Source organism: Pseudomonas sp. QD4 (assembly GCF_049199125.1).
Taxonomy (GTDB): Bacteria; Pseudomonadota; Gammaproteobacteria; order Pseudomonadales; family Pseudomonadaceae; genus Aquipseudomonas.
On sequence record NZ_JBLZOM010000002.1, the window covers coordinates 281,416 to 337,904 of the forward strand.

Below are 56,489 nucleotides of genomic sequence, written 5' to 3' on the forward strand. Positions count from 1 at the left end.
CGCGGCTGGAGCAGCAACAGGATCGTCTTCGCCAGCAGCGGCTGGAGCAGCGGCCTGTGCGGCAGCAGGTGCAGCAGCAGCGGCCGGAGCGGCGGCGGCAGCGCCACCTTCCACGATGGAGCCCAGGACTTCGTCGGACAGAACGGTGTCGCCTTCGTTCTTGACGATAGCGCCCAGCACGCCGTCAGCAGTGGCCAACACTTCCAGTACGACTTTGTCAGTTTCGATATCGACGATCAGGTCGTCACGCTTGACAGCATCGCCCGGTTGTTTGTGCCAGGTGGCAACGGTGCCATCGGCAACCGATTCCGGGAAAGTGGGGGCTTTGATCTCGATAGCCATTATCTGTGGTTCCTTAAAATTCGGTTTCAGTCAGCGCGAAGGCGTTAAACAGTAAAGGCATCTTGCAGCAGTTTTGCCTGCTGCTCAGCGTGCATCGATGCATAACCACAAGCAGGTGCAGCAGAAGCGTCACGGCCCGCGTACTCGAGTACGAGCGACTTGTTGTGACCGCTGATGATGCGACGCATGTGATGCTGGCTGCAGTACCAGGCACCCTGGTTCATCGGCTCTTCCTGACACCAAACGATGTGTTTGAGGTTGGAGTAAGGAGCCAGGACTTCAATCAAGTCGTCCTCAGGGAATGGGTACAGCTGCTCAAGACGCACGATAGCGATGTCGTCACGACCTTCGGCACGGCGTTTTTCCAGCAGGTCGTAATAGACCTTGCCGCTCGCCAGTACGATGCGACCGACCTTTTTCGGGTCCTGGGCATCGATTTCCGGAATAACGGTCTGGAACGAACCTTCCGCCAGATCTTCCAGGGTCGAGATGGCCAATTTATGACGCAACAGCGACTTCGGAGTCAGGACTACCAACGGCTTGCGCAGTGGGCGAATGACCTGGCGACGCAGCAGGTGGTAGATCTGAGCCGGGGTCGTCGGTACGCACACCTGAATGTTGTGCTCGGCGCACAGCTGCAGGTAACGCTCCAGACGAGCCGAGGAGTGCTCCGGCCCCTGCCCTTCATAACCGTGCGGCAGCAGCATGGTCAGACCGCAGAGACGGCCCCACTTGTGCTCGCCACTGGTGATGAACTGGTCGATAACCACCTGGGCACCGTTGGCGAAATCGCCGAACTGAGCTTCCCAGATAACCAGGGCATTTGGCGTGGTGGTCGAGTAACCATACTCGAACGCCAATACAGCTTCTTCGGACAGGAACGAATCGTAAAGGTCGAAACGTGGCTGGCCTTCGTACAGATGCTGCAACGGGATGTAGGTGCCCGCGTCTTTCTGGTTGTGCAGGACCGCATGGCGGTGCGAGAACGTACCGCGGCCGATGTCCTGGCCGGTCATGCGAATCGGGTGACCTTCGAACGCCAGGGTCGCGTACGCCATGGTTTCGGCATAACCCCAGTTGATCGGCAGGCCGCCGGCTTGCATTTTCTGACGGTCTTCGTAGATCTTCGCAACCTGACGCTGAACCACGAAGCCTTCCGGAATTTCCAGCAGCTTGGCAGACAGCTCTTGCAGGGTCTTGAGATCGAACGTGGTGTCGTGACGCGCAGTCCAGGCGTGGCCCAGGTATGGACGCCAGTCGACGAACAGCTCCTTGTTCGGCTCTTTGACCAGGCTTTTTACAACATGCAGGCCGTTGTCCAGCGCGTTGCGGTATTCATCGATCTTCGCCTGAACACGAGCATCATCCACCACACCGGCCTGAGTCAGGCGTTCGGCATACAGCTCACGGGTTGTGCGCTGCTTGGCGATTTGCTGGTACATCAGCGGCTGGGTGCCGCTCGGCTCATCCGCTTCGTTGTGACCGCGGCGACGGTAGCAGACCAGGTCGATCACGACATCGCGCTTGTACTGCATGCGGTAATCGATGGCCAACTGGGTCACGAACAATACGGCTTCCGGATCATCACCATTCACATGGAGGATCGGCGCCTGGATCATTTTCGCAACGTCGGTAGCGTACTCGGTGGAACGCGAGTCCAGCGGGTTGCTGATGGTGAAGCCAACCTGGTTGTTGATCACCAGGTGGATCGTACCGCCAGTCTTGAAGCCGCGAGTCTGCGACATCTGGAAGGTTTCCATGACCACGCCCTGACCTGCGAATGCAGCGTCACCGTGGATGGAAATCGGCAGGACCTTGTCGCCATTGGCGTCGTTACGACGATCCTGACGAGCACGTACCGAACCTTCGACCACCGGGGAAACGATTTCCAGGTGGGACGGGTTGAAAGCCATGGCCAGGTGAACTTCACCGCCGGCAGTCATGACGTTGGACGAGAAGCCCTGGTGGTATTTGACGTCACCGGACCCCAGCTCGACCTTCTTCTTGCCTTCGAACTCGTCGAACAGCTCACGCGGGTTCTTGCCGAAGGTGTTGACCAACACGTTCAGGCGACCACGGTGGGCCATGCCGATGACGATTTCCTTGGTGCCGTAGGAACCGGAACGCTGGATCAGCTCGTCGAGCAACGGAATCAGGCTCTCGCCGCCTTCCAGGCCGAAACGCTTGGTACCCGGGTATTTGGTACCCAGGTATTTTTCCAGGCCTTCAGCTGCAGTTACGCGCTCAAGCAGGTGGCCCTTGATATCGGCGGAGTACGTTGGGCGGCCACGCACGCTTTCCAGACGCTGCTGGAACCAGTGGCGCTGCTCGGTATCGACGATATGGGTAAATTCAGCGCCGATGGTGCGGCAATATGTCTGCTGCAACGCTTCGTGAATTTCGCGTAGGCTCGCTTCCTCTTTGCCGATGAACAGGTCGCCGGCACGGAAGGTCGTATCAAGATCGGCATTGGTCAAGCCGTAATGATTGATCGACAGGTCTGCAGGTGCAGGACGCTGCCACAGCCCCAGCGGGTCAAGCTGGGCTGCTTGGTGGCCCCGCATACGGTAGGCCTGGATCAATCGCAGCACTTCAACTTGCTTCTTCTCGTGCTCACTGCTCACGCTACCGGCGGATACCGGTTGAGCGCGGCGCTGGTTCTTTGCCAGCAAGACGAAATGATCGCGGATTGTCGAGTGCGAAACATCGATGGCAGTGCTGCCTTCGGTAGGCAACTTCTGAAAGTAAGTGCGCCACTCTTCTGGCACAGCGTTAGGGTCGTGCAGGTAGAGCTCGTAGAGCTCTTCCACATAGGCAGCGTTACTACCGGATAGGTAGGCGCTGTTCCACATGCGCTGCATCACGCTTTCTTGCATGCTTGGTCACCCTCGGTTAGGGGAACACCACCGGCGAAGACACCGAGCAAACTTGCAGAAGTCCGAGTGCAGCGACCAAAACAAGCCACTTAGGATCACGCTGATAGTCCGGGTACCAGCCCGGATGCCCCTGCTTGTCTCATTTCTTCAAAATATAGAGCGGCAGCTTTGTGAGCTGCTACTCAGGTTAAAACTACGGCGCCGGTTGAAGCCTGCGCCGCAGCATCTACGGTACAGCGGTCTACGGGTACAGCAGCTGAATCAAACGCCGCTTTGCAGCAGCATGTTACGAATGTGACCGATGGCCTTAGTCGGGTTCAGGCCCTTCGGACAAACGTTGACGCAGTTCATGATCCCACGGCAGCGGAATACGCTGAATGGGTCATCCAGCGAAGCCAGTCGCTCGGAAGTCTTGGTATCGCGGCTGTCTGCCAGGAAGCGGTAGGCTTGCAGCAGAGCAGCTGGACCCAGGAACTTGTCCGGGTTCCACCAGAAGGACGGGCAGGAAGTCGAGCAGCAAGCGCACAGGATGCACTCGTACAGACCGTCGAGCTTTTCGCGTTCTTCCGGGGACTGCAGACGTTCGATGGCCGGAGCCGGCGTATCGTTCTGCAGGAATGGCTTAACCTTCTCGTATTGCTTGTAGAAGATGCTCATATCGACGACCAGGTCACGGATAACCGGCAAACCTGGCAGCGGACGAATGACCAGCTTGTTACCTTTTACGACAGCGGACAGCGGCGTAACGCACGCCAGACCGTTTTTGCCGTTGATGTTCATGCCATCCGAACCGCAGACACCTTCACGGCAAGAGCGACGATAGGAGAAACCTTCGTCCTGCTCTTTGATCAGGGCCAGCACATCCAGCACCATCAGGTCTTTACCACCGGTATCGACCGAAAATTCCTGCATGAACGGCGCAGCGTCCTGATCAGGGTTGTAGCGATAAACACTGACTTTCAACATGGCAGCCACCCTTAGTAAGTCCGAATCTTCGGTTCAAACGTCGGAACCGTCTTCGGCGAGAAGTTCACGGCACGCTTGGTTACGCGCTTGTCACCCGGGAAGTACAGGGTGTGGCACAACCAGTTTTCGTCGTCGCGATCTTCAAAGTCTTCACGAGCGTGAGCACCACGGGATTCTTTACGAACCTCGGCGGCGATCGCAGTCGCTTCAGCCACTTCCAACAGGTTTTGCAGCTCAAGGGCTTCGATACGAGCGGTGTTGAACGCCTGGCTCTTATCGTTGATCTTGACGTTGGCGATACGTGTGCGCAGGTCGGCCAGCTGGGCGATACCTTTCTGCATGTACTCGCCGGTACGGAACACACCGAAGTAGTTCTGCATGCAGCTTTGCAGCTCGCGACGCAGGGTAGCCACATCTTCGCCATCAGTGCGCTCGTTCAGAGCGTTCAGGCGCGCCAGGGCGGCCTCGATGTTGGCGTCGGTCGCGTCATCGTACTCGATGCCGTCGGTCAGGGCTTTTTCCAGGTGCAGGCCAGCCGCACGGCCGAACACCACCAGGTCGAGCAGCGAGTTGCCGCCCAGACGGTTGGCACCGTGTACGGATACGCAAGCCACTTCGCCTACCGCGAACAGACCATGAATGATCTCGTCCTGGCCTTCGGCATTCTGGGTGATCGCCTGGCCATGAATGTTGGTCGGCACGCCGCCCATCATATAGTGGCAAGTTGGAACAACCGGAACCGGAGCAACCACCGGGTCAACGTGAGCGAAGGTCTTGGAAAGCTCGCAGATACCTGGCAGGCGGCTGTGCAGCACTTCTTCACCCAGGTGATCGAGCTTCAGCAGTACGTGGTCGCCGTTAGGGCCACAGCCGTTACCGGCAATGATCTCTTTAACCATCGAACGGGCAACAACGTCACGGCCGGCAAGGTCTTTGGCGTTCGGAGCATAACGCTCCATGAAACGCTCGCCGTGCTTGTTGATCAGGTAACCACCTTCACCACGGCAACCTTCGGTAACCAGTACACCGGCGCCGGCGATGCCGGTCGGGTGGAACTGCCACATTTCGATGTCTTGTACCGGAACGCCTGCACGCAGTGCCATGCCGACGCCGTCACCGGTGTTGATCAGGGCATTGGTGGTCGATGCGTAGATACGACCTGCACCGCCGGTCGCCAGAACCGTAGCCTTGGCGCGGATGTAGGTGGTTTCACCGGTTTCGATGCAGATGGCGATCACACCGACGAATTCGCCTTGTGCGTTCTTGACCAGATCAACCGCGTAGTACTCGTTCAGGAACGTGGTGCCGGCTTTCAGGTTGCCCTGATAAAGGGTGTGCAGCAGCGCGTGACCGGTACGGTCGGACGCGGCGCAGGTACGGGCAGCCTGGCCACCTTTACCGTAATCCTTGGACTGGCCGCCGAATGGACGCTGGTAGATACGACCTTGCTCGGTACGCGAGAACGGCAGACCCATGTGGTCCAGTTCGAAGACCGCAGCCGGGCCTTCCTGACACATGTATTCGATAGCGTCCTGGTCACCGATGTAGTCGGAACCCTTGACGGTATCGTACATGTGCCAGCGCCAGTCATCGTTCGGGTCGGCCGAAGCAATGGCGCACGTGATGCCGCCCTGGGCAGACACAGTGTGCGAACGGGTCGGGAACACCTTGGTGATCACTGCAGTCTTGTGGCCGCCTTGGGCCAGCTGCAGTGCGGCACGCATACCGGCGCCGCCGCCACCAATGATGATGGCGTCGAAGGAAATAGTTGGAATGTTAGACATGAATCAGATACCCCAGAGAATCTGCACACCCCAGACGAAGTAAGCGAACATTGCAACGCCGCATACTGCCTGGAAAAGGAAACGTACTGCAGTCGCGGACTTGCCCAGCGCCATCGGCGTCAGGTAGTCGGTCGAAATGGTCCACATGCCGACCCAGGCGTGAGCGCCCAGAGCAACCAGAGCCAACAGACTGAAGATGCGCATCCCGTTGTTTGCGAACAGCGCGTGCCACTGGGCGTAGCCCATGCCCGGGTTCGCAACGAGGTATCCAATCAGGAAAATGAAATAAGCCGCGAGAACGACTGCAGAAACGCGTTGCGCCATCCAGTCATAGAGGCCCGAACGCGACAGGTTCGTGACGTTAGTTACCATATCCAAACTCCCGCCAGAACGATGATCACCACGGATACGGCGATAACGATTTTCGAGCCCAGCTTGCCGCCTTCCAGCGTCTCACCGATGCCCATGTCCATGATCAGATGGCGTACACCGGCCACCAAGTGATACAGCAAGGCGGACAGCAGGCCCCACGCAACGAATTTGGCCAGCGGGCTGGTCAAGCATGCCTTCACCTCGGCGAAACCTTCCTCGGAACCCAGGGATTTGCCCAATGCATAAAGCATGATGCCAAGGCCCAGGAAGAGGATGATGCCGGAAACACGGTGGAGAAATGACGTAACGCCAGTAATGGGGAGTTTGATGGTCCTTAGGTCTAGGTTTACAGGTCGTTGGCTATTCACGGCTTTTTTTCACACTGAAGAGCCCCTAACAATCAGGGCAAAGTTGTTGGGGAGTGCACTGGTCAGGTAACCACCACCCAGGGAGTGCGACCCCCATCAAAACAGGCCCAAAAGCCCATGGCGGTCGGTGGCCGAGTATAGACAGTTAGGCTACTAATGACAACGCAAACGCCTTCCCCTAATAGCGCATTGCGTTACGAGTATAAAAGGCGTAAATGGCAGGGAATTTCGAGGAAAAAGTACGGTTAAAGCCTTCTGGGGCAAGACTTTAGGCAAATTGACATTCAGATTTATCTCACTATAGTGGTGCGGGCCCTGCGTGGGGGGTCTGTCTGATGATTTCAAGCATAAATAGGAGGCCACATGGCTGACAAAAAAGCGCAGTTGATCATCGAGGGCGCAGCCCCCGTCGAGCTGCCCATTTTAACCGGCACCGTTGGTCCCGATGTTATTGATGTTCGGGGCCTGACGGCCACGGGCCGCTTCACCTTTGACCCTGGCTTCATGTCGACCGCTTCCTGCGAGTCGAAAATCACCTACATCGACGGCGACAACGGCATCCTGTTGCACCGTGGCTATCCGATCGAGCAGTTGGCTGAAAAGTCGGACTATCTGGAAACCTGCTACCTGCTGCTTAATGGCGAACTGCCAACAGCGGAACAGAAGGCCCAGTTCGTCAGCACCGTGAAAAACCACACCATGGTCCACGAGCAGTTGAAGACCTTCTTCAACGGCTTCCGTCGCGATGCTCACCCGATGGCCGTCATGTGCGGCGTAGTCGGCGCCCTCTCGGCGTTCTACCACGACTCCCTGGACATCAATAACCCGCAGCATCGCGAAATCTCCGCGATCCGCCTGGTCGCCAAGATGCCGACCCTGGCAGCGATGGTTTACAAGTACTCCATGGGCCAGCCCATGATGTACCCGCGCAACGATCTGACGTACGCGGAAAACTTCCTGCACATGATGTTCAACACCCCGTGCGAGATCAAACCGATCAGCCCGGTACTGGCCAAGGCGATGGACCGGATCTTCATCCTCCACGCCGACCACGAACAGAATGCCTCGACGTCCACCGTGCGCCTGGCCGGCTCCTCGGGTGCCAACCCGTTCGCCTGTATCGCTGCCGGTATCGCCGCGCTCTGGGGCCCTGCCCACGGCGGCGCCAACGAAGCCGTGCTGACCATGCTCGATGAAATCGGCGATGTCTCGAACATCGACAAATTCATCGCCAAGGCCAAGGACAAGAACGATCCGTTCAAGCTGATGGGCTTCGGTCACCGGGTTTACAAGAACCGCGACCCGCGCGCCACCGTGATGAAGCAGACCTGCGACGAAGTGCTCAAGGAACTGGGGATCAACAACGATCCGCAACTCGAACTGGCCATGCGCCTGGAAGAGATCGCCCTGACCGACCCGTATTTCATCGAACGCTCGCTGTACCCGAACGTCGACTTCTACTCGGGGATCATCCTCAAGGCGATCGGCATTCCAACCAGCATGTTCACCGTGATCTTCGCCCTGGCGCGGACTGTTGGCTGGATCTCCCACTGGAAAGAAATGCTCTCCAGCCCGTACAAGATCGGCCGCCCGCGCCAGCTGTACACCGGTTACGAGTCGCGTGATATCACCAAGCTGGAAGACCGCAAATAAGATCTGCCTTGCGATAACGTCTTAGCAGCAGCGATTACGGCCTCTTTAGAGGCCGTTTTTGTGTCCGGGATAAAGGTCGACAACCTTACAACCCGCGCAGGCTGTGGCAACGGCTACAGCATACCGACAGCGCCCCCACCCTCTGTAACCACCGCCTCAGGCTGCGCTCGATCTCCGCCTCACCCCAGCCCTCCCCCCAGGCAAAAAAATACCCCAGTCTCTCGACTGGGGCATTTTTCGGGTAACGCCGCTTATATATAGAAGCCGATACCTCTTGCTACCTTAGTGCGACACCGCCCCACTGGCGCCAAGGCCGGTTTGCGAGCGGACGAATTGCGGGAAGAACAGCGCGCGCTCATTTTCCGCAGCAGCCGACTTGTCAGTGATGGAGAAGAACCAGATCCCGACGAAGGCAATGATCATCGAGAACAATGCCGGGTACTCGTACGGGAAGATCGCCTTCTCGTGATGCAGGATCTGCACCCAGATGGTTGGACCCAGGATCATCAGGCCAACCGCACTGACCAGTCCCAGCCAGCCGCCGATCATGGCGCCACGGGTGGTGAGCTTCTTCCAGTACATCGAGAGCAGCAGAACCGGGAAGTTGCAGCTGGCGGCAATGGAGAACGCCAGGCCGACCATGAACGCGATGTTCTGGCTTTCGAACAGGATGCCCAGGCCGATCGCCAGGACGCCCAGCGCGATGGTGGTGATCTTCGAGACGCGGATTTCATCCTTCTCGTTGGCCTTGCCTTTCTTGATCACGCTGGCATACAGGTCGTGAGAAACCGCCGAAGCGCCTGCCAGGGTCAAGCCGGCAACCACCGCCAGAATGGTGGCGAAGGCCACCGCCGAGATGAAGCCCAGGAACACGCTGCCGCCTACCGCATTGGCCAGGTGCACCGCCGCCATGTTGTTGCCGCCCAACAGCGCGCCAGCAGCGTCCTTGAAGGCCGGGTTGGTGCTGACCAGCAGGATCGCGCCGAAGCCGATGATAAAGGTCAGGATGTAGAAGTAACCGATGAAACCAGTGGCATACAGCACGCTTTTGCGAGCTTCTTTCGCGTCACTCACGGTGAAGAAGCGCATCAGGATGTGTGGCAGGCCAGCGGTACCGAACATCAATGCCAGACCGAGGGAGAAGGCCGAGATCGGATCCTTCACCAGGCCGCCCGGGCTCATGATCGCTTCACCTTTGGGGTGAACCTTGATCGCCTCGGCAAACAGCGCGTTGAAGTCGAAATTGACGTGTTTCATCACCATCAATGCCATGAACGAGGCACCGGACAGCAGCAGCACGGCCTTGATGATCTGTACCCAGGTGGTCGCCAGCATGCCGCCGAACAGCACGTACAGGCACATCAGGATCCCCACCAGGATCACCGCCACGTGGTAGTCGAGGCCGAACAGCAGCTGGATCAGCTTGCCGGCACCTACCATTTGCGCGATCAGGTAGAACGCCACCACCACCAGCGAGCCACAGGCCGACAGGGAGCGGATCTGGGTTTGCCCGAGGCGGTAGGACGCCACGTCGGCAAAGGTGTATTTGCCCAGGTTGCGCAGGCGCTCGGCGATCAGGAACAGAATGATCGGCCAGCCCACCAGGAAGCCGATCGAGTAGATCAGGCCGTCATAACCGGAGGTGAACACCAGCGCGGAAATACCCAGGAAGGACGCCGCCGACATGTAGTCGCCGGCGATGGCCAGGCCGTTCTGGAAACCGGTGATCTTGCCGCCTGCCGCATAGTAGTCGGCCGCCGACTTGTTGCGCTTGGAGGCCCAGTAGGTGATGCACAAGGTTGCACCGACAAACACCACAAACATGATGATCGCGGAAACGTTGAGTGGTTGTTTATGCACTTCGCCAGTCAGGGCTTCAGCCGCCCAGACACTTGGAGCAAAGGCCGCGACGCCCAGTAATGCCAATAGACGCCGGATCATTGCTGAGCCTCCTTGAGAATCGCATTGTTCAGGTCGTCGAATTCGCCATTGGCGCGTCGTACGTAGATAGCCGTCAGCACAAAGGCCGAAAGAATCAGCCCGACACCGATGGGAATGCCCCAGGTGATGGATGACGTTGGACTGAGTTTGGCGCCAAGGATCTGAGGTCCATAGGCGATCAATAGAATGAAGCCCGAGTAAAGCCCAAGCATGATCGCCGAAAGAATCCAGGCGAACCGCTCTCTCTTGCTGACCAGCTCCTTGAAACGCGGGCTGTTTTGAATCGAGAGGTAAATGCTGTCGTTCATTGTTTTTATCCTCGCAGCACAGATTTTAGTTGGAACGCATTCCACTCTATGCGGCTATGGAGCAGGTTCCAGACGACCTTAGTATTAGAACGACATTAGTCATGACGCCAATTTATCCCCAAGAAAAAACAAAGGCCGCCCGGTGCGAACACCGGGCAGCCTTGAGAAGCCTAATCTAGACGCTTCGTCGATTATTTAGCAGTCCACTCCGCGACGCGCTCCGGGTGTTTGGCCACCCACTCTTTCGCTGCAACATCAGGCTTGGCACCGTCCTGAATGGCCAACATGACTTCGCCGATTTCGTCTTTCGAGGCCCATTGGAACTTTTTCAGGAAGGCCACGACTTCCGGCGCCTTCTTCTCCAGGCCCTTGCTGCCGATGCTGTTGACGGTTTCAGCCGCGCCATACACGCCTTTCGGGTCGTCGAGGAAGCGCAGTTTCCACTTGGCGAACATCCAGTGCGGCACCCAGCCGGTGACGGCAATCGATTCGTTTTTCTCTTCGGCACGGGTCAGCTCGGCAATCATCGCCGCCCCCGAACTCGCCTGCAGTTTGTAATCGAGGCCGTAATCCTTGATCGCCTGGTCGGTCTTGAGCATCACACCCGATCCGGCGTCGATGCCGACAATCTTGTTCTTGAAGCTGGTGTCGTCCTTGAGGTCGGCGATGGACTTGGCTTTCACATACTCCGGCACGATCAGGCCGATTTTCGCGTCCTTGAAGTTGGGGCCGTAGTCGACCACCTTGTCCTTGTTCTTCGCCCAGTATTCGCCATGGGTCACTGGCAGCCAGGCCGACAGCATGGCATCGAGTTTGCCGGTGGCGACGCCCTGCCACATGATCCCGGTCGCGACGGCTTGCAATTTGACGTCATAACCGAGCTTCTGCTTGATCACTTCAGCCGCCACATGGGTAGTCGCCACGCTGTCCGACCAACCGTCGACATAGCCGATGCTCAGGGTTTTGCTGTCGGCGCTGGCCAGGGTGGAGCTGATCGCAAGTACCAGAGCGGCACCTGCGCCTAAGAGTCGTCGCATCTTCATCGTTACTTCCCCGAAAGTGCTGCGCCCGACGGATGCCGAGCCGCGTCAACCTATTGTTCTGGTGCACGGCGCCCCCTTCACGCTCACCACAAAACCCGTTCGAACATCAGCGGAGTACTGATGTTTCGATCATCAACCTGCGGCCATCTGCAACCTGCTCTGTCTGCGACCTCAAGGCAGCCAGCAACGACATCAGATAGCCAGCAATCCTGCCGCTTCCAGGGCAGATACCGATCCCGCCCGAACTTTGCATGTCAAAATCATGCGGCGCCCCAAGCCAGCGGCAAATGCAGGTAAGATGCCCGGCTTTGCTCCCAGACGGCCTGACCATGCCCGCGATAGCCCGCTTCCCTGTCCTGCCTTATTTATTTGCCTGCCTGCTTGGCCTGTTTGCGATCTGCGGCTTCTGGTACGGCCTCGGCCAGCCGGTTTTGCTGCCCGACGTCGCCAGCGCCAGCCACAAGCTGCAATGCGCCTCCTACACCCCTTTCGATAAAGACCAGTCACCGTTCGACCAGCCGTTCAAACTGCGCCCGGAGCGCATGGACGCCGACCTGGCGCTGCTGGCCACCCGCTTCGAGTGCATCCGCACCTATTCCATGACCGGCCTTGAAGCCCTGCCGGACCTGGCGCGCAAGCACGGCCTGAAGCTGATGATCGGCGCCTGGGTCAACAGCAACCCGGTGGACACCGAAAAAGAAGTCGACCTGCTGATCGCCTCGGCCAACGCCAACCCGGATGTGGTGAGTTCGGTGATCGTCGGCAACGAAGCCCTGCTGCGCAAGGAAGTCACCGGCCCGCAACTGGCCAAGCTGATCCACAAGGTCAAGGCCAACGTCAAACAGCCGGTGACCTATGCCGATGTCTGGGAGTTCTGGCTCAAGCACCCGGAAATCGCCCCGGCGGTGGACTTCCTGACTATCCACTTGCTGCCGTACTGGGAAGACGATCCGTCCAATATCGACGCCGCGTTGAACCACGTTGCCGAGGTGCGCCAGGTATTCGGCAACCGCTTCGCGCCCAAGGACGTGATGATCGGCGAAACGGGTTGGCCCAGCGAAGGCCGCCAGCGTGAAACCGCCCTGCCGAGCCGGGTCAATGAAGCCAAGTTCATTCGCGGGTTCGTCGCCCTGGCCGAGCACAATGGCTGGCACTACAACCTGATTGAAGCCTTCGACCAACCCTGGAAGCGCGCCAGCGAAGGCGCCGTCGGCGGTTACTGGGGCCTGTTCGATGCCGACCGCCAGGACAAGGGCGTGCTCGCCGGCTCGGTATCCAACCTGCCTTACTGGCCAGTGTGGCTGGGCGTGGGCGGGGCGATCTTCCTCGTGACCCTGCTGCTCGGCGGCCGTGTCCGCAGCACCCGCGCGGCGCTGGTGCTGCCACTGCTGGGCGCCCTCGCCGCCTGCTCCATCGGGGCCTGGGGCGAGCTGGCGCGGGTCACCAGCCGGTTTGCCGGCGAGTGGTTCTGGGCCGCGCTGCTGCTGGGCCTGAACCTGCTGGTGCTGGCCCACGCGGCCCTGACCCTGAGTACCCGCAGCGGCTGGCGTGGATGCGCCTTCGCTGCCTTGGAGAAACGCGCTGGCTGGTTGCTCACCGCCGCCGGTTTCGCGGCCGCGGTGATGATGCTGGAGCTGGTGTTCGACCCGCGCTATCGCAGCTTCCCGAGTGCGGCCCTGGTGCTGCCGGCCCTGGTCTACCTGTGCCGCCCGGTACGGGTGCCACGCCGCGAGATCGCCCTGCTGACCTTTATCGTCGGCGCCGGGATTGCTCCGCAGCTGTATCGCGAAGGCCTGCAAAACCAGCAGGCCTGGACCTGGGCCCTGGTCAGCCTGCTGCTGGTGGCCGCCATGTGGCGCAGCCTGCGGGCACGCAAGGCCTGATCCCGATTCAGGCCTCACGGGCACAAAAAAAGGGATGACAACAGTCATCCCTTTTTTATCGAGCCCCGCTTGATCAGGCCGATTGGCGCGGCGCCCTGACCAGGCGCAAGGCCGCGATCACCACGGCAAACACCGCCAGGGTGGTGTTGTACAGCGCCAGCGCCGGCAAACCGCACAGCAGCGCCACCACCGCCAGGCCCCAGCCACCGCGGCCCGGCAGCACAAACGCCAGCAGCGCCGAGACCAGGGCCGCCCAGCCCATGACCTTGAAGTGAATCCACAGGCCCAGAGTGGAACGTGCCTGGCACTCCCAGCGGCTCGCCTCATCGACACAGACGCCCACCCACCGAGCATCTTCCATAAAGCCGTAGCGCAGGCCATAACTGGCGGCCAGCCACAGGGGCAGGACAATAAGCAGCACAACCACGGGAAGACGGGACATGAGGCACTCCGATAAGCGAAAACGGCGCCCAGCATAATCGCCCGAGAGCGGTAAGCAAGCCTGTTACACATATAACTGTGAGCAATTAGCGGCAAAGTGTATCGTCCGGCTACTATTACCCCCGATCCCGCCTGTCTTGACCGATATTTGTGCCGAACCATGGCACTTCGGCAGTACCCCGGTGGTCATAGCCTGCGAACCTCTCCCGGCACCTTCCTCTAAGGGATTCAGTCATGCTCCGTTCCTTGCGCTTCGCTGCCCTGTTTGGCGGCCTTATCTTGAGTGCGTCCGCACTGGCAGTCGATATCGACGCTGCCAGCTATGGCTATCCTTTGACCAATCCGTTCGAAGCGACCATTGCCACCACCCCGCCGGAGTTGCGCCCGGAACTGCCGTCCAACGACGATATCAACCAGTCCGACCGCAGCCTGACCTTGCGCCCCGAGCGCGAGTTCATCCTCCCGGACAACTTCTGGGCGGTGAAGAAGCTGACCTACCGCATCGCCGAGCAGGATCACGCCGCCCCGCTGATCTTCCTCATCGCCGGCACCGGCGCGCGCTATGACAGCAGCCTCAACGAATACCTGAAAAAGCTCTACTACAAGGCCGGCTACCACGTGGTGCAGCTGTCGTCGCCCACCAGCTTCGACTTCATCAGCGCCGCCTCGCGCTTCGCCACCCCCGGGGTCACCCAGGAAGATGCCGAGGATATGTACCGGGTAATGCAGGCCGTACGCGCGCAGAACCCCAAGCTGCCGATCACCGAGTACTACCTCACCGGTTACAGCCTGGGCGCCCTGGATGCGGCCTTCGTCAGCAAACTGGATGAAACCCGGCGCAGCTTCAACTTCAAGAAGGTCCTGCTGCTCAACCCTCCGGTCAACCTGTACACCTCGATCAGCAACCTCGACAAACTGGTGCAGACCGAAGTCAAAGGCATCAACAACAGCACCACCTTCTATGAACTGGTGTTGAACAAACTGACTCGCTACTTCCAGCAAAAAGGCTACATCGACCTCAACGATGCGCTGCTCTACGACTTCCAGCAGTCCAAACAGCACCTGACCAACGAACAGATGGCGATGCTGATCGGCACTTCATTCCGCTTCTCGGCGGCCGATATCGCCTTCACCTCGGACCTGATCAACCGCCGCGGCCTGATCACCCCGCCCAAATACCCGATCAGCGAAGGCACCAGCCTGACGCCGTTCCTCAAGCGTGCCCTGCAGTGCGACTTCGACTGCTACCTGACCGAACAAGTGATCCCCATGTGGCGCGCGCGCACCGACGGCGGCAGCCTGCTGCAACTGATCGACCAGGTCAGCCTGTATGCACTCAAGGATTACCTGCACGACAGCCCGAAAATCGCCGTGATGCATAACGCCGATGACGTGATCCTCGGCCCTGGCGACCTGGGTTTCCTGCGCACCACCTTCGGCGACCGCCTGACCGTCTACCCCCATGGCGGCCATTGCGGCAATCTCAACTACCGCGTCAACAGCGACGCCATGCTGGAGTTCTTCCGTGGCTAAACATCTCCTGCTAATCGCTGCGTTGCTCTGCGCAGGCTATGCCCAAGCCGACAACAGCAAAGCCAACGCGCCGACCGTGGTTGACTCGGACGGCTTCACCGAGCCGTTGAAGAAACTCAAGTTCAACGCCGGGCTGGACCAGCGCGAATTCGAGCGCTCAACCCTCAACGCACTGAACGTGTACGACCCGCTGGAGTCATGGAACCGCCGGGTCTACCACTTCAACTACCGCTTCGATCAATGGGTGTTCCTGCCGGTGGTCGACGGCTACCGCTACGTCACCCCCAGCTTCCTGCGCACCGGCGTCAGCAACTTCTTCAACAACCTGGGCGATGTGCCCAACCTGTTGAACAGCCTGCTGCAGCTCAAGGGCCACCGCTCCATGGAGACCACCGGGCGCCTGTTGCTCAACACCACCATCGGTATCGCCGGCCTGTGGGACCCGGCAACCGCCATGGGCCTGCCGCGCCAGAGCGAAGATTTCGGCCAGACCCTGGGGTTCTACGGGGTTCCGGGCGGCGCCTATTTCGTGCTGCCGATCTTCGGTCCGTCGAACCTGCGTGACACCGCCGGCCTGGCAGTGGACTTCACCGCAGAATCGGCGATCAACTTCCTCAACGTTTCGGAAGTCAGCAGCAACCATCCGGAGATCTGGGTCCTGCGCGGCGTCGACAAGCGCTACCAGACCAGCTTCCGCTACGGCCAACTGAACTCGCCGTTCGAATACGAGAAGGTGCGCTACGTCTACACCGAGTCGCGCAAGTTGCAGATCGCCGAATAACCCCCTTCCTGCGTTACAAAAAAAGGCCATCCGGGAACTCCGAATGGCCTTTTTTCATGGTTGGGACAGCGCCCGGGTTCAGGTCCTGACAGCTTTCCACAGCTTGCTGAACAGGGTCACGCCCACCAGCACCACGGCGCCGGCGATAATCCCGGCCACTGCGTTGAGCAGGGTCGGCATGATCACCGAGAAGCCGCCGATCACGGCTGCGGTTTGCCCGGTTAGCCCCTCGATCAGGTGGTGCGCCGCGGGCACGCCGTGGGTGAGGATGCCGCCGCCGACCATAAACATCGCCGCCGTGCCGATCACCGACAGGCTTTTCATCATGTACGGTGCGGCGCGCAGGATCACCCCACCCACACTCTTCGCCAACTGCCCCGGCTTCTGAGTCAGCCACAGCCCCAGGTCATCGAGCTTGACGATGCCCGCCACCAGGCCATAAACGCCCACGGTCATGACAATCGCGATACCCGAGAGCACCACCACCTGCTGCATCAGCGGCGCATCGGCCACAGTGCCCAGGGTGATGGCGATGATTTCCGCCGACAGGATGAAATCGGTGCGCACCGCGCCTTTGATCTTGTCCTTCTCGAAGGCCACCAGGTCGACTTCGGGGTTGGCCACCGCCTCCAGCAACTGCTCATGCCCGGCCTGATCGTCAGCTTTGCTGTGAAGGAAGGTGTGGGCGAGCTTTTCAAAGCCCTCGAAACACAGGTAGGCGCCACCGAGCATCAGCAGCGGGGTCACCAGCCAGGGGGCGAACGCGCTGATGGCCAGCGCCGCCGGGACCAGGATCAGTTTGTTGCGAAACGACCCCTTGGCCACGGCCCAGACCACCGGCACTTCACGCTCGGCACGAACCCCGGAGACTTGCTGGGCATTGAGCGCCAGGTCATCGCCGAGTACGCCTGCGGTTTTCTTGGCCGCCATTTTGGTCATCAACGCCACATCGTCGAGCACTGCCGCGATATCGTCGATCAGCACCAACAAACTGCTTCCTGCCATGAATCAAAGTCCCATTCGGTGATCAAGGCGCGCAGCATACCGCGCGGCGAAGCACTCCGGGAGGCATTCTTGAGCCCCGCGCAAAGCCGGTGCTACCATGCGCAACCGCCGCCCCAGGCAAGGAATCACCGGATTTATGAGCACCATCCGCGAGCGCAATAAAGAATTGATCCTGCGTGCTGCCAGCGAAGAATTTGCCGACAAGGGCTTCGCCGCGACCAAAACCAGCGATATCGCGGCCAAGGCCGGGTTGCCCAAACCCAACGTCTACTACTACTTCAAGTCCAAGGAAAACCTCTACCGCGAGGTGCTGGAAAGCATCATCGAGCCGATTCTCCAGGCCTCGACCCCGTTCAATGCCGAGGGGGTGCCCAGCGAAGTGCTCAGCGGTTATATCCGCTCCAAGATCCGCATCTCCCGCGACCTGCCGTTCGCTTCCAAAGTCTTCGCCAGCGAGATCATGCACGGCGCGCCGCACCTGAGCGCCGAGCAAACCGAACAACTCAACGCCCAGGCGCGGCACAACATCGACTGCATCCAGACCTGGATCGACCGTGGCCAGATCGCCGCCATCGACCCCAACCACCTGATGTTCAGCATCTGGGCCGCGACCCAGACCTACGCCGACTTCGATTGGCAGATCTCGGTCGTCACCGGCAAGCCCAAGCTCGACGAGTCCGATTACGAAGCCGCCGCGCAAACCATCATCCGCCTGGTGCTCAAAGGCTGCGAACCCGACCAGCCAGCGTCGAGCTGATACCTCAACCGCTGTAGCCGCTGCCGCCAGGCTGCGCTGACCCTGCGGAACAACATCCTTCTGCCTGACACGCCTCGGCGCCCTATCGGGCCAGCGCAGCCTCGCGGGCTCGGCAGCGGCTACCGGTTCGGCGTCAGGCGCTTACGCCGGCGTCCGCGGTCAGGTCCAGGGCTTCGATGGCGTTGATGGCGCACTGCTCGTCAATGTCCGACGTGTCACCGCTGATACCGATGGCCCCCAGCACCCTGCCCTCCCGATCACGGATCAGCACTCCGCCCGGTGCCGGCACCACGCTGCCCTGCCCCAGGCTGTTCAGCGCGGCGATAAAAGCCGGGCGCTGTTGCGCGTCCAGCGCCAGCAGACGCGAGCCCTTGCCCAGGGCGACCGCACCCCAGGCCTTGCCAATGGCGATCTGCGGGCGCAGCAGGCTGGCCCCATCCTCCCGTTGCAACGTCACCAGGTGCCCACCGGCATCCAGCACCGCGATGGTCAGCGGCGCGGCGCTGATCGCGCGCCCCGCTGCGATGGCCTGGCTGGCCAGGTTAACTGCGACTTTCAAGGTTAAAGCGCTCATGGGTGCCGTCCTTATTTTGTTATGGGAAAGCGGTCGGGCCATTCGTTGTACGAAGCCGAATGGGATAAATAGAACACAATGACAATATATTTTGTATACAATAATTATCGAAAAGCGCTGCCTGCGACAAAAAACCGCTGGTTTAAAGGCTTCCGACGAAAGCCACAGCCGCTTGAGAAAATGGATTGACCTGCGCCGTCCGCCGTGAATACACTTTGCGCAAAGCCACTTGTATACAATTACAAAACGTAAGAGGCACAAAACCATGAGCAAAATGAGAGCAATCGAAGCCGCCGTTCTGGTGATGCGCCGTGAAGGGGTCGACACCGCTTTTGGCATCCCCGGGGCCGCCATCAACCCGCTGTACTCCGCCCTGCAGAAGGTCGGCGGCATCGATCACGTGCTCGCTCGCCACGTCGAGGGCGCCTCGCACATGGCCGAGGGCTACACCCGCACCAAGGCCGGCAACATCGGCGTGTGCATCGGCACCTCCGGCCCCGCCGGCACCGACATGGTCACCGGCCTCTACAGCGCCTCGGCCGACTCGATCCCGATCCTGTGCATCACCGGCCAGGCGCCACGGGCCCGCATGCACAAGGAAGACTTCCAGGCCGTCGACATCACCAGCATCGTCAAGCCGGTGACCAAGTGGGCGACCACCGTGCTGGAGCCGGGCCAAGTGCCCTACGCCTTCCAGAAAGCCTTCTATGAAATGCGCTCCGGCCGCCCAGGCCCGGTGCTGATCGACCTGCCGTTCGACGTGCAGATGGCCGAGATCGAATTCGACATCGATGCTTACCAGCCCCTGCCACTGGCCAAGCCCACCGCAACCCGGATCCAGGTGGAAAAAGCCCTGGCCCTGCTGGACCAGGCCGAGCGCCCATTGCTGGTAGCCGGGGGCGGCATCATCAATGCCGATGCCAGCGAGCTGCTGGTGGAATTCGCCGAGCTGACCGGGATTCCGGTGATCCCGACCCTGATGGGCTGGGGCACCATTCCTGACGATCACCCGCTGATGGTGGGCATGGTCGGCCTGCAGACATCGCACCGCTATGGCAACGCCACCCTGCTCAAGTCGGACGTGGTGCTGGGCATCGGCAACCGCTGGGCCAACCGCCACACCGGGTCGGTTGAGGTGTACACCGAAGGTCGCAAGTTCATCCATGTCGACATCGAGCCGACCCAGATCGGCCGGGTGTTCAACCCGGACCTGGGGATTGTCTCCGACGCCGGCTTCGCCCTGACCGTGTTCCTCGAAGTGGCCCGTGAATGGCACGCCGCCGGCAAACTCAAGGACCGCAGTGCGTGGCTCCAGGACTGCCAGCAGCGCAAGGCCAGCCTGCAGCGCAAGACCCACTTTGACAACGTGCCGGTCAAGCCGCAGCGGGTGTACGAAGAGATGAACCAGGTGTTCGGCAAGGACACCTGCTACGTCAGCACCATCGGCCTGTCGCAGATCGCCGGGGCGCAGTTCCTCCACGTCTACAAGCCACGGCACTGGATCAACTGCGGCCAGGCCGGCCCGCTGGGCTGGACCATCCCCGCCGCACTCGGGGTGGTCAAGGCCGACCCAAGCCGCAAGGTGGTGGCACTGTCCGGCGACTATGACTTCCAGTTCATGATCGAAGAGCTGGCGGTGGGCGCACAGTTCAAGCTGCCCTACATCCACGTGGTGGTGAACAACTCCTACCTGGGGCTGATTCGCCAGGCGCAGCGCGGTTTCGAGATGGACTACTGCGTGCAGCTGTCCTTCGACAACCTCAATGCACCGGAGCTCAACGGTTATGGCGTCGACCACGTCGCCGTCGCCGAAGGCCTGGGTTGCAAGGCCCTGCGCGTATTCGAGCCGGGCCAGATCCAGCCGGCCCTGCGCAAGGCCCAGGCGTTGATCGAGGAGTTCAAGGTGCCGGTGATCGTCGAGATCATTCTCGAACGCGTGACCAATATTTCCATGGGCACCGAGATCAACGCGGTCAACGAGTTCGAAGACCTGGCCCTGGTGGGCAACGACGCGCCCACCGCCATTTCCATGCTCGACTGACCCGCCCTGTAGCGGCTGCCGAAGGCTGCGATCAACCGCAAAAGCGGGCGCACCTTCAGGCAGCCACTGCCGGAACGCTTCATTTTTACTGGAGATCACCATGCCGCGTTTTGCCGCCAACCTGTCCATGCTGTTCACCGAACAGGATTTCCTTGCCCGCTTCAAGGCCGCCGCCGAGGCGGGATTCAGCGGGGTCGAATACCTGTTCCCCTACGAGTTCAGCTCCGCCGAAATCAAGGCCCAGCTGGATGCCAACCGCCTGACCCAAGTGCTGTTCAACCTGCCGGCCGGTGACTGGGCCAAGGGTGAGCGGGGCATCGCCTGCCTGCCGGATCGGGTCGAGGAGTTCCGCGGCGGGGTCGACCTGGCCATCGCCTACGCCCAGGTCCTGGGCAACACCCAGATCAACTGCCTGGCCGGTATTCGGCCACAAGGCATCGATGACGCCACCCTGGAAAAAACCCTGGTCGCCAACCTCAGGTACGCCGCCGACAAGCTGCAGGCGGTGGGCATCAAACTGGTGATGGAAGCCATCAACACCCGTGACATCCCGGGCTTTTACCTGAACAACACGCGCCAGGCCCTGGCCATTCGCGAGCAGGTCGGCAGCGCCAACCTGTTCCTGCAATACGACATCTACCACATGCAAATCATGGAGGGTGACCTGGCCCGAACCATGGAAAACCACCTGCCGGCCATCAACCATATCCAGCTCGCCGACAACCCCGGGCGCAACGAACCGGGCACCGGCGAAATCAACTACCGCTTCCTGTTCGAACACCTGGAGCGCATCGGTTATCAGGGCTGGGTCGGCTGCGAATACAAACCGCTGACCACCACCCAGGCCGGTCTCGGCTGGCTCAAGAGCCACAACGCGATCTGACCCGGCAGCCCTACCCCGGCCCTTATCGAGCGGCCCCCACAAGAGGATTTCTTCATGGCTAAAATCGGATTTATCGGCACCGGCATCATGGGCCACCCAATGGCCTCGAACCTGCAAAAGGCCGGTCATAGCCTGTTCCTGTCCGAGCATCACGGCCAGGCACCGGCCGACCTGATCGCCGCGGGCGCGGTCGCCCTGGCGAACCCCAGGGAAGTGGCCCAGGAAGCCGAGTTCATCATCATCATGGTGCCCGACACCCCGCAGGTCGAAGACGTGCTGCTGCGTGCCGACGGGATCGCCGCCGGTGTCGGCAAAGGCAAGATCGTGATCGACATGAGCTCGATCTCGCCCACCGCGACCAAGGCCTTCGCCGCCCAGATCAACGAGAAAGGCGCGCAGTACCTGGATGCCCCGGTGTCCGGTGGTGAAGTCGGAGCCAAGGCCGGGACCCTGAGCATCATGGTCGGCGGTGACAGCCAGGCCTTCGAACGCGCCCTGCCGCTGTTCCAGAGCATGGGCAAGAACATCACCCTGGTCGGTGGCAATGGCGACGGCCAGACCGCCAAGGTGGCCAACCAGATCATCGTCGCCCTGAACATCCAGGCGGTGGCCGAGGCCCTGCTGTTCGCGGCGAAAAACGGCGCCGACCCGGCCAAGGTGCGTGAAGCGCTGATGGGTGGCTTCGCTTCGTCGAAGATCCTCGAGGTCCATGGCGAGCGGATGATCAAGGGCACCTTCGACCCGGGTTTCCGTATCAACCTGCACCAGAAGGACCTCAACCTGGCCCTGGCCGGCGCACGCGAGCTGGGCATCAACCTGCCGAACACGGCCAACGCCCAGCAGGTGTTCAGCACGTGCGCCGCCATCGGCGGCAGCAACTGGGACCACTCGGCGCTGATCAAGGGCCTGGAGCACATGGCCAACTTCTCGATTCGCGACCCGCAATAAGCCTCGGCTGTAGCCGCGAGCGCAGGCCGCCGGAGGGTGCATCAGTTCCCCCCGGCACCGCCTGCGTCCGCGCCAGCAGGCAGTTTCAAGCCCCCCATAACAAGAACACCGGGAGCCCGCCATGTCGGTCGATCCGCAACAATTCCTGCGCGAGCTGTTCGCCACAGCCATCGACGCCGCCCATCCGCAACACGTGCTCGAAGCCCACTTGCCCCGCGATCGCAGCGGCCGGGTGATCGTTATTGGCGCCGGCAAGGCCGCAGCCGCCATGGCCCAGGTGGTTGAACGCTGCTGGCAGGGCGAAGTGTCCGGGCTGGTGGTGACCCGCTATGGCCATGGCGCGCCGTGCCAGAAAATCGAAGTGGTCGAAGCCGCCCACCCGGTCCCCGACGCCGCCGGCCTGGCCGTGGCCAAGCGGGTCCTGGAGCTGGTCAGCAACCTGTCGGAACAGGACCGGGTGATCTTCCTCCTGTCAGGTGGTGGCTCGGCCTTGCTGGCCCTGCCCGCTGCCGGCATCAGCCTGGCCGACAAGCAGTCGATCAACAAGGCGCTGCTCAAGTCGGGCGCCACCATCGGCGAGATGAATTGCGTGCGCAAGCACCTGTCGGCGATCAAGGGCGGACGCCTGGCCAAGGCCTGCTGGCCGGCCAGCGTGTACACCTACGCGATCTCCGACGTACCCGGAGACCTGGCCACGGTCATCGCCTCCGGCCCGACGGTGGCCGACCCGAGCACCTCGGCCGAAGCCCTGGCCATCCTCAAGCGCTACGCCATCGACGTGCCCGCTGCCGTGCGCAACTGGCTGCAAAGCGCCGAATCGGAAACCGTCAAACCCGGTGATCCGGCCCTGGCCCGCAGCCACTTCCAATTGATCGCCCGGCCCCAACAGTCCCTCGAGGCCGCCGCAGTCAAGGCGCGCCAGGCTGGGTTCAGCCCGCTGATCCTGGGTGACCTGGAAGGCGAATCCCGCGAGGTGGCCAAGGTCCACGCCGGCATCGCCCGCCAGGTCCTGCTGCATGGCCAGCCGCTGGCGGCGCCCTGCGTGATTCTGTCGGGTGGCGAAACCACGGTCACCGTGCGCGGCACCGGCCGCGGCGGGCGCAACGCCGAGTTCCTGCTGAGCCTGACCGACAGCCTCAAGGGCCTGCCCGGGATCTATGCCCTGGCCGGCGACACCGACGGCATCGACGGCTCGGAGGACAACGCCGGCGCCATCATGACCCCCGACAGCTACAGCCGCGCCGCCGCCCTGGGCCTGAGCGCCAGCGACGAGTTGGATAACAACAACGGTTACGGCTACTTCGCCGCGCTGGACGCGTTGATCGTCACCGAGCCGACCCGCACCAACGTCAATGACTTCCGCGCCATCCTGATTCTTGAGAACCCGACACATGACGCCTGATAAAAAGGTCAAAATCCTCGCCACCCTGGGCCCTGCCACCGACGGCATCGAGGACATCCGTGAACTGGTCAAGGCCGGGGTCAATATCTTTCGCCTCAACTTCAGCCACGGCGATCACGCCGACCACGCCCAGCGCTTTCAATGGATCCGCGAGGTCGAGCGCCAGCTGAACTATCCCCTGGGCATCCTCATGGACCTGCAAGGGCCGAAGCTGCGGGTTGGCAAGTTCGCCGCGGGCAAGGTGCAACTGGTGCGCGGCCAGGCCCTGCGCCTGGACCTGGACCCAACCCCGGGCGACCAGCGCCGGATCAACCTGCCGCACCCGGAAATCATCGCCGCCCTGGAGCCGGGCATGGACCTGCTGCTGGACGACGGCAAGCTGCGCCTGCGGGTGACCGGCAAACACGCCGACGCCATCGACACCACGGTGCTCAACGGCGGCGAGCTGTCGGACCGCAAGGGCGTCAACGTGCCCCAGGCCGTGCTCGACCTGAGCCCGCTGACGGCCAAGGACCGCCGCGACCTCAGCTTCGGCCTGGAGCTGGGGGTGGATTGGGTGGCGCTGTCCTTTGTCCAGCGCCCCGAGGATATCCATGAAGCGCGGGTCCTGATCGGCAACAAAGCCTTCCTGATGGCCAAGATCGAGAAGCCCTCGGCCGTCACCCAATTGCGGGAAATCGCCGAGTTGAGCGACGCGATCATGGTCGCCAGAGGTGATCTGGGGGTGGAAGTGCCAGCGGAAAGCGTGCCGCAGATCCAGAAAGACATCATCAGCACCTGCCGCCAACTGGGCAAACCGGTGGTGGTGGCGACCCAGATGCTCGAATCCATGCGCTTCTCGCCGGCCCCCACCCGAGCCGAGGTCACGGACGTGGCCAATGCGGTGGCCGAAGGGGCGGACGCGGTGATGCTGTCGGCGGAAACCGCCTCCGGCGAATACCCGTTGGAAGCCGTGCAGATGATGAGCAAGATCATCCGCCAGGTCGAAAGCGGCCCCGACTACCAGGCTCAGCTCGACGTCAGTCGGCCCCAGGCCGAAGCCACCCAGTCGGACGCCATCAGCTGCGCGATCCGCCGTATCAGCAGCATCCTGCCAGTGGCGGTGCTGGTGAACTACAGCGAGTCCGGCAGCTCCAGCCTGCGCGCCGCCCGCGAGCGGCCTCGGGTGCCGATCCTCAACCTCACGCCGAACCTGGCCACCGCGCGCCGCCTGAGCGTGGCCTGGGGCGTGCATTCGGTGGTCAACGACCGCCTGCGCCAGGTCGATGAGATCTGCTCCACGGCCCTGGAGATCGCCCAGGCCCAGGGCTTGGCCAAACGCGGCGACACCTTGCTGATCACCGCCGGCGTGCCATTCGGCCAGCCGGGTTCGACCAACTCGCTGCGGATCGAAACCCTGATCTGACCCTCGGCCCCAACCGCCATGGCCGGCGACGGCCATGGCGCGCCCTGACGAATTGTTCATGCCTTCAGAGTCGTTCAACTCCTATTGCCCCGACTGGGCCAGCGCCGTGCTCAATGGCTTCAGTCAGGTCTTTCTCCAGCGCCACCCGCTGTGTGGCCTGCTGTGCCTGCTGGCCATCCTGATCGGTGCTCCGGCCCTGCTCGGCGGCGCCCTGCTCGGTGGCGTCGCCGGCCTGCTTACGGCACAACGACGCGGCTACCCCAAGACCGATCGCCAGGCCGGGCTGTTCAGCTACAACGGGGTGCTGCTTGGCTTGCTGCTGAGCCTTTATTTCCCCTGGTCGGCGCTGCTTCCGCCGTTGATTGTCGCCTGCGGCGGGATCAGCGCGATCCTGACCCAGCAGTGGCTCAAGCGCTCACGGGACCACCATTGCCTGCCGGCCTACACCGCGCCTTTTGTCGGTTTGAGCTGGTTGCTGCTGAGCGTTGCCGAGCCCATGTTGCCGGCCAACCCGCCCCTGGCCGAACCCGGCCTGCTCGAACTGCTGGGGGCGACCGCCAAGGGCCTGGGGCAAGTGCTGTTCCTCGAACAGCCACTGGCCGGTGCCTTGATTGCCCTCGGGCTGTTCCTGGCCAACCGGCGCGCTGCGGCCTGGGCCGTGTTCGGTTCGGCGGCCGGCCTGGGGTTCAGTCTGTTGCATCATGAAAACCCCAGCGCCCTGCTTGGCCTGGGCGGCTACAACGCCGTGCTGGTGGCCATCGCCCTCAGCCAGCAACCCCGCGCCCTGTGCTGGCTGCCAGTGCCCGGTGTCGCCCTGGCCCTGCTACTGACGCCGGGCTTTGCCGCCCTGGGCCTGGCGCCCCTGACCGCGCCCTTTATCCTCGCTGCCTGGCTGGTACGCGCCACGGTCCGGGTCATGCGTCAGGCGGCCCGAGACAGTGCGCCTTGCACTGCAAGGGGCAATCCACCTAGGCTGCGCTGATATTTGTTTCAGGCGATCTACATGGACAGCAGCAACCACTGGCGTGACCGTCTCTACGTCATGATTTTCCAGACCGACACCGTGGCCGGTCGACGCTTCGACAGCACCTTGCTGCTGATCATCCTCGCCAGCCTGGTGATCGTGATCCTCGACAGCATCGACCAGGTGCACCGCGACTACGCCAACGTGCTGGCCTACATCGAATGGGGCTTTACCCTGATTTTCGCGATCGAGTACGGCCTGCGCCTGTACTGCTCGCCCAAGCCGTTGCGCTATGCCTTCAGCTTCTATGGCCTGGTGGACCTGCTGGCCATTGTCCCAGGGATCCTCGCGCTGTATTACAGCGATGCCCAGTACCTGCTGATCATCCGTGTGATCCGCATGCTGCGGATCTTCCGTGTGCTCAAGCTGAGCCCCTACCTCAAGCAGGCCAACTACCTGATGTCGGCCCTGCGGGGCAGCAAGCAGAAGATCATTGTGTTCCTGCTCAGCGTGTCGACCCTGGTCACGGTGTTCGGCACCTTGATGTATGTGGTCGAAGGCCCGGAGCACGGCTTTACCAGCATTCCCAAGGGCATCTATTGGGCTATCGTCACCCTGACCACGGTGGGCTTCGGCGATATCGTGCCGAAAACCCCATTGGGCCAGGTGATTTCATCGCTGGTGATGATCACCGGTTACTCGATCATCGCCGTCCCCACCGGGATCTTTACCGCTGAACTGGCCAGTGCCATGCGCGGCGAACAACTCAAGCATGACTGCCCGGTGTGCAAGAAGAGCAACCATGAACCCAGCGCTGCATTCTGCTCGCGCTGCGGGAATGCGCTGTTCAAGAAAATGGAATAAGCAAAGTGCTTTTTAATCTTTAAACCGCTATGACGCCCCGGCTATAGTCGGCGGCAAAATGCCTTCACTCTCGAATAAAAGGAATGTGCAGTGAAAAAACTTTTGAGCGCCTCTCTTCTGGCTGCCGGCCTGGCACTGGGCAGCGCGGCTCAGGCCGCACCGACCCTGCTGAACGTGTCCTACGACGTGATGCGCGACTTCTATAAAGACTACAACGCAGCCTTCCAGAAGCATTGGCAAGCCGAGCACAAGGAGAACATCACCCTGCAGATGTCCTTCGGCGGTTCGAGCAAACAGGCGCGTTCGGTCATCGATGGCCTGCCGGCCGACGTCATTACCATGAACATGGCCACTGATATCAATGCCCTGGTGGACAACGGCAAGCTGGTCCCGGACAACTGGGTGACCCGCCTGCCGAACAACAGCGCACCGTTCACCTCGGCCACCGTGTTTATCGTGCGCAAAGGCAACCCGAAAGCCCTGAAAGACTGGCCGGACCTGCTCAAGGATGGCGTCCAGGTGATCGTGCCCAACCCGAAAACCTCGGGTAACGGCCGCTACACCTACCTCTCGGCCTGGGGTTACGTGCTCAAGAATGGCGGTGACGAAAGCAAGGCCAAGGACTTTGTCGGCAAACTGTTCCGCCAGGCTCCGGTATTGGATACCGGTGGCCGCGCCGCTACCACGACCTTCATGACCAACCAGATCGGCGACGTGCTGGTGACCTTTGAAAACGAAGCCGAGATGATCGCCCGCGAGTTCGGCCGCGATCAGTTCGAAGTGATCTACCCAAGCGTTTCCGCCGAAGCCGAGCCACCGGTGTCGGTGGTCGACAAAGTGGTCGACAAGAAAGGCACCCGCGCCGCGGCCGAGGAATACCTGAAGTACCTGTGGTCGCCGGAAGGCCAGGAAATCGCCGCCAACAACTACCTGCGCCCACGGGACCCGAAAGTCCTGGCCAAGTACACCGACCGCTTCCCGAAAGTCGACTTCCTCTCGGTGGAGAAAACCTTCGGTGACTGGCGCACCGTGCAGAAGACCCACTTCAATGACGGCGGGATCTTCGACCAGATCTACGGCGACGCCAAGTAAGGGTTACCGCTGAAAAAAAGCGACCGTGATGGTCGCTTTTTTTATGCCTGCGGTTTGAGGCGCAACGGCTAGAGCCCCACCACCGGGCTCAGCAACGCGGCCTCCTGGGCCGGCTGCCGTTCGGCGAGCATGGCTTCGGCCTCGACCTCGATCAGCCACTCGGGCAACGACAAGCCGCTGACGATGATCCACGACGATGCCGGCGGGTCATTGGGGAAACGTTGCAGCAGAACCTGGCTGATCTGCTCCTGCTGGTCACGGGCCGCTTCGGCAATGTAGATGCGCAGCATCACCACATCCCCCAGCGCGCCACCGGCGTGGGCCAGCACCCGTTCGATATTGTCGAAGGCCTGCTCGGTCTGCTCCCGCAGTCCGGGGCCGACAGTGGATTCGTGCTCGTCGACGCCAACCTGGCCCGACAGCAGCAGGCGCCGGCCCCCGCGAACCTCGACAGCCTGGCTGAAACCGTATTGCAGAGAATTGAAGATGTTTGGCGGATTGAACGTGGACTTTTGCATGGGGCCTCCCGACGCGATGAGCGACCGAAAACCCTAAACCAAGCCCGCCCGGAGTTCCACCGAAACGCCGCTACAGCAACACTTGGCAACGCAACAGCCGCCGTGCAGTGAGGGCGCGCCTCACATCGGCGGGGTGACCCCGTCCTTGCCGGCCGAGATCGATTGCGCGGTCAATTTGCCATCGGCGCCCTGGGTCACGAACATCACCACCTTGACCCCGGCCTTGAGCAGGCTGCGATCAGCTGGCGCCAGATTGACGATGGGCACATCGTCCGGCACCAGGATCTTCTGCTGGCCGCCCTTGTAGTTGACGGTCAGGGTGCGACCGTTGCTCACCACCAGGTCGCCGACACTGCCATTGGTCATGCTGCTGCCCTTGACCAGGTCAAACGGTCGATGGCCTTCGCCCGTGCCGACCATCTGTGGTGGAAATACATGCACTTCCAGGGCCTTGAGGGTGCCATCGGCCATGGGCACCGCCGCCGAGCCGATGTAGCTGCCGGGCTTGATGTCTTCGATATTGGCCAGGCTCACTGCCCGCACCTGGGTCTGGGGCGTCAGCTCGATGCTGGCCACCTCACCATTGTTGGCATGCACCCGCAGCACATCGCCGCTGATGCCGGTGATTTCACCCCGTACCGCGATGCGCATCCCCGGCGCATCCTGGGCCTGGGCCGGGCCGATCAGCATCAGGCTGGCCAAAACGATGCTCGCGACAGCGTCGAACAATCGGCGCAAAGACAGTTTCATGGGGCAGGCTTCCCGTGCTGAAAGGCTGATGATCAATCGGAGCGATGCTCACGACTTCCTGGCCAACTATAAGCCGGCTATCGAAGCAGTTGTAAGTAAATGTATCATCAGCCCGGGGAGCCCTTCTCAGTGCTTCGTTCAAGCCGCTTCGCCCCCCTATTCCCCACGGGAATAAATGCTATCACCCGAGCCTCTCTACCGCGTCACGGGCCAGCCTCCTAACCTCGCCCACATCCTTTCGCCGCCAAGAGAACCGCGATGACTACAACTTCCCAAGCGCTGCACGCCACCAGCGCGACAATGACCCGGGGCATGGTGCTGCTGTTTGCCTTCTGCTGCGGCGCGATCGTCGCCAACATCACCAGCATCTTTATCGGCGGCGCCTTTGGCTCATCCATCGCCAGTGCGGTGTACGAACACGGCGGCTGGCTGGGGGTGATCCTGGTCGGCAGCCTGTTCCCGCTGCTGGCGCTGCTGCGCTTTTTGCTGGTGTCCGAAAAGCCGCTGCCGGCCAGCGCCTGAAACCCACCTGCGCGGGCTGGCCCGCGCCCTGCCCCCGACTGGAGCAACGCCGATGGACCGCCTGGCTGCCATGGAAACCTTCATCAATGTGGTGGAAACCGGTTCGTTTTCCGCCGCCGCCCGGCGCCTCAACATCGGCCAGCCGGCCGTCTCGAAAAGCATCGCGCAACTGGAGACACACCTGGCCGTGCGACTGTTGCTGCGTTCGACCCGCGGCCTCACGCCCACCGAGGCCGGCCTAGCGTTTTTCGAGCGTGCCCGGCGCACCCTGGAAGAGGCCGATGAGGCCGAGCGTGCGGCACGGGGCTCGGCGGCCGGCCTGCGCGGCACCTTGCGCATCGCTGCAGCGGTGACCTTCGCCCGCATGCACATCGTGCCGAACCTGGGCCCCTTCCTTGAGCAGCACCCGGAACTGTCGATCGACGTGGTACTGGACGACCACAACAGCAACCTGGTGGAGGCCGGGATCGATGTCGCCCTGCGCATGGGCAGCCTGGAAGATTCGGCGCTGACCGCACGCCAGATCAGCCAGTGCCGACGCGTGGTGGTGGCGACGCCTGAGTACCTGGCACGGCATGGCACGCCGACCGCCCCCGAGCAGTTGCCCCGATTGCCGGCCATCATCTACAGCCTGGGCGGTGGCGCCCACTGGACCTTCACCCAGCACGGTCAACAACAGGCGGTGGTACTGGCAGGCAGGATGCGGGTCAACGCCGCCGAAGGGCTGCGCGAGGCAGTGCTGGCCCACCAGGGGCTGACCGTGGCCTCGTACTGGATGTTCGCCCCGGAGCTGGCCCGAGGTCAGGTCCAGGAGCTGCTCGGCGACTGGCAGCTGCCGCCCCAGCAACTGTGGGCGGTATTTCCTACCGGGCGCCTGGCCAGCGCCAAGGCCCGGGCCTTTGTCACGTATGTCGAGGCGTTGATGACCAGCCGTTGAGCGGCCTCAGATGTGCTCGCGCACCAGCACTTCAGTGTTCGTCGCCTCGCCCCACTGCCGTAGCCGACGGATCAGCTCAGGGTCGGTTTCGCCCACCAGGTACAACAGCTCCATCGACTGGCCGGCGGCCCACTGCACAAAACCCGACGTCTCGAACTCCTCGACGCTCGCCAACTGAAACTCACTCTCAAACCTCCCGGGCAGCACCGGTTCGTTGCTGCCACGCTGGCTGCTCTGAGCAATGAAATCACAGGCCATATGGACCACGCCCCATTCGGCCTTGCGCCAGCTGCCCAGGGCCTGGGCAAAGCGTTTGTGCGCAACATCGCTGAAGCCCAGGCTGTCGACCACCACCCTCTGGTTGATGATCAGCCAGAACTTGCGTTGCTTCGGCGCTTTCAAATAGAGCTCGCCGGACACCTTGGACGCGCGCAGCGCCAGGGCGATTACCACCAGCAACGGCGCGAAATAGCGAAATAGCTCTTCGAACTCGGTTTCCCTGATCAGGTTCTGGTACTTGACCACCTCTGTACGCCGCAGCTCCCGCTCCTTGAGCGTCTCCTGCAACCCCGCCAGCCAGCGCTGTATCGGCTCGGCCGAGTACTCGGCGTCCAGCGCCGGCAGCTCCTGCAACAGATTGACCAGCGCCACGTCGGACAGCGGTCGGGCCACGTCGGCATAGCGCTGGCACAGGCTTGCTACCTGCAGCGCATCGGCCGCTTCGTAGCGGCTGGCGGCCGTGGCGCATTGCGCCGGGTCGAGCATGTCGTTGATTTCGGCGCGCAGGCTTTTATCGATGCCGGCCTTGGAGGCCTGGACCATCTCGTAAGGCGACTGAAACCACATTTCGCGCACGCTCTGGGTCTGTCCGATCAACGCCAACGAGGCGAAAAACAGCCAGACATAGTCGATACGCTTCCACCACGTCTCATCCCGAGGCCGGTAGGCGATAAACAGCCAGCAGAACAGGTAATAGATAAAACCGTAGAGCGCCACCAGGAAGAATGGCGTCAGCAACAGATAGATCAGCCCCGGAATGTCGGTGTTGTGACAGTAATACAGCACCACGAAACACAGGCAGACATACAGGCAGAACTGCAGCCGGGCCAAATACAGCTTGTTGGGTTTTATCTTCATCAGGTGCTCAGGCAACGATACTCAGGGACATGGCGCTGTATCGGCCGTGAGCCAGAGGGCTTGAACAACAAGCACCGTCGCTCAAGCCCCTCGCGGGGCTATTTGAACTGACGCCCCAAGCCGGACGGAACGCCATGGATGTCGGTTTCCTCCCAGGGGCCGTCCGGGCCGATGGAGCGGCTCCAGCCGTTGTTCCAGCGGTAATAGGTGCGTTGGCGATAGAAGGTGTTGCTCTGGTCATCCAGCACATACACCCCCAGCCGCGCATCCCAATGGCTATGGCCGCCGGGAGGTGGGGCAAAACTGGCGGAGGTGCGTGGCAGGGGCTTGGCCGGACGATTGGGCGTCGCCGGTGCCCCAGGCGCGGTCGAGGGCACCGAGCGTGTGCTCGGCACCGCCGGCGGGATGGGTTCGGAGCTGGTGGGCTGCGGCCGCTGGACCGTACATGCACTCAACCCCACAACCAGTGATAACAGGGTGATACGTGCGATGGCGGTCATGGCGGCTTCTCTGGTTATTGATCCGGGCTGTCGATGGTCAGCTGTTGTGGCGCGGTGGTGCTGCTGGCCAGAGGCTGGCTGCGACCGACCCATTCACCGGCTGTCGGTTGGCCGGCACGGGACACGCGCGCAACCAGTTGGACTTCAGGGAAGTTCGACAGTTTCAACTGCGGCATCATTGCGTCGGCATCCCCCAACTCGACGGTGGCCGGCAGATCAGCCACGGTCAGGCGCTTGGCCGCCAACGGCGCGGGTGGGCCGGACACGGCCCGGGCAAAGATGAACACGCTGTCACCCGGCTGGACCTTGGCCTTCAGCTCAGGCGCCAGGTCGACCCGGACTTTGAGCACGGCGCTCTTGGCCGGGGCGGCCGGCGCCTGGGCAACCTTGCCACCGGTGGCGACCAGCTTCTCGCTGGCCCGGGCGATACCGCCCTGCAGCGCAGCGCGGGAGCTGTCGTCCGGCGGCAATTGGGCCAACAGGCGGTTCCAGTAATCGATGGCGTCCTGATAACGCTCACCTTCAAACGCCGCGATGCCCAACAGTCCAAGGCTGGTGACTTCCTTGGGGTCGGCCTTGAGTGCTTCGTCGGTCAAGGCCTGGAGCTTGGGCGACCACTGTTTGTTGTCGGCAAAATACTGCGCCTGGGCCCATTGCCCGAGCAGCTCCGGCTGGCGGCCCGCCAGGGCCACGGTGCGCTCGAAGAGCTTCGCCGCGTCCGCCGGACGATCCTGGGCCATATAGGTGCGACCGAGGAAGTACAGGCCCTCGGCGGAATCCGGCTGGGCCGCCACCGCGCGCTCGAGGCGCTGGGTCATGTCTTCCATGGACTGCGGCGCCTGGGCGAATTCACGGGTCAGTTCGACCTTGTCCACAGCGCCAAAATGCAGGTACAGACCCAGGCCCAGCACCGGCACCAGGATCGCCGCCAGCAACGGCAGCGGCTTGCCCAGCCGCGAAACCCTGGCTGGGGCCACGCCTTCGGTATCGGCCAGCAACTCGCGGGCCGCTTCGGCGCGGCCACTGTCCATCTGGTCCGAGGTCAGCACACCTTCGGCCTGCTGCCCTTGCAGCTCGGCAACCCGCTCTTGGTAGAGCGCCACGTTCAGCGCGGTACGATCCTCTTCACGTTGGGCACGGCGGCCGCGTAAAACCGGGATCAACAGAAAACTCAGGGCTACCAGGAGCAGCAGACCTGCAGCGAGCCAGAAATCAATCATTCGGAGTCTTTTTCCAACAGGTGGTCGAGGCGCTGACGCTCCTCGGCAGAAAGCGTGTTCGGGCTGTCAGTGCGCTCGGCACGACGACGCCGGACGATCACGGCGATGATCACCACTCCCCCCAGCAGCAACCCGGCGGGGCCGAACCAGAGCAAGGCGGTTTTGCCGGTCAGGGCCGGCTTGTAGCGGACGAAGTCGCCGTAGCGGTCAACCATGAAGTCGATGATCTGCTGGTTGTCCTTGCCTTCGCCCAGCATGCGAAAGATTTCCTTGCGCAAGTCGGCGGCAATCGGCGCATTGGAATCGGCGATGTCCTGGTTCTGGCACTTGGGGCAGCGCAGCTCCTTGGTCAGCTCGCGAAAACGCTCACGCTCGGCGTCATTGGCGAACTCATAGGTGTCGATGGCGGCCTGGGCTACGGAAGCCATGCCCAGACCCAGTACGAGGGCGGCGAACCAGCGCTTCATGGCTTGGCCTCGTCCACCAGCGACTGATACTTGGCCGCCAGTTTTTCACTCCAGACCACCTCGTCGATCACCCCGACGTATTTGTCGCGGATGATGCCCTTGGCGTCGATGAAGAAGGTTTCCGGCGCACCGTACACCCCCAGGTTCAGGCCCAGGGTGCCCTCTTCGTCGCGGATATCCAGCTGATACGGGTTGTGGAATTCGGCCAGCCACTTCAAGGCATCGGCGTTGACGTCCTTGTAGTTGACGCCATAGATCACCACGCCCTGCTGCGCCAGCTTGTTCAGCACCGGGTGCTCGACCCGGCAGGAAATGCACCAGGTGCCCCAGACGTTGACCAGTGCCGGTTTGCCCAGCAGGTCGGCGCGGGTCAGGGTTGTTTCACCCTCGACCGCCGGCAGGGAGAACTCCGGGAACGGCTTGCCGATCATGGCCGACGGCAACTCGGCCGGGTCCAGGTACAGCCCGCGGTAGAGGAATACCGCCATCACCAGGAACAGTGCCAGCGGCAGCAACATCATCCAACGTCTCATGCAGTGACTCCTGTCATGCCCAGCGCTTCGCGCACGCGGCTTTTCACCTTGACCCGGTAACGCCGGTCCAGCGCCGCCAGCAAGCCACCGAAGCCGGTCAGCAGGCCGCCGAACCAGATCCAGCGCACGAACGGTTTGACGTGCACCCGCACCGCCCAGGCGCCATCGCCCAGCGGTTCGCCGAGGGCCACGTACAGGTCGCGGGTGAAGCCGGCGTCGATCCCGGCTTCAGTCATCATCGAGTTCTGCACGGTGTACAGGCGCTTCTCCGGGTGCAGCACCGACACTTCCTTGCCGTTGCGCACCACGCGCACGGTGCCTTTGTCGGAGGTGAAGTTCGGCCCCTCGAAGTGCTTGGCGCCTTCAAAAATGAAGTGATAACCGGCCAGGTCCATGGATTCGCCCGGCGCCAGGCGCAGGTCGCGCTCGGCGCTGTTCTGGCTCGACAGCACCACGCCCAGGGCGCAGACCGCGATGCCCAGGTGCGCAATCTGCATGCCCCAATAGCTGCGGGTCAGGCTTGGCAGGCCTTTGATCAGGCCTTTGTGGCGGGTCTTGTCGACGATGTCGCGCACACCGGCCAACAGCACCCAGGCCGCCAGCATAAAGGTCGCCAGCACCGCCCAGTTGAAGTCGCCGTAAGCGATACCAGCCACCACCGCCAAGGCCGCGCTGCCCAGCAGGACCGGGGTCAGCATGCTCACCAGCCACTTGACCGGGGTGTCTTTCCAGCGCACCAGCACACCGACCGCCATCACCACCATCAGCAGCGCCATCAGCGGAATGAACAGCGCATTGAAGTACGGCGGACCGACCGACAACTTGGCCCCGGTCAGGGCATCCAGCACCAGCGGGTACAGGGTACCCAGCAGAATCATCGACGCAGCCACCACCAACACCAGGTTGTTGCCCAGCAGCAGGGTTTCCCGCGACCACAGGTTGAACCCGACATGGCTCTTGACCACCGGCGCGCGCAGGGCAAACAGGGTCAGCGAACCGCCCACCACAAACAGCAGGAAGATCAGGATGAACACGCCGCGCTCTGGGTCGGAGGCGAAGGCATGCACCGAGGTCAGTACCCCGGAACGCACCAGGAAGGTTCCCAGCAAGCTCAGGGAAAACGCGGCAATGGCCAGCAGTACGGTCCAGCTCTTGAACACGCCGCGCTTTTCCGTGACGGCCAGGGAGTGGATCAGGGCCGTCCCCACCAGCCACGGCATGAAGGAGGCGTTTTCCACCGGGTCCCAGAACCACCAGCCGCCCCAGCCGAGTTCGTAGTAGGCCCACCAGGAGCCCAGGGTGATGCCGATGCCGAGGAAAGCCCAGGCGACGATGGTCCAGGGACGCGACCAGCGCGCCCAGGCGGCGTCGAGACGCCCGCCGAGCAGCGCGGCAATGGCGAAGGCGAAGGCCACGGAGAAGCCGACATAACCCATGTACAGCATCGGCGGGTGAACGATCAGGCCGATGTCCTGCAGCAACGGGTTGAGGTCACGGCCGTCGGCCGGGATCTGCGGCAAGATCCGCGCGAAAGGGTTGGAGGTCAGGATCAGAAACAGCAGGAAGCCGGTGCTGATCATGCCCATCACCGCCAGCACCCGGGCCAGCATCACCTGCGGCAACTGCCGCGAGAACACCGACACGGCAAAGGTCCAGCCACCCAGGATCAACGCCCAGAGCAGCAGCGAGCCTTCGTGGGCGCCCCATACTGCGCTGAACTTGTAGTACCAGGGCAAGGCGCTGTTGGAGTTGCTGGCCACATAGGCGACCGAGAAGTCGTCGCTCATGAAGGCATAGGTCAGGCAGCCGAAGGCGAACAGCAGGAAGGCGAACTGCCCCCAGGCCGCCGGCTGAGCCAGGCTCATCCACAGCCGATCGCCGCGCCAGGCGCCGAGCAGCGGGATCACCGCCTGGACCAGGGCAAAGCACAGGGCCAGGATCATCGCCAGATGCCCCAGTTCAGGGATGAAAAGTGCGGAAGTCATGGGTTAACCCTCCTTCGCGGGTGTCGGTGCCGATTGGCCGCTGTCTTTCAGGGCCTTGGTCACCTCGGGGGGCATGTACTTCTCGTCGTGCTTGGCCAGTACTTCATCGGCCACCACCACGCCCTCGGCATTGAGCTTGCCCAGGGCAACGATGCCCTGCCCTTCGCGAAACAGATCCGGGAGGATGCCGCGGTAGGAGATAGTCACGGACTTGTTGAAGTCGGTGACCACAAAGCGTACGTCCAGCGAATCGCCAGAGCGTTGCAGCGAACCCTGCTCGACCATGCCGCCGGCGCGAATCCGCGTGTCCAGGGGCGCCTCGCCATTGGCGATCTGGGTCGGGGTGTAGAACAGGTTGATGTTTTCCTTCAGCGCGCTGAGGGCCAGGCCCACTGCAATGCCGATACCGGCCAGGATCGCCAGGATGATCAAAAGACGCTTTTTACGCAGCGGATTCACTTGCCGTTCTCCCGGCGCAAACGACGCGCCTCTTGTTGCAGATAACGCTTGCGGGCCACGATCGGCACCGCCAGTTCCTGAGCCAGGATCACCAGGCAGATGCCATAGGCCGACCAGACATACAGGCCGTGATGGCCCATGGCGAGAAAATCGTCGAAGGATGCAAAACTCATGGCGCCACCTCCAGGCTGCGTTGGATTTCGGCCTTGACCCAGCTGGTCCGGGCTTCACGCTTGAGCACCTCAAGGCGCATGCGCAACAGCAGCAGCACGCCGAACAGGCAATAGAAACCCAGCACCGTCAGCAGCAGCGGCAGCCACATCTCGGCAGGCATCGCCGGGCGTTCGGTCAGGGTGAAGGTCGCGCCCTGGTGCAGGGTGTTCCACCACTCCACCGAGTATTTGATGATCGGGATGTTGATCACCCCGACGACGGCCAGCACCGCGCAGGCCTTGGCGGCGCTCTCACGATTGCTGATGGCCTGGTTCAGCGCAATAAGACCTGCGTACAGAAACAGGAGGATAAGCATCGACGTCAGTCGTGCATCCCAGACCCACCACGAGCCCCAGGTCGGCTTGCCCCAGATCGCCCCGGTCAACAACGCAATCACGGTCATCGAATGCCCGATGGGCGCCGCGCACTGCAAGGCGACATCGGCCAGTTTCATCTTCCATACCAGGCTGACCACCCCGCACACCGCCAGCATCACGTAGCAGGACTGGGCCAGCATCGCCATCGGCACATGGATATAGATGATCCGAAAGCTATTGCCTTGCTGGTAATCCGGCGGCGCGAAGACCAGACCCCAGACCACGCCGATACCGATCAGCAACAAGGCGGCGACGCTCAGCCAGGGCAGCAGCTTGCCGCTGATGCCATAAAACCATTTGGGTGAGCCGAGCTTATGAAACCAGGTCCAGTTCATACTGTTTCCATCACGGTTGCTCTTCGTTATCACGAAAAGTCAGGGTCTGTTCTTGTACCAAGAAGTGATCAAAAAACGATCAGACCGCATTATTATTCGCCGACGCTGATCTTCAGGCCAGCCGCTATTGCAAAGGGTGTCAGGGTTACTGCAAGGGCGGTCAGGCTCCCAAGCCACAGCAGAAAACCGGTTGCCGGCATGCCCTGCAACGCCGCCTGCAAGGCGCCGCTGCCGAGAATCAGTACCGGGATGTACAGGGGCAGAATCAGCAGCGCCAGCAACAGCCCGCCGCGTTTCAACCCCACTGTCAGCGCGGCGCCCACTGCGCCGAGCAGGCTCAGTACGGGGGTGCCGAGCAGCAATGACAACAGCAGCACCGGAATGGCCGCCGTAGGCAATCCGAGCATCAAGGCCAACAGGGGCGCAAGCAATACCAGTGCCAGGCCGGAAAACGCCCAGTGTGCCAGCACCTTGGCCAATACCAGAAGAGCCAGGGGGTGCGGCGAAAGGACCCACTGCTCCAGGGATCCGTCCTCGAAATCACTGCGAAACAGCCCGTCCAGCGAGAGCAGGACTGACAAAAGTGCCGCGACCCAGACCAGTCCCGGAGACAAGGTTTGCAACAATTGAGACTCAGGTCCCACCGCCAATGGGAATAATGCGACAACGATGGCGAAGAACACCAACGGGTTGGCCAACTCCGCCGGACGGCGAAACAACAGTCGGGCCTCGCGGGCCACCAATAGCGCAAACACACTCATACCGCCCACTGCCCCAGGTCGATGTCGCGATAACCGGCCGGTACCCGCGCCAACGTATGGTGAGTGGTCAGGACCACCATGCCGCCACGCTCGCAATGCCCGGCCAGGTGTTCTTCAAGTTGGGCCACGCCCTGTTTGTCGAGGGCGGTGAAAGGTTCATCGAGCACCCACAGTGGCGGCCCGTCGAGGTACAAACGGGCCAGGGCCACGCGGCGCTGCTGACCGGCCGACAAGGTGTGGCACGGCACATCCTCGAAGCCTCGCAGCCCGACCGCCGCCAGCGCCTGCCAGATCGCCTCGCGCTGCGCCGGTTGGTGCAGGGCACAGAGCCAGGAGAGGTTCTCTTCCGGGCTCAGCACATCCTTGATCCCGGCGGCATGGCCGATCCACAACAGATTGCGCGCCAGTTCGATGCGCTGGGAGGCCAATGGCTGGCCATTGAGCAGCACCTTGCCGTCGGTGGGCTGCATCAGCCCGGCCAGCAAGCGCAGCAGGCTGGTCTTGCCACTGCCATTGGGGCCGCTGATCTGCAGCATGTCGCCCGCCTGCACACGCAATTCGAGGTTTTCAAACAGCAGACGCAAGTCTCGCTCACAGGCAAGGGCGACGGCTTCTAGAAGAGGGCTGGTCAAGAGATAGCAGGCCTTTACGGTTCAAGTCGGCTGTCGAGCGGCCGTTAAAGAGGTGCAGAATAAATGCATTGGCAGCCGGTTCTAGAGAGCTGCGTCAAACATTTGCCATGTTTTTACCGCGCATCCAAAGACGGGCGGCATTATACATGTGATGCCCTACTCTAAAGAGGGCTAATTTCCTCAGGTTGTGTCCAGATGTCAGGTGAAATCAACATCCTCCCGCTGCCCCAGGCGACGCCCTCCGCCACGCGCGCGCCGGGGGTCGGCAGTGAGCTGCTCAAGCTGTTGCAGCCCATGGAAGGCCTGATCGCCGCCGGCCAGACTGCCCGCGCCGAAGTCCTGTCACTGAAGCAGGCGGACCAGACCTTCGAGCTGTTGCTCAAGGTCACCCTCGACAGCGGCAAGCAGACCACGATTCAGGCCACCAGCAACCAGCCATTGCCCCAAGGCACCAGCCTCGCCATCAGCCAGCCGTCCGCCGGCAACCTGGCGATCAGCGTGCAGCAGGCCCTGGCGTCCAGCGTCGCCACCCTGACCCGCCTCGATACCGCACAACTGCCGGTCGGCACCCTGCTGCAAGGCAAGGTCCTGACCAGCCAGGTGCTGCCCCAGGCCGCCGGCCAACCGGCGGTCTACCGCTCCCTGGTGAGCCTGCTCAACACCGCCCTGAGCGGCAGCACCCTGAGCATCGACAGCCCTCAGCCGCTGCGCATCGGCAGCCTGTTGAGCGCCATGGTCCAGGATGCCCAGACGTTGAATTTCGTGCCCCTGAGCGGACGCCAGGAGCAATTGGCAATCGCCCAGCAACTGAGCACCCAGCAAAGCCGCCAGGCCTCGCTGACCGGGCTGCTCAGCGCCCTGCAGAATCTGCCGGCCGACGATGCCACCTCCAATGACCTGCGCCTGGCCGTGGACAAACTCCTGGCCGGACTCCCCGACCTGCAACAACTGAGCAATCCCAAGGGCCTGGCACTGGCGCTGGCCAATAGCGGCATGTTCCTGGAAGCCAAGCTGCTGGCCGGGGACAACCCGGTCCAGCCCCCGGACCTCAAGGGCAACCTGCTGCGCCTGATCGCGCAACTGGCCCCGGCGCTCCCCACCGGCAGCAACTTCAACGCGATCATTGCCGCCAACACCCTGGCCCAGGTCCTGCCGAGCTTTGTGCGCAGCGCCCTGGGCACCCTCGGTCAAGTCAGCGCCAAGCCCCAGCCAGGCGGCTTCCCCCTGCCCTCGCGGCTGCTGCAGAGCCTGGAGGGCGAAGGCGACCTGGAACACCTGCTGCGCCTGGCCGCAGCCGCCGTGTCGCGCCTGCAAAGCCATCAACTGTCCAGCCTGGAGCAAACCGGCCTGACCGATGACGGACGCCTGCAAACCACCTGGCAACTGGAAATCCCCATGCGCACCCTGCAAGACATCGTGCCGTTGCAGGTCAAGTTCCAGCGCGAAGAGCCCGTAGAGCCGGAACCCAACGAAAAACGCGAAGAACGCGAACCCAAGCAGGCACTGTGGCGGGTCGAACTGGCGTTCGATCTTGAGCCATTGGGGCCGCTGCACGTGCAGGCGCAATTGATTCAGGGCCGGCTATCCAGCCAGCTGTGGGCTGAACGGGCCTATACCGCGAGCCTGATCGAGAGCCACCTGGGCAGCCTGCGCGAGCGCCTGCTGGCTTCAGGCCTGACGGTGGGCGATCTGGATTGCCACCTCGGCACCCCGCCCCAGGGCACGAAAACCCGATTGGAACAACGCTGGGTCGACGAAACCGCATGAAAAACCCCAACACTCCCCGCCAAGCCATCGCCCTCAAGTACGACGGCCGGCAAGCCCCGACCCTGACCGCCAAAGGTGACGATGCCCTGGCCGAAGCAATCCTGAAAATCGCCCGCGACTATGAAGTGCCGATCTACGAAAACGCCGAGTTGGTGAAGCTGCTGGCACGGATGGAGTTGGGGGACAGTATCCCCGAGGAGTTGTATCGGACCATCGCCGAGATCATTGCCTTCGCCTGGAACCTCAAGGGCAAGTTCCCAGCGGGGCATGATCCGGATGCGGTGGCGCAGGAGAAGGATGTAACACCGGACAGCAGCCGCCAGCTGTAAGCCACAAGCTTCAAGCTAAAAACTGGCAGCTTGCGGCTTGCAGCTAGTTTTTATGCAACTTGCTCATCAGCTCGGCTTCGGCCTGGGTCAGGCCGCAGGACTGGGTCAGCTCATCGACGCTGGCCCCCATGCCCACCAGGCGCGCGGCCTGGGCAAACGACAGGCTGGAAGGATCACGCTGCTCCAGCTGCGCCAGTTTGTCCGGCAACGGCCCGACCACGGCGCGCAACTCGTGCAAGTCCTCGCCCATGCGCACCGTACCGTTCTGGTAATTGTCGACGCGCCGGGAGAGTTCCTTGATGCGCTGGTCTCGCAGCGCATCGCCCTCGGCCTGCTGCGCGGCAATCTGCCGCTGGTTGCGGGTATAGGACACAAACAGCGCCACAGAGGCTATCCAGAGGATGGCCAGGACAATCACTGCAACCTCAAGAATCAATCAGATACTCTCCAGTTCCGACCATTCTTCTTCGCTCATCATCTTGTCCAGCTCAACCAGAATCAGCAGTTCGCCGTTCTTGTTGCACACGCCCTGGATGAACTTGGCCGACTCTTCGTTACCGACGTTAGGTGCGGTTTCGACTTCCGACTGACGCAGGTAAACCACTTCCGCCACGCTGTCGACCATGATCCCGACCACTTGCTTGTCGGCTTCGATGATGACGATACGGGTGTTGTCGTTGACCTCGGTCGGCACCAGGCCGAAGCGCTGGCGGGTGTCGATCACGGTGACCACATTGCCGCGCAGGTTGATGATGCCCAGCACATAGCTCGGCGCACCCGGCACAGGGGCGATTTCGGTGTAGCGCAGGACTTCCTGGACACGCATCACATTGATGCCGTAGGACTCGTTATCCAGCTTGAAGGTTACCCATTGCAGGATCGGATCTTCGGAACTCTGTGCAGACGACGACTTATTCATACCCCTGACCCCTCAAAAAACCGTTGAAAACGGTGTGTGTTCTATCGGGCAACGCCAACGGCGCCACCTGTTATTTGTCTATGTCGGCTTGTTGGCCGGTTTGTTGAAGGCCATCTGCTTGGCGCCGCCACTGGCGATCAGTTCAGCCAATGCGGCGACGTCGAGCAAGGCACACATGTGCTCGATCACCGTACCGGCCAGCCACGGACGTTGGCCGCGATGGCTGCGCCATTTGATTTCATTGGGGTCCAGGCGCAACGAGCGGCTGACTTGATGCACCGCCAGCCCCCACTCGTAGCCCTGCACCGAGATCACGTATTGCAGGCCCTGGCGGAAATCATCGCGATAGCGATCAGGCATCACCCAACGCGCAGTGTCCAGCACCTTCAGGTTGCCAGCCTGGCTCGGCAGGATGCCCAGGAACCATTCCGGCTGGCCGAACAGCGGCGTCAACTCCTGGCCAGCCAGGGAGTAGATCGAACCCAGGCACACCAGCGGCACTGCCAGGGTCAAACCGGCAACGTCGAACAGCAGGCATTCGAACGGCTCGGCGGCCCAGCTGGGGCGGTCGTCACCCACCACGGGTGGCGGCGTATTGCTGGGCGGCAAATGCACTTCGACCACCGGCGCCACCAATGCCTGGAGCATCGGCGCGACCGGTGAAATCGACGGCAGGACCGGCGCCGGCGCGTCCAGCACAGGCGCCACCACAGGAGCCGCCTTGACCTGAACTTCGGTACGCGCCGCCGGCGGCGCGGCCTTGATCACCTTGGCGTCATGGGCCTGCTCTTCGAGCACCGCCAGTTGGAACTCGTCCAACTCCGCGACGGGCTCTTCGATCACGGCCACAGGGGGTGCGAGCGGTGCTGCTTCTTCTTCGGTCGCGTCCTGCAACAGCGCGTCCAGATAGGACTGCAGCGCCAGTTGCGGTCGGCTTTTTATGTCCAGAGGACGGTTCATATGAATGCCCATGGAGCGACCCCGACACAGTGACCTGTAGGGGTTATCGGCAAGATCGGGGTCCGGCTTGAATGAAAACGCACGTCAGGCCACCTGCGCGACAAGCTGTTGCGCCAGCAGGTGCTTGAGCAGCGCCCGGTAGGCCAGGACGCCACGGCTCTTGCCATCGAACTGCGAAGGCGTCAGGCCGGCCCGGCTGGCATCGCGCAGGCGGGTATCGACCGGGATGTAGCCCTGCCAGATGTCGTCAGGAAACTTGTCACGCAATACCCGCAGAGTGCCCAGGGAAGCCTGGGTACGACGGTCGAACAGGGTCGGCACGATGGTGAATGGCAGCGCCTGCTTGCGCGAACGATTGATCATCGCCAGGGTATTGACCATGCGTTCCAGGCCCTTGACCGCCAGATGCTCGGTCTGCACCGGGATCACCAACTGCTGGCTGGCCGCCAGGGCATTGACCATCAACACCCCGAGCAGCGGCGGGCTGTCGATCACGGCGTAATCAAAATCCTGCCACAGCTGCGCCAGGCTCTTGGCAATCACCAGGCCCAGGCCGCTCTGCCCCGGCGACTGACGCTCAAGGGTCGCCAGCGCGGTGCTCGATGGCAGCAGGGAAATACGTTCATCGCTGGTGGGCAGCAGGAGCTGGCCCGGCAGATCCTGAGGCACACTGCCCCGGTGCAGGAACAGGTCGTAGCTGCTGTGTTCCAGGGTGTCAGGGTCGTAACCGAAGTAACTGGTCATCGAGCCGTGGGGGTCGAGGTCAACCACGACCACGCGCTTGCCCGCCTCGGCCAGCAAGCCGGCTAAAGCGATGGAACTGGTGGTTTTACCGACACCACCCTTTTGATTGGCGACTGCCCAGACTCTCATTCGGATTGTTCCTCTCGACAAGCCAGAAGACCGGCCGAGAAATAGCACTAGTTATAAAGCGGGTGACGGAGAATTGACGGCGCTCTGTCGTACCGGCGTCTTGACCGGGGTTGGTGCAGTTTGTGTGCCAGCCCGCTTCAATGCGGCATCGGGTGTCGCATTGGCGGTGCCGGTACCAGTCAGGCTGCGCCGTACATCGAGGTTGCGCGACACCACCAGTACTACCCGGCGATTGCGCGCCCGGCCTTCGGCGGTGGCATTGTTGGCCACCGGCTGGAACTCGCCATAGCCGACCGATGCCATGCGTGCGGGGTTGACCCCCTGCATGGCCAGCATGCGCACGATACTCGCCGAACGGGCCGAGGACAGCTCCCAGTTGGTCGGGTATTGGGCGGTCTGAATCGGCTGGTTATCGGTAAAGCCTTCGACGTGGATCGGGTTGTCGAACGGCTTCAGAATCGCCGCCACCTTGTCGATGATATTGAACGCCAGGTCGCTGGGCATGGCGTCGCCGCTGCCGAACAACAGGCTGGAGTTGAGTTCGATCTCGACCCACAACTCATTGCCGCGCACGGTCATCTGGTTGGAGCTGATCAGGTCGCCAAAGGCTGCGCTGATATCGTCGGCGATGCTCTTGAGCGGATCGCTGCCCCCGGAAATACCAGCATCGGTCTCGTCGCTGTCCTTGACCAGCGGCTTGGCCGGGGTCACGGTCTTGGGCCGCTCATCGCCGATGGGGATCGGCTTGAGGGCCCGGTCGGAGTCGGTGAATACGCCGACCAGCGCTTCGGAAATCACCTTGTACTTGCCTTCGTTGATCGACGAGATCGAGTACATGACCACGAAAAACGCGAAAAGTAAGGTGATGAAGTCGGCGTAGGACACCAGCCAGCGTTCGTGGTTGACGTGTTCTTCAGGCTTGCGGCGACGGGCCATGCTCCATTCCTCCCATCAATCCATGAAGCCTTGCAGCTTCAACTCGATGGAACGAGGGTTCTCACCTTCGGCAATCGACAGGATCCCTTCCAGCAACATTTCGCGATAACGCGACTGCCGCAAGGCAATCGACTTGAGCTTGGCCGCCACCGGCAGCAGCACCAGGTTGGCACTGGCCACGCCGTAGATGGTGGCGACAAAGGCCACGGCAATGCCGCTGCCGAGCTGGGACGGATCGGCGAGGTTGCCCATCACGTGGATCAGGCCCATCACCGCACCGATGATGCCGATGGTCGGCGCATAGCCGCCCATGCTTTCAAAGACTTTGGCCGCTTCGATGTCGCGGCTTTCCTGGGTGTAGAAGTCCACCTCCAGGATGCTGCGGATGGCTTCCGGCTCGGCGCCGTCCACCAGCAGTTGCAGGCCCTTGCGCGAATAAGCGTCGGGCTCGGCATCGGCCACGCCTTCCAGGCCCAGCAGGCCCTCCTTGCGCGCGGTCAGGCTCCAGTTGACGACCCGATCGATGCCGCCGGGCAGATCGACCCGGGGCGGGAAGAGGATCCAGCCCAGAATCTGCACGGCACGCTTGAATGCGCTCATCGGCGACTGCAGCAAGGCCGCACCGATGGTGCCACCCAGCACAATCAGCGCCGCCGGACCGTTGGCCAGGGCCGACAGGTGACCACCTTCCAGGTAATTGCCGCCAATGATGGCGACAAACGCCATGATGATCCCGATAAGGCTCAAGACATCCATCAGATACAGGCCTCGACCAGATGCCTGCCGATGTCGTCCAAGCCGTACACCGCGTCTGCGAGGTCGGCTTTGACGATGGCCATTGGCATGCCGTAGATCACGCAGCTGGCTTCATCCTGGGCCCAGATCGCGCTGCCGCCCTGCTTGAGCAGGCGTGCGCCTTCGCGACCGTCGGCGCCCATGCCGGTGAGCACCACCGCCAGAACTTTGTCACCGTAGGACTTGGCCGCCGAACCGAAGGTGATATCCACGCAAGGCTTGTAGTTCAGACGCTCGTCGCCGGGGAGGATTTTCACCGCGCCACGGCCGTCGATCATCATCTGCTTGCCACCGGGTGCCAGCAGGGCCAGGCCCGGACGCAGGATGTCGCCATCCTCGGCTTCCTTGACGCTGATCCGGCACAGCTTGTCCAGACGCTCGGCAAAAGCCTTGGTGAAGGCCGCTGGCATGTGCTGGATCAAGACGATCGGTGCCGGGAAGTTGGCCGGCAACTGGGTCAAGACCCGCTGCAAGGCAACCGGACCGCCAGTAGAGGTACCGATGGCCACCAGTTTGTAGGCTTTGCGTTTCGGTGCCGGCGACGAAGCGCTGGCCGCCGGAGCCCGGGCAGGCGCAGGAGCCGGTGCGGACGGACGCGGCGCAGCACTGCTGCTGCCGAAGCTGCTGATACCCGATGGCGCAGGCGCCGGGGCGGCAGCCGGCTGCGGAGCCGGAGTGCTGTAGCTGCTGAAACGACGGTTACTGCGCGAGATGCTGTGGACTTTCTCGCACAGCAGCTGCTTGACCTTCTCGGGATTGCGCGAGATGTCTTCGAAGTTCTTGGGCAGGAAGTCGACCGCACCGGCATCCAGCGCATCGAGGGTTACCCGGGCGCCTTCATGGGTCAGCGAGGAAAACATCAATACCGGGGTCGGACAGCGCTGCATGATGTGCCGCACCGCCGTGATGCCATCCATCATCGGCATCTCGTAGTCCATGGTGATCACGTCCGGCTTGAGTGCCAGGGCCTGATCGATCGCCTCTTTGCCATTGGTCGCCGTACCGACGACCTGGATGTTCGCATCCGCTGAAAGAATTTCCGAGACGCGGCGGCGGAAAAACCCCGAATCGTCCACCACCAGGACTTTGACTGCCATAAACACTCCGTTAGGCGGGGCGAGGCAAATCGCCCCGCCACCCCGAATCAAATACGCCGTGCGGCGTAACGCTTGAGCATGCTTGGAACATCGAGGATCAGTGCAATGCGGCCGTCACCGGTAATGGTGGCGCCGGACATGCCCGGGGTCCCTTGCAGCATCTTGCCCAATGGCTTGATGACCACTTCTTCCTGGCCGACCAGTTGATCGACGACAAAGCCGATCCGCTGGGTGCCCACCGAAAGGATCACCACATGGCCTTCACGCTGCTCTTCATGAGCGGCGGAACGGACCAGCCAGCGCTTGAGGTAAAACAGTGGCAACGCCTTGTCGCGCACGATCACCACTTCCTGGCCGTCGACCACGTTGGTGCGCGACAGGTCCAGGTGGAAGATCTCGTTGACGTTGACCAGAGGGAACGCAAACGCCTGGTTGCCCAGCATGACCATCAGGGTCGGCATGATCGCCAAGGTCAACGGCACCTTGATCACGATCTTCGAGCCCTGGCCCTTGGTCGAGTAAATATTGATCGAACCGTTGAGCTGGGAAATCTTGGTTTTCACCACGTCCATGCCCACGCCGCGTCCGGAGACGTCGGAGATCTCGGTCTTGGTCGAGAACCCCGGGGCGAAAATCAGGTTGTAGCACTCGGTGTCGCTCAGGCGATCAGCGGCATCCTTGTCCATCACCCCACGCTTGACGGCAATGGCGCGCAGCACATTCGGGTCCATGCCTTTGCCGTCATCGGAGATCGACAGCAGGATATGGTCGCCCTCTTGCTCAGCGGCCAGGATCACCTTGCCACCGCGCGCCTTGCCCGAGGCTTCGCGCTCTTCCGGTGACTCGATACCGTGGTCGACCGCGTTGCGCACCAAGTGGACCAGCGGGTCGGCCAGGGCCTCCACCAGGTTCTTGTCGAGGTCGGTTTCTTCGCCGACCAGCTCCAGGTTGATCTCTTTCTTCAGCTGCCGCGCAAGGTCGCGAACCAGGCGCGGGAAGCGCCCGAACACTTTCTTGATCGGCTGCATCCGGGTCTTCATCACCGCGGTCTGCAGGTCGGCCGTGACCACGTCGAGGTTCGACACGGCCTTTTGCATGGCTTCATCGCCGCTGTTGAGGCCCAGGCGCACCAGGCGGTTACGCACCAGCACCAGTTCGCCGACCATGTTCATGATCTCGTCCAGGCGTGCGGTATCAACCCGTACGGTGGTCTCGGCTTCACTGGCGGGTTTTTCTGGCGGTGGCGCTGCGGCGGCACGTGCCGGAGCAGGTGCTGCAGCGGCCGCTGGAGCCGCAGCCTTGGGAGCTTCGGCCTTGGGCTCGGGCTTTTTCACCACGGGCTTGGCCGCCACCGCAGCCGCGGTCGCAGCGGCTGGAGCGGCAGAACCGGCACCCGCCACCTCGGAAAATTTGCCCTTGCCGTGCAATTCGTCGAGCAGTGATTCGAATTCGTGATCGCTGATCAGGTCGCTGCCGGCTGCAGCCGCGACGGGCGCGGCAGCTGCCGGTACCGAAGCGACGGCAGACTCGAGCGCGTCCACGGCAAAGTTGCCCTTGCCATGCAACTGATCGAGCAGTGCTTCGAATTCATCATCGGTAATTTCGTTGCTGTCGCTCGCACCCGGCGTCGCTGCTTTCGCCGCGGCAGGTTCGCTCGCTGCAACGGCATCCGGGGCGAACTGGCCCTTGCCATGCAACTGGTCGAGCAAGGACTCGAACTCGGCATCGGTGATTTCGTCGCTGGCCGCATCGCTGCTGGCCACCGGAGCAGCCGCAGGCGCCTCGGCTTCGGCCTTGGCGGCGTTGAGCGAGTCCAGCAGCAGCTCGAATTCGTTATCGGTGATATCGCCCGATTCGCTTTCAGCCACCGGCTCGGCCACCGCTTCAGCCACTTCAGGCTCCGCTGCCACCTCTACCGCAGCCGCAGGCTCTGCCAGACGCGCCAGAGCCGCGAGCAGCTCCGGAGTCGCTGCCGTGACCTGGGTCCGTTCGCGGACCTGGCCGAACATGCCGTTCACCGCGTCCAGCGCTTCGAGCACCACATCCATCAGCTCCGAGTCGACACGACGCTCACCCTTGCGCAGGATGTCGAAGACGTTCTCGGCGATGTGGCAGCACTCCACCAGCTCATTGAGCTGGAGGAAGCCGGCGCCCCCTTTAACAGTGTGAAAACCGCGAAAAATTGCATTGAGCAGATCCGCATCATCCGGTCGGCTTTCCAGCTCGACCAGTTGTTCGGACAATTGCTCTAGAATCTCGCCGGCCTCAACCAGGAAATCCTGAAGGATCTCTTCATCGGCGCCGAAGCTCATTAATGGGTGCTCCTAGAATCCAAGGCTGGAAAGCAAATCGTCTACATCGTCCTGACCGGACACAACGTCTTCACGTTTATCGGCATGAATCTGCGGACCTTCACCCTTGGCGAGATGTTTTTGCGGATCTTTTTCAGCCAGGATCGATTCGCGGTCATGTTCGATGCCCGCAAAACGGTCGACCTGGCTGGCCATCAAGACGAGTTTGAGCAGATTGCTTTCGACTTCCGTGACCAACTGGGTCACGCGCTTGATCACCTGGCCCGTGAGGTCCTGGTAATCCTGCGCCAACAGAATGTCGTTGAGATGGCCGGAAACGGTCCGGGTCTCCTGTTCGCTACGCGTCAGGAAACTGTCGACGCGCCGTGCCAACTCGCGAAACTCTTCAGCCCCGACTTCGCGACGCATGAAGCGCCCCCAGTCAGCGCTCAAGGCCTGGGCATCGTTGCTCAGGCCGTTGACCAGCGGGGTGCTGCTTTCCACCAAATCCATGGTGCGATTGGCCGCAGCCTCGGTCAGCCTGACCACATAGGACAGGCGCTCGGTGGCATCCGTGATCTGTGAAACTTCCTCGGCTTGCGGCATATGCGGGTCAATCTGAAAATTGACGATCGCGCTATGCAGCTCGCGGGTGAGCTTGCCGACTTCCTGATACAGGCCGCGGTCACGGGTCTGATTGAGCTCATGGATCAGTTGCACAGCCTCGCCAAACTTGCCTTTTTCAAGGCTCTCGACCAGTTCGTGGGCATGTTTTTTCAGGGTCGATTCAAAATCGCCCAATGAAGATTCGTTATGCTCCATAGCTCCCCCGTGGCGCAATGTCTTCGCGCATCAACCGATGCGTTCGAAGATTTTTTCGATCTTCTCTTTCAACGCCTGAGCCGTGAATGGTTTCACTACGTAGCCATTGACGCCGGCCTGAGCCGCTTCAATGATCTGTTCACGCTTGGCCTCGGCAGTCACCATCAGCACCGGCAGGTGCTTGAGCTTCTCGTCGGCGCGCACGTGGCGCAGCAAATCGATACCGGTCATGCCAGGCATGTTCCAGTCCGTTACCAGAAAGTCGATGCTCCCGCTGTTGAGGACCGGAATGGCGGTAGTACCGTCATCGGCCTCGACCGTGTTGGTGAAACCCAGGTCACGCAACAGGTTTTTTATGATCCGCCGCATCGTTGAGAAGTCATCAACGATGAGGATTTTCATGTTCTTGTCCAATTCGACCTCCAAGCAGTCTTAAACGCGCCCAGCACCTGAACGCGCCATTCAATCAATACGACGTAACACTCAACGACTGCATGGAATACACACTGCAAGACCGGTGCGGCATCACGCCTTACCGGTCCCGTTCGCAGTGTCCCCACACTGCCTGTCAGCGCGCTCGCCACTCCCCCAAACGCCCCCGCAAGCGGGCCGCGCACTGGCTGTGTAACTGGCTGACCCGCGATTCGCTGACCCCCAGGACCTCACCGATTTCCTTGAGGTTCAGCTCTTCGTCGTAGTACAGCGCCAAGACCAGTCGCTCACGCTCCGGCAAATTGGCAATCGCGTCCGCCAGCGCCGCCTGGAAGCGTTCATCTTCCAGATCGCGTGACGGCTCGAGATGAGCACTCGCGCCATCCTCATGCAGCCCTTCATGCTCGCCGTCCTGCAAAAGGTCGTCGAAGCTGAACAGGCGGCTGCCCAAGGTGTCGTTCAAAATCCCGTAATAATCGTCGAGGCTCAATTCAAGTTCGGCCGCAACTTCGTGATCTTTAGCGTCACGACCGGTTTTAGCTTCAATTGAGCGAATGGCATCACTCACCATCCGTGTATTGCGGTGTACTGAACGTGGCGCCCAATCGCCCTTGCGCACTTCGTCGAGCATCGCCCCACGAATACGAATCCCGGCATAAGTCTCGAAACTTGCGCCCTTGCTCGCATCGTACTTGGTCGACACTTCGAGCAAACCGATCATCCCGGCCTGGATCAGGTCTTCGACCTGGACACTGGCCGGCAGCCGTGCCAGCAGGTGGTAGGCGATACGCTTGACCAGAGGCGCATAGCGCTCGATCAATTCATATTGGCTGTCACGTGCCGACTTCTTGTACAGGTTGTAGCCGCTGGCTGTCATAGCACCGGTCCTGCTGTTTGCTGCACTAGCCGCTCGACAAAAAACTCCAGATGCCCACGTGGGTTGGCAGGCAACGGCCAGGTATCGACTTTTTGCGCAATGGCCTTGAACGCCAGCGAGCACTTCGAACGAGGAAAGGCTTCATAGACCGCACGCTGCTTTTGCACGGCCTTGCGTACGCATTCGTCGTAAGGAACTGCACCGACGTATTGTAAGGCCACGTCCAGGAAGCGATCCGTGACCTTGGTCAACTTAGCGAACAGATTGCGACCCTCCTGCGGGCTTTGCGCCATGTTGGCCAGGACCCGGAAACGGTTCATGCCGTAGTCGCGATTGAGCAGTTTGATCAGCGCGTAGGCGTCAGTGATCGAGGTCGGTTCGTCGCAGACCACCAGCAGAACTTCCTGGGCCGCGCGGACAAAACTGACTACCGAGTCACCAATACCCGCAGCGGTGTCGATGACCAGCACATCGAGGTTGTCGCCGATATCACTGAAAGCCTGGATCAGGCCGGCATGCTGGGCCGGGCTCAGGTGCACCATGCTCTGGGTGCCGGAGGCGGCAGGCACGATACGGATCCCGCCCGGGCCCTGGAGCAGCACGTCGCGCAGCTCGCAGCGGCCCTCGATGACGTCAGCCAGGGTACGTTTGGGGGTCAGGCCCAGCAGGACGTCGACATTGGCCAGGCCCAGGTCGGCGTCCAGCAGCATGACGCGCCGGCCGAGCTCAGCCAGGGCCAGTGACAAGTTCACTGACACGTTAGTCTTGCCGACGCCACCCTTGCCGCCGGTCACCGCAATCACCTGTACGGGATGCATGCTGCCCATGTTCTTTCTTTACCTTGTCTTACTTAGACGGGGCCACATAACTGGCTGCGCGTTCACCGTTGGAACAATGCATGGCAGACCATCGATGTAGATACGGTGCAATCTCTTCATGACCATCCTCATCCAACCCGTTTTGCGGGGTTGTGATAGAGGTCCGCGAACATATCGGCCATGGCTTCTTCGCTGGGTTCTTCCTGCATCTGCACGCTCACTGCGCGACTGACCAACTGGTGCCGACGCGGCAGGTGCAGATCGTCAGGAATCCGTGGCCCATCGGTCAGATAGGCAACGGGCAACTCATGACTGATCGCCAGGCTCAACACTTCACCGAGGCTGGCCGTTTCATCCAGTTTAGTCAGGATGCAACCGGCCAACCCGCAGCGCTTGTAGCTGTGATAGGCGGCGGTGAGCACCTGTTTCTGGCTGGTGGTGGCCAGGACCAGATAATTCTTCGATTTGATCCCGCGACCGGCCAGGCTTTCGAGCTGCATGCGCAGGGCCGGGTCGCTGGCTTGCAGGCCGGCGGTATCGATCAGCACCACGCGCTTGCGCAACAGTGGGTCGAGCGCCTGCGCCAGGGACTGGCCCGGGTCGACATGGGTCACCGACACATTGAGAATCCGCCCCAGGGTCTTGAGCTGTTCCTGGGCACCGATACGGAAGCTGTCCATGCTCACCAGCGCGATGTTGTGCGCGCCGTACTTGAGCACATAACGCGCCGCCAGCTTGGCCAGGGTGGTGGTCTTGCCCATGCCGGCAGGGCCGACCATGGCGATCACGCCACCCTCTTCCAAAGGCTCGACCTCAGGGGTCACGATCATCCGCGCCAGGTGCGCCAACAGCATGCGCCAAGCCTGACGGGGTTCGTCGATTTCAGTCACCAGCGCCAGCAGGTCACGGGCCAGGGGGCCGGACAAGCCGATGCGCTGCAGGCGACGCCAGAGGTTGGCCTGCTCCGGACGACTGCCTTGCAGCTGACTCCAGGCCAGGGAGCCGAGCTGGACTTCCAGCAGTTCGCGCAGGCCATTGAGTTCGAACCGCATCGAATCGAACGCTCGCTGGTCAATGCCGTCTGCCGCGACAGGGGCCGGCGCCGGACGGTGCGGCTCGGAAAAAGTCGGCTCGATCAGCGGCTCGGCTGCCGTCAGTGGCAGGCCGGCGAACAGCTGACGATTGGTCATGGCATCGCTGTCGCCACGTAGGCTCAATTCCGCCTGGGCGGTCACGATCCGCGACTGGGTCTTGCGCAGCTCATCCTCGAGCTCCATGTTCGGCACGCGCGGCGCCAGCGCCGACAGCTTGTAGTCGAGGGCAGCCGTCAGCTCGACACCGCCAGCAATACGGCGGTTGCCGATAATGGCGGCCTCTGCGCCCAGCTCATCACGAACCAGTTTCATGGCCTGACGCATATCGGCGGCGAAAAAACGTTTAACTTGCATAACCCGTTACCTCAGCCGTTGGGCCCTACTGTCGCAACGATGGTCACTTGTTTGTTGTCAGGGATTTCCTGGTACGCCAACACATGCAAACCGGGGACTGCCAAACGTCCAAACCGTGAAAGCATTGCGCGTACCGGACCTGCCACCAACAGAATCACCGGTTGACCTTGCATCTCTTGACGCTGCGCCGCATCGATCAGCGAACGCTGCAGCTTTTCAGCCATGCTTGGCTCCAGCAGAACGCCTTCTTCCTGGCCTTGTCCTGCCTTCTGCAGACTATTGAGCAATATTTGTTCCAACCTTGGCTCCAAGGTGATCACAGGCAGCTCGGACTCAGTGCCTACAATGCTTTGGACGATGGCACGCGACAATCCGACGCGGACTGCGGCCACCAGAGCGGCAGTATCTTGACTCTTGGCGGCATTGTTCGCGATGGCCTCGGCAATGCTGCGAATGTCACGTACCGGCACCTGTTCGGCGAGCAACGCCTGCAGCACCTTGAGCAACTGCGACAGCGACAGCACGCCCGGCACCAGCTCCTCGGCGAGTTTCGGCGAGCTCTTGGCCAGCAATTGCATCAACTGCTGGACTTCCTCGTGGCCGATCAGCTCGCTGGAGTGCTTGTACAGAATCTGGTTGAGGTGAGTGGCGACCACGGTACTGGCGTCGACCACGGTGTAACCGAGGGACTGCGCCTGGGCCCGTTGGCTGATCTCGATCCACACCGCCTCCAGACCAAAAGCCGGATCCCTGGCGGTGATGCCATTGAGCGAGCCATAGACCTGCCCCGGGTTGATCGCCAGCTCGCGATCAGGGTAGATCTCGGCCTCGGCCAGGATCACCCCCATCAGCGTCAAACGGTAAGCGCTAGGCGCCAGGTCAAGGTTGTCGCGGATGTGCACGGTCGGCATCAGAAAGCCCAGGTCCTGGGACAGCTTCTTGCGCACGCCCTTGATCCGCGCCAGCAACTGCCCACCCTGATTGCGATCCACCAGCGGGATCAGGCGGTAACCGACTTCCAGGCCAATCATGTCGATCGGCGTCACGTCATCCCAGCCAAGCTCCTTGGTTTCCATGGCCCGAGCCGGCGACGGCAGCAGTTCCTGCTGGCGCTTGACCTCTTGCAAAGCCTGGACCTTGACCACGTTGTGCTTGCGCCACAGCAGGTAAGCGGCACCACCAGCCACCGCCGCCATGGTCAGGAATGAAAAGTGCGGCATGCCGGGCACCAGGCCCATCACCGCCATCAGGCCGGCAGCGACTGCCAGGGCCTTGGGCGAGGTGAACATCTGGCGGGTGATCTGCTTGCCCATGTCTTCGGAGCCCGAAGCACGGGTCACCATGATCGCCGCCGCAGTCGACAGCAGCAGTGATGGCAATTGCGCCACCAAACCGTCACCGATGGTCAGCAAGGCGTAGACCCGACCGGCGTCACCGAAGCTCATGCCGTGCTGGAAGATACCGACCGCCATGCCGCCGATCAGGTTGATAAACAGAATCAGCAGGCCGGCAATGGCGTCGCCGCGCACGAATTTGCTGGCACCGTCCATCGAACCGTAGAACTCGGCCTCTTGCGCCACTTCCTGGCGGCGCAGCTTGGCCTGGGGCTGGTCGATCAGGCCGGCGTTGAGGTCGGCGTCGATCGCCATCTGTTTGCCGGGCATCGCATCGAGGGTGAAGCGTGCGCTCACCTCGGAAATCCGCCCGGCACCCTTGGTCACCACGACGAAGTTGATGATCATCAGGATCGCGAACACCACGATACCGACCACGTAGTTACCGCCGATCACCACCTCACCGAAGGCCTGGATCACCTTGCCGGCCGCGGCATGGCCGTCCTGGCCGTGGAGCATCACCACCCGGGTCGACGCCACGTTGAGCGCCAGGCGCAGCAGCGTGGCCACCAGCAGGATGGTCGGGAACACGGCGAAGTCCAGCGGACGCAGGGCGTACACGCAGACCAGCAGGACCACAATCGACAGCGCGATGTTGAAGGTGAAGAACACGTCCAGCAGAAACGGCGGGACGGGCAACATCATCATCGCCAGCATGACCAACAGCAACACCGGCACACCCAGATTGCCCCGTCCGAGGTCAGTCAGGTTGCTGCGAGCGCTGTTGAATAACTGAGTACGATCCACCGGTTTTCCCCGTTCCTTAAGCAAACTTTTGACGCCTGAAAGCGCCGCAGGACGGGTATTGCAAGAAGCCTTCCAACTTTTGCCCATGCGACAAAAGGCCCGCTAAGTCGCGGGCCGAAGAGCTAATGAAGGACGCCGGGAACGGCGAAGGGGCAGATACAGGCCATATGCCATTTGGCGGGCCGTGCCGCCAATCACCTCTGACGTCAGGAGTCGCGCCGCAAATCCGGCGGAATCGGCAGATCCTTGAGCGGATCCGGGCGCTTGCCCTTGCCCGCGCGGTGCTGACGGATCTGGTAGACGTACGCCAGTACCTGGGCCACCGCCAGGTACAGGCCGGCCGGGATCTCTTCCTCAAGCTCGGTGGAATAGAAGATCGAACGCGCAAGAGCCGGCGACTCCAACAGCAGCA

At 61.9% G+C, this 56,489-nt stretch carries 56 protein-coding genes and 1 pseudogene (2 of these 57 only partly in view); 17 read left to right on the forward strand and 40 right to left on the reverse strand.

The annotated features are described in order from the left end of the window. The 6 genes from odhB to sdhC all read right to left on the reverse strand — a co-directional run. Positions 1-342, reverse strand: the 5' portion of a protein-coding gene (gene odhB, locus ACOZJV_RS12095; protein ID WP_201130072.1) for a 2-oxoglutarate dehydrogenase complex dihydrolipoyllysine-residue succinyltransferase. It extends 882 nt beyond the left edge of the window; the window shows 342 of its 1,224 coding nt (coding positions 1-342); it begins with the start codon at positions 340-342; the stop codon falls past the left edge of the window. Positions 343-386: 44 nt separating this feature from the next. Continuing rightward, positions 387-3,218 carry a 2-oxoglutarate dehydrogenase E1 component gene (locus tag ACOZJV_RS12100; protein ID WP_078471029.1) on the reverse strand — a complete coding sequence of 944 codons (2,832 nt, stop codon included), beginning with the start codon at positions 3,216-3,218 and terminating at the stop codon, positions 387-389. A 261-nt stretch (positions 3,219-3,479) separates the two neighbouring features. Beyond that, a complete protein-coding gene (locus ACOZJV_RS12105; protein ID WP_020299227.1) occupies positions 3,480-4,184 on the reverse strand; it encodes a succinate dehydrogenase iron-sulfur subunit in 705 nt (234 codons plus the stop codon). Positions 4,185-4,195: 11 nt separating this feature from the next. After that, positions 4,196-5,968, reverse strand: a complete 1,773-nt coding sequence (gene sdhA / locus ACOZJV_RS12110) for a succinate dehydrogenase flavoprotein subunit (RefSeq protein ID WP_078471028.1) — start codon at positions 5,966-5,968, stop codon at positions 4,196-4,198. A gap of 3 nt (positions 5,969-5,971) precedes the next feature. Further along, positions 5,972-6,340, reverse strand: a complete 369-nt coding sequence (sdhD, locus tag ACOZJV_RS12115; protein WP_020299229.1) for a succinate dehydrogenase, hydrophobic membrane anchor protein — start codon at positions 6,338-6,340, stop codon at positions 5,972-5,974. Then, a complete protein-coding gene (sdhC, locus tag ACOZJV_RS12120; protein WP_020299230.1) occupies positions 6,334-6,708 on the reverse strand; it encodes a succinate dehydrogenase, cytochrome b556 subunit in 375 nt (124 codons plus the stop codon). The genes sdhD and sdhC overlap by 7 nt, the downstream gene beginning before the upstream one ends. Before the next feature lie 363 nt (positions 6,709-7,071). On the opposite strand from sdhC, the gene gltA reads away from it, so the two are divergent. Then, positions 7,072-8,361, forward strand: a complete 1,290-nt coding sequence (gltA, locus tag ACOZJV_RS12125) for a citrate synthase (RefSeq protein ID WP_003222994.1) — start codon at positions 7,072-7,074, stop codon at positions 8,359-8,361. A gap of 282 nt (positions 8,362-8,643) precedes the next feature. Here gltA and ACOZJV_RS12130 read toward each other — a convergent pair whose 3' ends face one another. The 3 genes from ACOZJV_RS12130 to ACOZJV_RS12140 form a co-directional block, all read right to left on the reverse strand. Further along, positions 8,644-10,302: a cation acetate symporter gene (locus ACOZJV_RS12130; RefSeq protein ID WP_078471027.1), complete on the reverse strand. Its 1,659-nt coding sequence runs from the start codon at positions 10,300-10,302 to the stop codon at positions 8,644-8,646. Further along, positions 10,299-10,610 carry a DUF485 domain-containing protein gene (locus tag ACOZJV_RS12135; protein WP_020299232.1) on the reverse strand — a complete coding sequence of 104 codons (312 nt, stop codon included), beginning with the start codon at positions 10,608-10,610 and terminating at the stop codon, positions 10,299-10,301. The genes ACOZJV_RS12130 and ACOZJV_RS12135 overlap by 4 nt, the downstream gene beginning before the upstream one ends. A 191-nt stretch (positions 10,611-10,801) precedes the next feature. Further along, positions 10,802-11,653, reverse strand: coding sequence for a glycine betaine ABC transporter substrate-binding protein (locus tag ACOZJV_RS12140; protein ID WP_078471026.1), 852 nt, complete (start codon positions 11,651-11,653; stop codon positions 10,802-10,804). 287 nt (positions 11,654-11,940) lie between these two features. On the opposite strand from ACOZJV_RS12140, the gene ACOZJV_RS12145 reads away from it, so the two are divergent. Next, positions 11,941-13,536, forward strand: coding sequence for a beta (1-6) glucans synthase (locus ACOZJV_RS12145; protein ID WP_178102952.1), 1,596 nt, complete (start codon positions 11,941-11,943; stop codon positions 13,534-13,536). Positions 13,537-13,609: 73 nt separating this feature from the next. Here ACOZJV_RS12145 and ACOZJV_RS12150 read toward each other — a convergent pair whose 3' ends face one another. Next, positions 13,610-13,978, reverse strand: a complete 369-nt coding sequence (locus ACOZJV_RS12150) for a hypothetical protein (protein ID WP_078471023.1) — start codon at positions 13,976-13,978, stop codon at positions 13,610-13,612. A 233-nt stretch (positions 13,979-14,211) separates the two neighbouring features. Between ACOZJV_RS12150 and ACOZJV_RS12155 the strand changes: the two genes are divergently transcribed. Continuing rightward, positions 14,212-15,510 (forward strand): lipoprotein, encoded by a 1,299-nt coding sequence (locus tag ACOZJV_RS12155; protein WP_020299236.1) that lies wholly within the window; start codon positions 14,212-14,214, stop codon positions 15,508-15,510. Beyond that, positions 15,503-16,291: an MlaA family lipoprotein gene (locus tag ACOZJV_RS12160; protein ID WP_201130069.1), complete on the forward strand. Its 789-nt coding sequence runs from the start codon at positions 15,503-15,505 to the stop codon at positions 16,289-16,291. Before ACOZJV_RS12155 ends, ACOZJV_RS12160 begins: the two co-directional genes overlap by 8 nt. A gap of 78 nt (positions 16,292-16,369) precedes the next feature. Here the strand turns inward: ACOZJV_RS12160 and ACOZJV_RS12165 are convergent, their stop codons facing one another. Beyond that, complete coding sequence (locus tag ACOZJV_RS12165; RefSeq protein WP_078471021.1) at positions 16,370-17,296, reverse strand: DUF808 domain-containing protein; 927 nt, start codon at positions 17,294-17,296, stop codon at positions 16,370-16,372. A 136-nt stretch (positions 17,297-17,432) separates the two neighbouring features. On the opposite strand from ACOZJV_RS12165, the gene ACOZJV_RS12170 reads away from it, so the two are divergent. Beyond that, the gene (locus ACOZJV_RS12170; protein WP_201130064.1) at positions 17,433-18,053 is read left to right on the forward strand and encodes a TetR/AcrR family transcriptional regulator; all 621 of its coding nucleotides are present in this window, start codon (positions 17,433-17,435) and stop codon (positions 18,051-18,053) included. A gap of 133 nt (positions 18,054-18,186) precedes the next feature. On the opposite strand, the gene ACOZJV_RS12175 is transcribed toward ACOZJV_RS12170, so the two are convergent. Then, positions 18,187-18,627: a GlcG/HbpS family heme-binding protein gene (locus ACOZJV_RS12175; protein ID WP_078471019.1), complete on the reverse strand. Its 441-nt coding sequence runs from the start codon at positions 18,625-18,627 to the stop codon at positions 18,187-18,189. A 265-nt stretch (positions 18,628-18,892) separates the two neighbouring features. Between ACOZJV_RS12175 and gcl the strand changes: the two genes are divergently transcribed. The 8 genes from gcl to ACOZJV_RS12215 all read left to right on the forward strand — a co-directional run bounded on the left by gcl (position 18,893) and on the right by ACOZJV_RS12215 (position 28,226). Further along, on the forward strand, positions 18,893-20,668 hold the full coding sequence (gene gcl, locus ACOZJV_RS12180) for a glyoxylate carboligase (RefSeq protein ID WP_078471018.1): 1,776 nt from the start codon (positions 18,893-18,895) through the stop codon (positions 20,666-20,668). 100 nt (positions 20,669-20,768) lie between these two features. Beyond that, positions 20,769-21,551 (forward strand): hydroxypyruvate isomerase, encoded by a 783-nt coding sequence (gene hyi, locus ACOZJV_RS12185; protein WP_078471017.1) that lies wholly within the window; start codon positions 20,769-20,771, stop codon positions 21,549-21,551. 54 nt (positions 21,552-21,605) lie between these two features. Beyond that, positions 21,606-22,499 carry a 2-hydroxy-3-oxopropionate reductase gene (locus ACOZJV_RS12190; protein ID WP_078471016.1) on the forward strand — a complete coding sequence of 298 codons (894 nt, stop codon included), beginning with the start codon at positions 21,606-21,608 and terminating at the stop codon, positions 22,497-22,499. 121 nt (positions 22,500-22,620) lie between these two features. Continuing rightward, a complete protein-coding gene (locus tag ACOZJV_RS12195; protein WP_201130062.1) occupies positions 22,621-23,901 on the forward strand; it encodes a glycerate kinase type-2 family protein in 1,281 nt (426 codons plus the stop codon). After that, entirely contained in the window at positions 23,891-25,306 is a 1,416-nt protein-coding gene (gene pyk / locus ACOZJV_RS12200; protein WP_201130060.1) for a pyruvate kinase, read from the forward strand. Before ACOZJV_RS12195 ends, pyk begins: the two co-directional genes overlap by 11 nt. A 58-nt stretch (positions 25,307-25,364) precedes the next feature. Further along, on the forward strand, positions 25,365-26,288 hold the full coding sequence (locus ACOZJV_RS12205; RefSeq protein WP_421547732.1) for an urea transporter: 924 nt from the start codon (positions 25,365-25,367) through the stop codon (positions 26,286-26,288). 21 nt (positions 26,289-26,309) lie between these two features. Continuing rightward, entirely contained in the window at positions 26,310-27,134 is an 825-nt protein-coding gene (locus ACOZJV_RS12210) for an ion transporter (protein WP_078471013.1), read from the forward strand. A gap of 90 nt (positions 27,135-27,224) precedes the next feature. Beyond that, on the forward strand, positions 27,225-28,226 hold the full coding sequence (locus tag ACOZJV_RS12215; protein WP_020299248.1) for a sulfate ABC transporter substrate-binding protein: 1,002 nt from the start codon (positions 27,225-27,227) through the stop codon (positions 28,224-28,226). Positions 28,227-28,294: 68 nt separating this feature from the next. Here the strand turns inward: ACOZJV_RS12215 and ACOZJV_RS12220 are convergent, their stop codons facing one another. Both ACOZJV_RS12220 and ACOZJV_RS12225 read right to left on the reverse strand, forming a co-directional pair. Beyond that, entirely contained in the window at positions 28,295-28,744 is a 450-nt protein-coding gene (locus ACOZJV_RS12220; RefSeq protein ID WP_078471011.1) for a RidA family protein, read from the reverse strand. Positions 28,745-28,864: 120 nt separating this feature from the next. Further along, entirely contained in the window at positions 28,865-29,494 is a 630-nt protein-coding gene (locus ACOZJV_RS12225) for a hypothetical protein (protein WP_421547733.1), read from the reverse strand. A gap of 357 nt (positions 29,495-29,851) precedes the next feature. Here ACOZJV_RS12225 and ACOZJV_RS12230 point away from each other — a divergent pair. Then, positions 29,852-30,016, forward strand: a pseudogene (locus tag ACOZJV_RS12230) (MFS transporter); the annotation flags it as partial. A 52-nt stretch (positions 30,017-30,068) separates the two neighbouring features. Then, entirely contained in the window at positions 30,069-30,953 is an 885-nt protein-coding gene (locus ACOZJV_RS12235; protein ID WP_078471008.1) for a LysR family transcriptional regulator, read from the forward strand. 6 nt (positions 30,954-30,959) lie between these two features. Here the strand turns inward: ACOZJV_RS12235 and ACOZJV_RS12240 are convergent, their stop codons facing one another. The 11 genes from ACOZJV_RS12240 to ccmA form a co-directional block, all read right to left on the reverse strand. Continuing rightward, positions 30,960-32,090, reverse strand: a complete 1,131-nt coding sequence (locus ACOZJV_RS12240) for a hypothetical protein (RefSeq protein WP_421547734.1) — start codon at positions 32,088-32,090, stop codon at positions 30,960-30,962. 98 nt (positions 32,091-32,188) lie between these two features. Beyond that, complete coding sequence (locus ACOZJV_RS12245) at positions 32,189-32,590, reverse strand: hypothetical protein (protein WP_078471006.1); 402 nt, start codon at positions 32,588-32,590, stop codon at positions 32,189-32,191. 14 nt (positions 32,591-32,604) lie between these two features. After that, positions 32,605-33,810, reverse strand: a complete 1,206-nt coding sequence (ccmI, locus tag ACOZJV_RS12250) for a c-type cytochrome biogenesis protein CcmI (protein WP_421547735.1) — start codon at positions 33,808-33,810, stop codon at positions 32,605-32,607. Next, a complete protein-coding gene (locus tag ACOZJV_RS12255; RefSeq protein WP_078471004.1) occupies positions 33,807-34,277 on the reverse strand; it encodes a cytochrome c-type biogenesis protein in 471 nt (156 codons plus the stop codon). Before ACOZJV_RS12255 ends, ccmI begins: the two co-directional genes overlap by 4 nt. Beyond that, positions 34,274-34,810, reverse strand: a complete 537-nt coding sequence (locus tag ACOZJV_RS12260; protein ID WP_421547736.1) for a DsbE family thiol:disulfide interchange protein — start codon at positions 34,808-34,810, stop codon at positions 34,274-34,276. The genes ACOZJV_RS12255 and ACOZJV_RS12260 overlap by 4 nt, the downstream gene beginning before the upstream one ends. Then, the gene (locus tag ACOZJV_RS12265; RefSeq protein WP_078471002.1) at positions 34,807-36,795 is read right to left on the reverse strand and encodes a heme lyase CcmF/NrfE family subunit; all 1,989 of its coding nucleotides are present in this window, start codon (positions 36,793-36,795) and stop codon (positions 34,807-34,809) included. The genes ACOZJV_RS12260 and ACOZJV_RS12265 overlap by 4 nt, the downstream gene beginning before the upstream one ends. 3 nt (positions 36,796-36,798) lie before the next feature. Beyond that, entirely contained in the window at positions 36,799-37,254 is a 456-nt protein-coding gene (ccmE, locus tag ACOZJV_RS12270; RefSeq protein ID WP_020299259.1) for a cytochrome c maturation protein CcmE, read from the reverse strand. Continuing rightward, positions 37,251-37,427, reverse strand: coding sequence for a heme exporter protein CcmD (ccmD, locus tag ACOZJV_RS12275; RefSeq protein ID WP_020299260.1), 177 nt, complete (start codon positions 37,425-37,427; stop codon positions 37,251-37,253). Before ccmD ends, ccmE begins: the two co-directional genes overlap by 4 nt. Further along, a complete protein-coding gene (locus ACOZJV_RS12280; RefSeq protein ID WP_078471001.1) occupies positions 37,424-38,179 on the reverse strand; it encodes a heme ABC transporter permease in 756 nt (251 codons plus the stop codon). Before ACOZJV_RS12280 ends, ccmD begins: the two co-directional genes overlap by 4 nt. Positions 38,180-38,271: 92 nt before the next feature. Beyond that, positions 38,272-38,940: a heme exporter protein CcmB gene (gene ccmB, locus ACOZJV_RS12285; protein ID WP_201130047.1), complete on the reverse strand. Its 669-nt coding sequence runs from the start codon at positions 38,938-38,940 to the stop codon at positions 38,272-38,274. After that, complete coding sequence (gene ccmA, locus ACOZJV_RS12290) at positions 38,937-39,572, reverse strand: cytochrome c biogenesis heme-transporting ATPase CcmA (protein ID WP_201130046.1); 636 nt, start codon at positions 39,570-39,572, stop codon at positions 38,937-38,939. Before ccmA ends, ccmB begins: the two co-directional genes overlap by 4 nt. 195 nt (positions 39,573-39,767) lie before the next feature. On the opposite strand from ccmA, the gene ACOZJV_RS12295 reads away from it, so the two are divergent. Next, a complete protein-coding gene (locus tag ACOZJV_RS12295; RefSeq protein ID WP_078470998.1) occupies positions 39,768-41,339 on the forward strand; it encodes a flagellar hook-length control protein FliK in 1,572 nt (523 codons plus the stop codon). Continuing rightward, positions 41,336-41,668: an EscU/YscU/HrcU family type III secretion system export apparatus switch protein gene (locus ACOZJV_RS12300; RefSeq protein ID WP_078470997.1), complete on the forward strand. Its 333-nt coding sequence runs from the start codon at positions 41,336-41,338 to the stop codon at positions 41,666-41,668. The genes ACOZJV_RS12295 and ACOZJV_RS12300 overlap by 4 nt, the downstream gene beginning before the upstream one ends. 43 nt (positions 41,669-41,711) lie before the next feature. Here the strand turns inward: ACOZJV_RS12300 and ACOZJV_RS12305 are convergent, their stop codons facing one another. The 15 genes from ACOZJV_RS12305 to flhB all read right to left on the reverse strand — a co-directional run. Next, positions 41,712-42,104, reverse strand: a complete 393-nt coding sequence (locus ACOZJV_RS12305) for a DUF2802 domain-containing protein (RefSeq protein ID WP_020299266.1) — start codon at positions 42,102-42,104, stop codon at positions 41,712-41,714. Further along, positions 42,105-42,587, reverse strand: coding sequence for a chemotaxis protein CheW (locus tag ACOZJV_RS12310; RefSeq protein WP_007922496.1), 483 nt, complete (start codon positions 42,585-42,587; stop codon positions 42,105-42,107). It abuts the gene before it with no gap. A gap of 78 nt (positions 42,588-42,665) precedes the next feature. After that, the gene (locus ACOZJV_RS12315) at positions 42,666-43,547 is read right to left on the reverse strand and encodes a chemotaxis protein CheW (RefSeq protein WP_421547737.1); all 882 of its coding nucleotides are present in this window, start codon (positions 43,545-43,547) and stop codon (positions 42,666-42,668) included. Between the two features lie 84 nt (positions 43,548-43,631). Next, entirely contained in the window at positions 43,632-44,420 is a 789-nt protein-coding gene (locus tag ACOZJV_RS12320) for a ParA family protein (protein WP_020299268.1), read from the reverse strand. Positions 44,421-44,471: 51 nt separating this feature from the next. Continuing rightward, complete coding sequence (gene motD / locus ACOZJV_RS12325) at positions 44,472-45,356, reverse strand: flagellar motor protein MotD (RefSeq protein WP_201130044.1); 885 nt, start codon at positions 45,354-45,356, stop codon at positions 44,472-44,474. Positions 45,357-45,371: 15 nt separating this feature from the next. Continuing rightward, complete coding sequence (locus ACOZJV_RS12330; RefSeq protein WP_020299270.1) at positions 45,372-46,112, reverse strand: flagellar motor protein; 741 nt, start codon at positions 46,110-46,112, stop codon at positions 45,372-45,374. Then, entirely contained in the window at positions 46,112-47,248 is a 1,137-nt protein-coding gene (locus ACOZJV_RS12335) for a protein-glutamate methylesterase/protein-glutamine glutaminase (protein ID WP_020299271.1), read from the reverse strand. Before ACOZJV_RS12335 ends, ACOZJV_RS12330 begins: the two co-directional genes overlap by 1 nt. Before the next feature lie 47 nt (positions 47,249-47,295). Further along, positions 47,296-49,560 carry a chemotaxis protein CheA gene (locus ACOZJV_RS12340; RefSeq protein WP_421547738.1) on the reverse strand — a complete coding sequence of 755 codons (2,265 nt, stop codon included), beginning with the start codon at positions 49,558-49,560 and terminating at the stop codon, positions 47,296-47,298. A 12-nt stretch (positions 49,561-49,572) separates the two neighbouring features. Continuing rightward, a complete protein-coding gene (locus ACOZJV_RS12345) occupies positions 49,573-50,361 on the reverse strand; it encodes a protein phosphatase CheZ (protein ID WP_020299273.1) in 789 nt (262 codons plus the stop codon). A gap of 30 nt (positions 50,362-50,391) precedes the next feature. Then, positions 50,392-50,763, reverse strand: coding sequence for a chemotaxis response regulator CheY (locus ACOZJV_RS12350; protein WP_003183998.1), 372 nt, complete (start codon positions 50,761-50,763; stop codon positions 50,392-50,394). 166 nt (positions 50,764-50,929) lie between these two features. Continuing rightward, on the reverse strand, positions 50,930-51,670 hold the full coding sequence (gene fliA / locus ACOZJV_RS12355; RefSeq protein ID WP_020299274.1) for an RNA polymerase sigma factor FliA: 741 nt from the start codon (positions 51,668-51,670) through the stop codon (positions 50,930-50,932). Further along, entirely contained in the window at positions 51,667-52,497 is an 831-nt protein-coding gene (gene fleN / locus ACOZJV_RS12360; protein ID WP_020299275.1) for a flagellar synthesis regulator FleN, read from the reverse strand. Before fleN ends, fliA begins: the two co-directional genes overlap by 4 nt. 119 nt (positions 52,498-52,616) lie before the next feature. Beyond that, positions 52,617-53,936 (reverse strand): flagellar biosynthesis protein FlhF, encoded by a 1,320-nt coding sequence (flhF, locus tag ACOZJV_RS12365; protein WP_078470993.1) that lies wholly within the window; start codon positions 53,934-53,936, stop codon positions 52,617-52,619. A gap of 11 nt (positions 53,937-53,947) precedes the next feature. Next, positions 53,948-56,077, reverse strand: coding sequence for a flagellar biosynthesis protein FlhA (gene flhA / locus ACOZJV_RS12370; protein WP_020299277.1), 2,130 nt, complete (start codon positions 56,075-56,077; stop codon positions 53,948-53,950). A 206-nt stretch (positions 56,078-56,283) separates the two neighbouring features. Continuing rightward, on the reverse strand, positions 56,284-56,489 hold the end of the coding sequence (flhB, locus tag ACOZJV_RS12375; RefSeq protein WP_078470992.1) for a flagellar biosynthesis protein FlhB. It continues 931 nt past the right edge of the window; the window shows 206 of its 1,137 coding nt (coding positions 932-1,137); the start codon falls outside the window, past its right edge; it ends in the stop codon at positions 56,284-56,286.

Coding starts and splice junctions, on each gene's coding strand:
- ACOZJV_RS12100 (WP_078471029.1), bottom strand. CDS start 3,218: ATGCAAGAAAGCGTGATGCAGCGCATGTGGAACAGCGCCTACCTATCC.
- ACOZJV_RS12135 (WP_020299232.1), bottom strand. CDS start 10,610: ATGAACGACAGCATTTACCTCTCGATTCAAAACAGCCCGCGTTTCAAG.
- ACOZJV_RS12140 (WP_078471026.1), bottom strand. CDS start 11,653: ATGAAGATGCGACGACTCTTAGGCGCAGGTGCCGCTCTGGTACTTGCG.
- sdhD (WP_020299229.1), bottom strand. CDS start 6,340: ATGGTAACTAACGTCACGAACCTGTCGCGTTCGGGCCTCTATGACTGG.
- ACOZJV_RS12320 (WP_020299268.1), bottom strand. CDS start 44,420: ATGAGAGTCTGGGCAGTCGCCAATCAAAAGGGTGGTGTCGGTAAAACC.
- ACOZJV_RS12300 (WP_078470997.1), top strand. CDS start 41,336: ATGAAAAACCCCAACACTCCCCGCCAAGCCATCGCCCTCAAGTACGAC.
- ACOZJV_RS12235 (WP_078471008.1), top strand. CDS start 30,069: ATGGACCGCCTGGCTGCCATGGAAACCTTCATCAATGTGGTGGAAACC.
- ACOZJV_RS12330 (WP_020299270.1), bottom strand. CDS start 46,112: ATGGATGTCTTGAGCCTTATCGGGATCATCATGGCGTTTGTCGCCATC.
- ACOZJV_RS12165 (WP_078471021.1), bottom strand. CDS start 17,296: ATGGCAGGAAGCAGTTTGTTGGTGCTGATCGACGATATCGCGGCAGTG.
- ACOZJV_RS12205 (WP_421547732.1), top strand. CDS start 25,365: ATGCCTTCAGAGTCGTTCAACTCCTATTGCCCCGACTGGGCCAGCGCC.
- fliA (WP_020299274.1), bottom strand. CDS start 51,670: ATGACAGCCAGCGGCTACAACCTGTACAAGAAGTCGGCACGTGACAGC.
- ACOZJV_RS12340 (WP_421547738.1), bottom strand. CDS start 49,560: ATGAGCTTCGGCGCCGATGAAGAGATCCTTCAGGATTTCCTGGTTGAG.
- ACOZJV_RS12345 (WP_020299273.1), bottom strand. CDS start 50,361: ATGGAGCATAACGAATCTTCATTGGGCGATTTTGAATCGACCCTGAAA.
- ACOZJV_RS12240 (WP_421547734.1), bottom strand. CDS start 32,090: ATGAAGATAAAACCCAACAAGCTGTATTTGGCCCGGCTGCAGTTCTGC.
- fleN (WP_020299275.1), bottom strand. CDS start 52,497: ATGGGCAGCATGCATCCCGTACAGGTGATTGCGGTGACCGGCGGCAAG.
- ACOZJV_RS12335 (WP_020299271.1), bottom strand. CDS start 47,248: ATGGCAGTCAAAGTCCTGGTGGTGGACGATTCGGGGTTTTTCCGCCGC.
- gcl (WP_078471018.1), top strand. CDS start 18,893: ATGAGCAAAATGAGAGCAATCGAAGCCGCCGTTCTGGTGATGCGCCGT.
- ACOZJV_RS12190 (WP_078471016.1), top strand. CDS start 21,606: ATGGCTAAAATCGGATTTATCGGCACCGGCATCATGGGCCACCCAATG.
- ACOZJV_RS12315 (WP_421547737.1), bottom strand. CDS start 43,547: ATGAACCGTCCTCTGGACATAAAAAGCCGACCGCAACTGGCGCTGCAG.
- ccmI (WP_421547735.1), bottom strand. CDS start 33,810: ATGATTGATTTCTGGCTCGCTGCAGGTCTGCTGCTCCTGGTAGCCCTG.
- ACOZJV_RS12150 (WP_078471023.1), bottom strand. CDS start 13,978: ATGTCCCGTCTTCCCGTGGTTGTGCTGCTTATTGTCCTGCCCCTGTGG.
- ACOZJV_RS12265 (WP_078471002.1), bottom strand. CDS start 36,795: ATGACTTCCGCACTTTTCATCCCTGAACTGGGGCATCTGGCGATGATC.
- gltA (WP_003222994.1), top strand. CDS start 7,072: ATGGCTGACAAAAAAGCGCAGTTGATCATCGAGGGCGCAGCCCCCGTC.
- ACOZJV_RS12225 (WP_421547733.1), bottom strand. CDS start 29,494: ATGAAACTGTCTTTGCGCCGATTGTTCGACGCTGTCGCGAGCATCGTT.
- flhF (WP_078470993.1), bottom strand. CDS start 53,936: ATGCAAGTTAAACGTTTTTTCGCCGCCGATATGCGTCAGGCCATGAAA.
- ACOZJV_RS12130 (WP_078471027.1), bottom strand. CDS start 10,302: ATGATCCGGCGTCTATTGGCATTACTGGGCGTCGCGGCCTTTGCTCCA.
- ACOZJV_RS12145 (WP_178102952.1), top strand. CDS start 11,941: ATGCAGGTAAGATGCCCGGCTTTGCTCCCAGACGGCCTGACCATGCCC.
- ACOZJV_RS12260 (WP_421547736.1), bottom strand. CDS start 34,810: ATGAGACGTTGGATGATGTTGCTGCCGCTGGCACTGTTCCTGGTGATG.
- ACOZJV_RS12295 (WP_078470998.1), top strand. CDS start 39,768: ATGTCAGGTGAAATCAACATCCTCCCGCTGCCCCAGGCGACGCCCTCC.
- sdhA (WP_078471028.1), bottom strand. CDS start 5,968: ATGTCTAACATTCCAACTATTTCCTTCGACGCCATCATCATTGGTGGC.
- ACOZJV_RS12220 (WP_078471011.1), bottom strand. CDS start 28,744: ATGCAAAAGTCCACGTTCAATCCGCCAAACATCTTCAATTCTCTGCAA.
- hyi (WP_078471017.1), top strand. CDS start 20,769: ATGCCGCGTTTTGCCGCCAACCTGTCCATGCTGTTCACCGAACAGGAT.
- ACOZJV_RS12280 (WP_078471001.1), bottom strand. CDS start 38,179: ATGAACTGGACCTGGTTTCATAAGCTCGGCTCACCCAAATGGTTTTAT.
- ACOZJV_RS12105 (WP_020299227.1), bottom strand. CDS start 4,184: ATGTTGAAAGTCAGTGTTTATCGCTACAACCCTGATCAGGACGCTGCG.
- ACOZJV_RS12210 (WP_078471013.1), top strand. CDS start 26,310: ATGGACAGCAGCAACCACTGGCGTGACCGTCTCTACGTCATGATTTTC.
- motD (WP_201130044.1), bottom strand. CDS start 45,356: ATGGCCCGTCGCCGCAAGCCTGAAGAACACGTCAACCACGAACGCTGG.
- ACOZJV_RS12175 (WP_078471019.1), bottom strand. CDS start 18,627: ATGAGCGCTTTAACCTTGAAAGTCGCAGTTAACCTGGCCAGCCAGGCC.
- ACOZJV_RS12255 (WP_078471004.1), bottom strand. CDS start 34,277: ATGAAGCGCTGGTTCGCCGCCCTCGTACTGGGTCTGGGCATGGCTTCC.
- ACOZJV_RS12310 (WP_007922496.1), bottom strand. CDS start 42,587: ATGAATAAGTCGTCGTCTGCACAGAGTTCCGAAGATCCGATCCTGCAA.
- ACOZJV_RS12170 (WP_201130064.1), top strand. CDS start 17,433: ATGAGCACCATCCGCGAGCGCAATAAAGAATTGATCCTGCGTGCTGCC.
- ccmD (WP_020299260.1), bottom strand. CDS start 37,427: ATGAGTTTTGCATCCTTCGACGATTTTCTCGCCATGGGCCATCACGGC.
- pyk (WP_201130060.1), top strand. CDS start 23,891: ATGACGCCTGATAAAAAGGTCAAAATCCTCGCCACCCTGGGCCCTGCC.
- ACOZJV_RS12155 (WP_020299236.1), top strand. CDS start 14,212: ATGCTCCGTTCCTTGCGCTTCGCTGCCCTGTTTGGCGGCCTTATCTTG.
- ACOZJV_RS12350 (WP_003183998.1), bottom strand. CDS start 50,763: ATGAAAATCCTCATCGTTGATGACTTCTCAACGATGCGGCGGATCATA.
- ACOZJV_RS12195 (WP_201130062.1), top strand. CDS start 22,621: ATGTCGGTCGATCCGCAACAATTCCTGCGCGAGCTGTTCGCCACAGCC.
- ACOZJV_RS12245 (WP_078471006.1), bottom strand. CDS start 32,590: ATGACCGCCATCGCACGTATCACCCTGTTATCACTGGTTGTGGGGTTG.
- ccmB (WP_201130047.1), bottom strand. CDS start 38,940: ATGAGTGTGTTTGCGCTATTGGTGGCCCGCGAGGCCCGACTGTTGTTT.